A 56,433-nucleotide genomic window follows, 5' to 3' on the forward strand; every position below is an offset into this window, starting at 1 on the left:
GACGAACTCCTCCAGGCCCAGCGTCATCCCCACGAACGGACGCACCGTGCCGTCCGCCAGGAAGGCCAGCGTGTAGCGGCTGTCCACGCCCACTCCGAAGTTGAGCTTCACGTCGGTGCCACCCACGTTGGAGAAGCGCGCCTTCGCCCCCAGCGACCGGTTCCACCCGCCCGCTCGCCCCAGGAGGCCGAACGCGAACCGCGAATCCCTCGACGGCGCGACCTCCGCCCGGATGCCGTACAGCGAGCCGTCCAGCGCGGGCGGCTGCAGCTCCAGCAGGAACGCTCCGCGCCGCTGCTGCTCCTGCCCCGTGGACGAGGACGCCATGTCCTGGGCCATCGCCGGCACCGACACCAACGCCGCACCCACCGCCATCGCCTTCACCCACTGCATCGACCGCTTGGACTCGACTCGCATGGCCCGTCTCCCTCGGTTTAGCCGGACGACTAACTTAGTCACACGACTAACTAAGACCGACAACGCGGGATGTCAAGCCGACGAGCGGTCGCCGCCCTTGCGGGGGTGGGAGGCGGTGCCCTATGGGTCTGGGATGCCATCCCCCCGCCGTGGCAAGACGCCGCCTCCCCCCGCTGCTCCGGAGCCTGACGCCCGGGCGCGCCTCATCGCCGCCGGCCAGCGCGTGTTGGGGGAGCGCGGCTACGACGCCGCCACGGTGAAGGAGGTGGCTCGCGAGGCCGGGGTGAACCAGGGCCTGGTGCACTACTACTTCGGCAGCAAGGACGCGCTGCTGCTGGCCGTCACCCAGGAGGCGAGCCGGCAGTACCTGTCGGAGCTGGAGCGGCTGCGCGCGCAGACCCCGGCGGAGGAGCTGGCGCAGACGGCCTTTACCTGGGGTGAGAAGCTGGCCACGGACGCGCCGGGAACGTGCCGGTTGCGTTACGAGCTGTTCGCGCTGGGCCTGCGCAACCGGGAGCTGACGCCCGCCGTCGCGCAGCTGTTGGGCCAGGGCGACGAGGAAATCGCCCGCACCGTGGCGCACGTGCGCACGGGTCACGACTCGGCCCCCACCGCCGAGGACCTGCACTACGCGGTCATCATCAAGGCGTGCGTGGACGGGCTCGCGCTGCACCACCAGTTAGACAAGAGCTTCGACCCGCTGCCCGTGTACGCGCTGCTGCGGCGGATCATGCTCGCGAGCATCGAGCAGCCCGCCCCGCCTCGCGCACCCGCGCGCAAGCCGAAGGCCCAGGGCCGTCGCGGAACGCGTTCGCCACGCGGAACGCGCTCGTCACGTACGCGCAAGGCGCCGGCTCCTCGCCGCCGCTGAAGGCAGCGGCCAGGCCAGCGCCAGCCCCAGAACAGACATTCAACATTCAGTGGCATCGCCAACCCGGCGGGGCGCAGGATGCCCCGCATGGACTTCCAGCCTTCCGCCAGGACGACCGAATACCTGGAGCGCGTGAAGCGCTTCATGGCTGACCACATCGAGCCGGTGGAGGGCGAATACCTCCGGGCCCTGCACGCGATGGAGGCCGGTGGGGATTGGCGCCAGTGGAAGGTGCCGCCCGTGATGGTGGAGCTCAAGGCCCGCGCGAAGGCCGCGGGGCTGTGGAACCTCTTCCTCCCGGACGCGAAGCTGGGCGCGGGCCTGAGCACGCTGGAGTACGCGCCGCTCGCGGAAGCCATGGGCCGCAGCTTCATGGCGCCGGAGGTCTTCAACTGCAGCGCCCCCGACACCGGCAACATGGAGGTGCTCTGGCGCTACGGCTCGCCGGAGCAGCAGGAGCAGTGGCTGAAGCCGCTGCTCGCGGGCGACATCCGCTCGGTGTTCTGCATGACGGAGCCGGACGCCGCGTCGTCGGACGCCACCAACATGCAGGCCACCGCCGAAGTGGACGGCGACCACGTCGTGCTCAACGGCAAGAAGTGGTGGTCCAGCGGCCTGGGCCACCCCAACGCGAAGGTGGCCATCTTCATGGGCCGCACGTCGCAGGCGGGCGCGGACCGCCACCACCAGCACTCCATGGTCCTGGTGCCCATGGACGCGCCGGGCGTCGAAATCATCCGCATGCTGCCCGTGTACGGCGACCATGACGCCCCGCATGGCCACGGCGAGGTGCACTTCCACAACGTGCGGCTGCCGGTGTCCGCGCTCATCTCCGGGCCGGGCATGGGCTTTGAAATCGCGCAGGGCCGCCTGGGCCCGGGCCGCATCCACCACTGCATGCGCTGCATCGGCGCGGCGGAGCGGGCGCTGGAGTTGATGATCGACCGGGGCATGAACCGCACCGCGTTCGGCAAGCCGCTCATCAACCTGGGCGGCAACCGCGAGCGCGTGGCGGAGGCGCGCATCGCCATCGACCAGGCGCGCCTGCTCACGCTGTACGCGGCGTGGAAGCTGGATGACGTGGGCGCGATGGGCGCGATGACGGAGATTTCAGCCATCAAGGTCGTGGCGCCCAACGTGCTCCAGAAGGTGGTGGACGACGCCATCCAGTTGCATGGCGGCGCGGGTGTGTCTCGCGACACGCCGCTCGCGGGCTTCTTCGCGCAGGCGCGCAGCCTGCGCATCGCGGATGGCCCGGACGAAGTGCACAAGGGCGTCATCACCCGCATCGAGCTCGCCAAGCGCGGCTTCAGCAAGGGAGGTTGAACATGACGGCTCCGGTCTCCATCCCGCTGGACGAGGGCAAGGCCGTGCGCTCCGGCGAGGCGCTGGACGTGCCCGCGGTGGACGCGTGGCTGAAGGCCCAGGTGCCTTCGCTCCAGGGCACGCCGGAGGTGACGCAATACACGGGCGGCGCCTCCAACTGGACCTACCGGCTCAAGTACGAGAACCGCGACCTCATCCTGCGCAGGCCGCCCTCGGGCACCAAGGCGAAGTCCGCGCACGACATGTCGCGCGAGTACACGGTGCAGCAGGCGCTCAAGCCCGTGTACCCGGTGGTGCCCACCATGGTGGGGCTGTGCCAGGACCCGGCCGTGCTGGGCGCGGAGTTCTATGTGATGGACCGCATCCCCGGTCTCATCCCGCGCAAGCACCTGCCCAAGGGGCTGGACCTGGACAAGGCCCGCACGCGCCAGCTGTGCCTCAACGTGGTGGATCAGCTCATCGCGCTGCACGGCGTGGACGCGCAGGCGGTGGGCCTCCAGTCGCTGGGCAAGGGGCCGGGCTATCCGCAGCGGCAGATCTCCGGCTGGTCCGACCGCTACGAGAAGGCGCGCACCTGGAACGTGCCCCGCATGAAACACACGCGCGAGTGGCTGGCCGCGCACGTGCCGCCGGACATCAAGACGTGCGTCATCCACAACGACTGGCGCTTCGACAACGTGGTGCTCAAGCCGGAGGACCCCACGCAGGTCATCGGGGTGCTGGACTGGGAGATGGCCACGCTGGGCGACCCGCTGATGGACCTGGGCAACACGCTGGCCTACTGGGTCCAGGCGGATGACGACGCCTTCCTGCGCATGACGCGAAGGCAGCCCACGGACCTGCCCGGCATGCTCACGCGCGAGGAGGTGGTGGCGTACTACCTGGAGCGCACCGGCCTGAAGCCCGCCAACTGGACCTTCTACGAGGTCTACGGCGTGTTCCGGCTCGCGGTCATCGCGCAGCAGATCTACTACCGCTACCACCACAAGCAGACGCGCAACCCGGCGTTCAAGAACTACTGGCTCATCGTCAACTACCTGGCCTACCGCTGCCGGCAGCTCATCAAGAAGGCGGGGGGCTGAGATGGGCGCGCTCTACCTCATCCGCCACGGTCAGGCGTCCTTCGGCGCGAAGGACTACGACAAGCTGTCGGACGTGGGCGTGCAGCAGGCGCGCGTCCTGGGCGAAGCGCTGCGCACGCGGCTGCCGAAGGTGGACGCCGTGGTGACGGGCACGATGCTGCGCCACCGCGAGACGGCGGACGCGTGCCTCCAGGCGCTGGGCCAGCCGGTGGAGCCCGTGCGGACACCCGGGTTCAACGAGTTCGACCACGAGGAGGTCGTGCACCGGCACACGCCGCGCTACGCGGACTTCGCCGTGCTGCGCGAGGAACTGGCCACGATGAAGGACCCGCGCCGCGCGTACCAGGACCTGTTCACCCAGGCCGTGGGGCGCTGGGTCGCGGGCGGACACGACAGTGAGTACCGGGAGTCGTGGAGCGCGTTCAAGGCGCGCTGCCTGGAGGCGCTGGCGGCGCTGGTGGCTTCGCTGGGGCCCTCCAGGACGGCGCTGGTGTTCACTTCCGGCGGCCCCATCACGGCCATCAGCCAGGACCTGCTGGGCATCCCGGACGAGCACGCGTTCCGGACGAACTGGACGCTGGCGAACTGTGGAATCACGAAGGTCATCTACAGCGAGCGGGGCCGGTATCTGTCCACTCTCAATGAGCATGGACACTTCGAGGGCGAACACCGCGCGCTCATCACCTACCGCTGAGGTGGTGGGCTCGCGTAGCGTGAGCCCATGACGCGGTGCCTGCTCAACATCGACCTGGGGGAGCTGCCCGGGGAGGACGAACAGCTCTACGCGCTCGCGCACCTGGCGAACATCGCCTGCGGAGGCCACGCGGGGGATGCGGCGTCCATGCGGCGGGCGCTGGAGCTGTGCGAGCGCCACGGCACGCTGGCGGGCGCGCATCCGTCCTACGCGGACCGGGAGAACTTCGGGCGCAAGGCGCTGGACGTGGCACCGAAGGTGCTGCGCGCGCAGGTGGCGGAGCAGTGCGGACAGCTGGCCACGCTGGCCCGCGAGCGCGGAGTGCTGGTGCGGCATGCGAAGCCGCATGGAGCGCTGTACCACGCGGCCAACAAGTCCCCGGAGCTGGCGCGCGCGGTGGTGGACGGCGTGGTGGAGGCCCTGGGGACGGACGTCACGTTCGTGGGGCCCGGCACTGGAGCGTTGAGGGACGCGGCGCGGGCGGCGGGGCTCGGGTATGCGCGCGAGGGCTTCGCGGATCGGGGCACGTTGCCGGACGGTTCATTGATTCCACGAGGCCAGCCCGGCGCGGTGCTGACGGACGTGGCTCAGGCGCGCGAGAACACGGTGCGGCTGGCCACGGGCGGCACGGTGGACACGCTGTGCGTGCACGGCGACACGCCGGGCGCGGTGGTGCTGGCCCGCGAGGTGCGCGCGATGCTGGACGCGCTGGAGCAGCCACCGGAGCCGCTGGGAGACAGCGCGCTGCGGCTGGTGTTGCCGGAGGCCGTGGACCGGGGCCTGGCGCGCGCAGCCCTGTCCGCGCTGCCGGGCGTGCGAGACGCGGTCATCACCGAGTCCCACGCCTGCGTGTACTTCGACCCGGAGACACCGCCTGAGTCTCCGGCGCTCGTGCTGACGAGGCTGCGCGTGGCACCGGTCACGCACGTGGAGCATCCGCTCATCCGAATCCACGTGCGCTACGACGGCGAGGACCTGGCGAAGGTGGCCGAACACGCGGGCCTGTCCGTGGAGGAAGTGGTGCGGCGGCACACGGCCCGCGAGTACAGGGTGCGCTGCGTGGGCTTCCTGCCGGGCTTCGCGTACCTGGGGGATGTGGATCCGACCATCGCGTGTCCCCGCCTGCCGGTGCCGCGCACGCGGGTGCCAGCGCTCGCGGTGGGCATCGCCGGGAAGCGCACGGGCGTGTATCCGTTCGCGTCGCCTGGAGGCTGGAACCTCGTGGGCACCGCGCTGGACTTCACCGCGTTCGACCCCAAGCGAGGCACGGAACTCCAGCTGGGAGCCCGCGTGCGCTTCGAGCGGGTGGAGACATGACTGCGTTCCGCCCGACGCGGCTCCAAACCTGTCCGGCCAGAGCCGAGCCTTCTCATCCATGGGGACAGCACTCGTGTCCGAGAGCCTGGGCATGACCGCGCGGAGTGAAGAGGCATGAGCGCCTGTATCGAAATCGTCGGCCTGGGCGCCCCCGCCACCGTGCAGGACGGTGGACGGCCCGGCGTCATGCACCACGGCGTGCCGCCCGGCGGCGCGTGGGTGCCGGAGCTGCTCATCGCGGCGAACCGCGCGGTGGGCAATGCACCTGGAGCCGCGGCGCTGGAAGCCTTCGGCAGGCTGGAGCTGCGCGCCCGAGGCCGCGACGTGCGCGTGTCCGTGGATGGCGAAGCCCCCAACGTCCTCGCGGACGGCGACACGCTCACCCTGCCCGCGCCCACACGGCACTCCGTGCATTACGTGGCCGTGGACGGCGCGCTCGCCGTGCCCGAAGTCCTTGGCGGCCAGGGCACGCTGTGGGTGGCCCGCCTGGGTGGCTGGGAAGGCCGTCCCCTGCGCACCGGCGACCGGCTCCCGCTGGGCCCTCCCGCCACGCCGATTGCCGCTCCTTCCGAGGCCGACCTGTCACGTCTCACGGAGGCCCTGGACCCTTCCGCCCCGCTGCGCGTGCTCCTGGGCCCGGATGCGTCCCGCTTCAGCGACGCGGCCGTGGCGCTGCTCCTGGGCAGCACCTTCGCCGTGTCGCCCTCCAGCGACCGCGTGGGGCAGCGGCTGGACGGACCTCCCGTGCCCCACGGCGACGAGGGCGGGGGCACCTGCCGCCCCATGGTGCGCGGCGCCATCCAGGTCACGCTCTCCGGCACGCCCATCGTGATGGGCCCGGACCACCCCACCACCGGGGGCTACCCGCTCATCGCCGCGGTCATCCGCGCGGACTGGGGCCGCCTGGGGGCTCGCCGTCCAGGCGCCCCGGTGCGCTTCCAGGCCGTGACCCTGGAGGTCGCTCGCGACGCCTGGAGGACCCACCCCGCCCGGCCCACCGGGGCAACTTCAGACCCGTCCCGGCCGATACTGGGGGCATGACTCCTCCGAAGATTGGCCCGCGCCCCACCACCACGCCCCGCACGCCGGAGCCGGCCCTCCCGCCGCGCCCCCGCAACGAGGTGAAGCCCGGCGCCAACCAGGGGGCCTCCCTCTTCGAGTCGTCCACGGCCAAGAAGGCCCCGGTGGCCCTGTCCACCCCCGCCGCGGCCCCCCAGCAGGGCGGCCCGCGCCCCACGCCGGGCAGCTACCCCACCGCCGCGGACGTGGCGAACATCGCCGCGATGCAGGACCCCGTCACGCGCAACCTGGCCATCACCCAGGGCTACCACGACCTGTCCGACGCCATGGGCACGCTCCTGGGCAAGGAGAACGCCAACTGGTCCACCTTCGCCACCTGGGCCTCGAAGCAGGCCGGCGTGAGCATCCGCCAGGAGGACATGCCCAAGCCCTTCGTGGACGCCCTCAAGGGCGGCGGCGTCGTGGGCGAGGCCATGTCCAAGGTGGACGACCTGCTGCGCAAGCTGGGCCTGCCCGCCATGCCCACCGGCGACATCGCCAAGGCCGGCGCGGACGCGCTCAACAACGTCAGCAAGGCCATTGGCGACGGCAACCAGTTCGTCTTCAAGGAGGTGGGCCACGAGTTCGCCCGCTTCGTGGAGACCTTCCAGGGTGACACCCAGCTGGACCCCGCGAAGCTCCAGCAGTACCTGGACGGCTTCCCCTCGAACAAGCCGCTGCTCAAGGAGGCCTTCGGCACCTACGCGCAGGCCATGTTCGAGAAGGACCCGAACAAGAAGGCCGAGATGATGCTCCGGGCCAACGACACCGTGGGCCTGCACGAGCAGACCCAGCTCCAGGGCTTCGTGGAGAAGGCGCTCAACGCCCCGGTGAAGGAGATCTTCGCCAACATCCTCAAGAAGAGCATCGAGGCGGGCGCCAACGCCCTGCCCTTCCCCGCCAACCTCGCCGCCAAGGCCGCCATCAAGACGGGCGCGGTGGACCTCGTCGTCAACCCGCTGGTGGACAAGCTGGCCGGCGTGTTCCGGGGCATCGCCACCGAGCACATGATGAAGCTCGCGGTGCCCGGCGGAGCGCTGAAGCTGGGCAACGATTTGCCGCCCCCCGCCGGCATGGAGTCCACGCTCTTCCCGCCGCACCTGCGCACCCTCGAGGATCCGAAGCTGAAGGAGCTCCTGGGCCGGCTGGACAAGACGCCCGACAGCCTCACGGGCACCGCCGCGAAGGACTGGAGCAAGCTGGACCAGCGGATGAACTACATCGTGGACCTCTTCCGTTCGCGCCAGTCGGATCCACACCTCTTCGACCAGCCCTTCGGCAAGGAGGCCCACTACCCCGTGGCGCCGTCCAAGCCGCGCCCGGTCGCACCCGCGGTGTCGTAGTCCCTGCTCCTCCGATGTCGAAGTGGCTGCTGGCAACGGTGGCGCTGTCCCTCCCGGGCGTGGCGTGCTGAGCGGAGGGCGCGTCGTCCCAAGCACTGCAAGCTCGCCGCCTGCCTGCGTACGGGCGGACCCGCGCCCGTACGAATGCGCTTGAGCCCCGTCCCGCTTGATTCAGGGAGGCGGGGTTCGCGCGTTCACGCGTCGACGCGTGAATTCACGCGAGGACGGTGCGGCCTCACGCGTGAAACCCAGGCAGGGTGTCCACATGGCGTGCCAAATGCCTGGAATGACATGAACAATGATTTGGCATTGCGGTTGCTATGGACTGGATCGTCTCGGTTCGCGGCCCAGACAAGATGCCCGACCCCGCCGCGGCATGTCCCAGAAAGAGCTCCCACCATGACCACGTACAACATTGGCTTTGATTTCTCGTCGACCGAACAGACGGACATCCTGCAGAAGCTCCAGGCCCAGAACTACACGCTGCTGGGCTTCAAGGGCGCTCAAGGCCCCAACCAGCTCAGCGTCGGCGTCCCCACCTGGTTCTCCGTGCCGTTCGGCCACATCTTCGGCATGACCGACATCAACTACACGCCGGTCTACAAGATCTACGTGAGCACCCAGGCCACGATTGACGTGGAAACGACCATCCAAATGCAGAAGCTGTCGGAGAACCCGATTGAACTGGGCGACTCGCTGACGTTCAATGCGGACGGCACCTTCACGGCGGGAGGGGTCTCTGGGGTCGCCAAGGGCAGCATCGGCTTGTACAACAACCGCATCGGGGGTACGCCCCCGCTCACGGTCGGGCTGGCAGGTGAGGTGGAAACCCCGAGCGGGAAGAAGTACCTGCCGTTCTGCGCCTTCACCGTGAACCCGCAGAACTCGATCGCCATGACGCCGCTGGAGCAGATCCTGCTGGTGGCGGCCCAGAAGAACCTGAAGTCGGGCACCGTCCAGGCGACCGCGGCCGCGCCGGGGTGCACCTTCGCCTTCAGCGACTCGGCGGACACCTACCAGCTCATGGTGGAGGACAGCACCTTCAAGATCACCAACAGGCCCAAGGCCGCCCCCGTCACGCTCGTCACCTCAGGAAGCCTGATCAGCATGATCAACAAGTAGGCCCGCGGCGAACCGCCCGTGGCCCGCTTCAGTGGCCACGGGCCTCGTGCGCCCCCGTTGTCACGGCATTCCATGCCCATGCGCGTGAGCAAGCTCTTCATCGCCAGTAACGTCTGCATCCTGCTCAGGGGATCCAGCGCCTGCGCGCAGCCACCTGCCTCCCCTCCATCCCAGGATGCGCCTCCACTGTCGGTGATGGCGGGCCCCGCCCAGCCTCCACCCCTTGCGCCTGGAACGCGGAGTCGTCCTTCCGACGCCACGGATGCTGCCTGCTCGGCCTCTCCGGGCTCGCACCTGGGGACGAAACCGCTGAAGCTGAGGATCCAGATGGACATCGAGGGACGAAGATTCCTCTTGAGCACGGCACAGAGTGTCGTGATCACGTCGGCGGAGCCCTCCGACGGAGATACGGTTGTCATCCGCGACGCCTTCGTGCCCATCGCCGACGACTTGACGGTGACAGTCGAACCGGTTTCGTTGCTCTACATCACGCAGCGCCTCCATGGCGCTTTTGACAACATCAAAATCGCCCTGAGCGCTCCGATCCAGGCGGGACAGGGCTACGAATTCACAGGCAGCGCTGTCGTTGACGCCAGCACCCGTCTTCCGGGATACATCTCCGTCTACTATGACGCCCCCTCCAATGCGGACATGGCCGTAACGGTAGGGCTGGCAACCAAGGCCCGGGACGCTTCCACACCCCAGCCGATCAATCATTACGTCCTGCAACGCTTTGAGACGCGGGCAATCCCCATCCCAGGGCCATGCGTCCTGGTACTCATCGCAGGAGGCGTGCGGAGTGGCGAAACGCTTCCCATCAGCCTTCTGCGGCCCTCGAAAGCGGGCCAGGCGGTTTCCGGTGAAGCTCCGGCCGTGGCGCAGTCTCCCGGCGTGCCGATGTTGTCCAGGTACCTGCGAGTCGACCTGACCGCGTCAGAGCAGGCGGTGATCCACTTCGACCCAAGGCTCAACGCGTTCCAGTATGGACCTCAGCCCCATTGACAGGGTGTCTGGGTATTCCCACAGCAAAGTGAGCAGGAACAGGTCTCCCGCCGTCCGCATACGGCACCACCGGCGCGAGCCCCGGCGGTGGACACGGCCCCCGTGACACCCGGTGGGTAGCTGTCGTCCTGGGTGCCGAGCGACAACCTCTGGCGTTGCGCGTTTGTCCGGCACGCATCCGGGTCCGGGCAACACTGTGTAGACTGGCATTCCTCCAAACCCCCCATGCGACCGCCATCCTTTGTCGATGTCTCCACGGTCAACGTGCCGGAGCGTGACGCCGACGTGCCAGCCACCCGGCGCGTCCCCGCGCTGACGCTCGCGGTCCACCCACGGGTGGACCGTGTGGGTGAGCGCGCGCTCCTGTCCTCCGCGCCCGGCGAAGCGCAGGCCCTCTCCCGCACGGAGCCCCTCTTCCATCGCCCAGGCCAGTCAGGAGGGCGCCCGCTGGAGGATTCCTTCGTGAGCCGCAAGGCCGTGCGCCTCCAGGTCACCCCGGAAGGAGGGGTGCGCGTGGAGCCAGGCGAGGGCAGCCGGTTGCGGGTGGCGGAGCTGGTGCTGACGGGCCCCTGGGAGTTCTCCGCCGAGGAGGTCGCCACCGGCGTGCCGCTGGAGCTGGCGGGGCGGGTGGTGCTCCTGCTGCATGCGGCCTCGCCCGGAGAGGAGGGGGGCGACACGCTGGGCATGGTGGGCGCGAGCGCGGGCCTTCAACGCGTGCGCGCCCAGATTTCCCGGGTGGCGGACCTGAGCGTGCCCGTGCTCATCCGGGGCGAGACGGGCTCTGGCAAGGAGCTCATCGCCCGCGCCCTCCACCAGGCGAGCCCGCGCCGCCAGCAGCCGTTCGTGAGCGTGAACCTGGGCGCCATCCCTCGGGAGCTGGCCGCCTCGGAGCTCTTCGGCGCGCGCCGGGGTGCCTTCACCGGCTCCGTGCGGGACCAGGACGGCTTCTTCCAGGCGGCCCACGGCGGAACGCTGTTCCTCGACGAGGTGGGTGAGGCCTCCCCCGAGGTGCAGGTGATGTTGCTGCGCGTGCTGGAGACGGGGGAGGTGTACCGCGTGGGCGAGCGCGTACCGCTGGCCGTGGACGTGCGGCTCGTGGCCGCGACGGACGCCCTGCTGGAGCAGCAGATTCAAGAGGGCCGCTTCAAGGCGCCACTGCTCCACCGGCTCGCGGGCTTCTCCCTGAGCGTGCCGCCCCTGCGCGAGCGGCGCGAGGACCTGGGCCTGCTCCTCCACCATTTCGCGCGCGAGGAACGGGAGGCCATGGGCGAGCCGTGGCCCCCGTCATCCGGGGAGCCCTGGCTGCCCCCGGCGCTCGCCGTCCGCCTCCTGCGCCATGACTGGCCGGGCAACATCCGGCAGCTTCGCAACGTGGTGCGCCAGTTCGTCATTGGCAGCCGCGGCCAGTCCCACCCGCAGCTGGATGCGCAGCTCGACGCGGAGCTGCCCTCCATCACCCGCACGCCCATGGGAAGGCCTGCCGGGAAGCAGGCGACGGAGGGGCCCGCGCCAGCGTCCCCTCCCCTCCGGCGCCGGCCCTCGGAGATTCCGGAGGCGGAGCTGCTCACGGCACTGCGCGAGGGGGACTGGGACTTCCAGGCCGCCGCGGACCGGCTGGGCATCCACCGCACGTCCATCTACCACCTCATCGAGCGCAGCCCCGGCCTTCGCACGGCGGGGACGCTGGGCGCGGAGGAGCTCGCGCGGGTCCACGCCGCCACCGGGGGCAGGCTGGACGCCATGGTGCGCACGCTGGAGGTGTCCAAGCGGGCGCTCGCGCGGCGGCTCAAGGAATTGGGTTTGGATGTGCGTGAAGACTGACTCGTTCAGGAGGATGGCAGGTCTTGAAGAATGACAAAGGCAGGAGCGGGAAGCAGTGGCATTGCATTGCCGCGGCGGCAGGACTGCTGACTGCGGGGCTCCTCGTGGGGTGTCCCAACAGGAGGGTGGAGCGGTCGAGCGTGCCGCCCCCAACCTGCAATAACCACGTGGCCCTTGCGCGATCGGCGGCCATTGTCGTGGGTTGTGTCAAGGGTTGTCCGGGATTCGCCGTAGGCGCGGACTCCTGCGTCCAACCGACAGGCAAGGTCTCCATCGAATTTCAGTGCGAACAGCCTGTCAGATTGAGCTGGAGCGACGAGAAGGGACAGCTCTTCCCCGGGTACGATGGAAGCTCCTTCACCATTGGTGGCGCGGGAAGATTCGAACAGAAAGTGGGCGACACGCCAGGGGACTACACACTGAGCGTGGACGGCCCGGGATGTCCGCCCACGCCGGACACAGGGGGGGGCCCAATCCACTACCCCAAGACCGGCACCCTGGACGTCTTCACCAGCATTGAAATGGAGCCTCTCCCAGAGAAGCAATGACCCCTCGCCCGGTCCTTCATGGGCCGGGGGGCGGTCCGTGATCCACGAGGTGCGGGTTGGCGGCGAGCGCGGCCGCTCGCTCCCGGAGCGCTTCGGGGAGCCCCGGGGATTGCGTCAGGAGCAACCCGGCGCGTAGCAGGCGTGCCTCGGCCCAGGTGGGGTGGAGCGTGAGCAGGGCCTCCACCCCCTCCAGGCCGCGCGCCAGCACGGGCGCGGCCTCCAGCCCCGCCGCCTTCCGGCTCCGGGCCCACGCCAGGCACAGCCGCGCGAAGGCCAGACGCGCCTCCAAACTCCGGGAGTCGCGCACGAAGGCTTCGTCGAAGCCTGTCGCGGCCCGCGCGAAGGCCGCCTCGGCGCGGGCGGGGGCCAGGGCCCGGGCTCGCTCGCCGTGGAGCTCCGCCTGGAGGCGCCACGCCAGGGGCTCTTCCGGGTTGCGGCGGAAGGCCTCGTCGAGCGCGGCCTGCGCCTGCGCCAGGGGGGCCTCCGGCGAACGTCCCCGCGCGAGCGCGCGCGTGGCCCGCTGGAGGTGGACCCGCGCCAGGTTGGCCCAGGGAACGGCCTGCCCTGGCAACAGCGCCGCGGCCTCGGCGTAGGCCTCGAGGGCGGCCCGGGCCTCCGCCTCGGGCGTCGCACTCCGGGGATCGCCCCATTCCGCGCGCGCGGCGTGGACGTCGCCCAGGTTGTTCTGCCCCCAGCCCTGACCGGGCGCCACCTCCACGGCCTTCGCGTAGGCGGCCTGCGCCGCGTCCAGCAGGGGGAACGGCTCCCCGCCCCGGTCCCAGGCCTCGCGGGCCTGCTCCGCCCGGACGATGCCCAGCCCGTTGTGCAGGGGCGCCACGCGCGCGTTGATGGCGATGCCGCGCTCGAACAGGGTGGCCGCGGTGTCCAGGTCCGGGCGCGGGTCCCCTCCCAGCGTCCGCCGTCGCGCCGCCAGCTCGGTGTGCAGCGTTCCGCCCAGGAACCACGCCACGAAGTTCTCCGGGTTGAGGCGCCGGGCCTGCTCCAGCGCACGCCGGGCCTCGTCCAGGTCCGCGTCTGGCGCCGCGGAGCGCGGATCCGAGGCCCGTGTCAGGTGGAGCTGGCCCAGGTTGATCCACACGTCCGACAGCGTGTCGTCCCGCTGGAGGGCCTCCTGGTACGCCGCGATGGCCCGGGCCCGGTGCTCCGCGGGGGAGACACCCCGCTGCTCGTCGGCGTCCGCCCACACCCGGAAGATGAGGCCTCGGGTGGCGGAGACCTCGTAGTCGCGCGCCCGCGGGTCGATGCCGTCGAGCGCCTCCAGGGCCTGCTGGAGCAGCGCGCCCGGCTCCAGGCCCCGCCCCTGCTTCACCCGGGCAGCGCGCAACAAGGCCTGGGCCAGCTCCTTGCGGGCGCGTGGATCCGCAGGCCGTGTCGCGAGCACCTGCCTCGCGGCGGCGATGGCGCGCTGGAGGGACGCCTCCGGATCCGCGCCCCGGCGCAGCGCATCCTCGGCCAGCCGGTTGTGGAACCGGGCCTCCCAGTGCCGGGCGGGCACGCTGTCGGGGTCTGCCGCGAGCGCGTGTGCCACCGCCTCCAGTCCGCGCGCGGCGCCGGACTCCACGTCGCCCTGGCCGTACAGCGCCATCACCAGGGCCTGATATTCGAGCCGGGCGAGCGCGAGGTGCACCTCCGGAAGGCTGTCGCCCGTCGCGGCGGCGGCGGCGAGGATGCGGCGACCGGCGTCCAGGTCCTCCTGGGCGGCCCCGCGGTCCCCCTGGTTCCAGCGCTGGTGGGCCCGCGCCTGGAGGATGTCGCCGCGCAGGAGCGGCGCCTCGAAGAACCACGGAGGCAGCGGGCCCGCTGCGTCCAGCCGCGCCAGGGCGTCGTCCCACCGCTCCTCGTGAAAGGCGAGCAGCGCGGCGACGAAGTCCGGGGACGGCACCTCCGCGCCCGCGCTCCGGCGCAGCCACGCGAGCGCCGGGTCCCGGTACTCCCGCTGGACCTGCTCCCTGCGCGTCCGCCGTCGCGCGGGGTCCTGGACGTTCTCCGCGTCCAGGAGCGCGTCGCGGTAGAGCGGTCCCAGCGCGAGCGCCAGCGACCACGCGAGGCGCGGCTCGTGGAAGCCTTCGTTCCAGGCCGCCTCCAGGTGCTCGCGCGCCTTCGCCGCGTCCCCCAACGCCAGGGCCCCGCGGCCCAGCGCATACAGGCCCGGGCCCCGGGCCTCCGGGCCTTCGCGCGCGATGTCAGAGGCCAGGGCCTCCATGCGGCGCGCGAGCTGGGCGCGCTCCTCGCGCACGTCATGCAGCCGGGCAAGGCCGGTGTAACGGACCTGCGCCTCCACACGCTCCACCTGTTCGGTGAAGCGGCGGGCCAGCTGCTCCCGGCGCACGGCCTGCCTGCGGGTGAGGCCCACCTGGAGTCCGGCCCCCAGCACGGCGACGAGCGCGACGGCCGCGGCGCCCACCACGACGCGGTGCCGCCGGACCTTCTTGCGCAGCCGGTAGCCCAGGCCCACGGGGCGCGCGCGCACGGGCACGTCCGCGAGGAAGCGCTCCAGGTCTTCCGCCAGCGCCCGCGCCGAGTCGTAGCGGGCGGAGCGGTCCTTCTCCAGGCACTTGAGGACGATGGCCTCCAGGTCCGCGGACAGGCCCGGGGCCCGCGCACGCGGCGGCACGGGCTCCTCCGTGGGGATGCGGTTGAGCACCTCCAGGTTGTTGGCGCCGGGGATGGGAGGCTCGCCCGTCAGCAGGTGGTAGAGCGTGGCGCCCAGGCTGTAGACGTCCGCGCGCCGGTCCAGCCGGCCCACCTCGCCCCGGGCCTGCTCCGGGGACATGTACGGGGGCGTGCCCATCACGGAGCCGGTGGCGGTGGTGCCGCGCGTGGTCGCGTCGTGCGCGAGCCCGAAGTCCACCACGTAGGGAAGGAGGCGTCCGTCCGGGGTGCGCTCCACCAGGATGTTGCCAGGCTTCAGGTCGCGATGGATGAGGCCCGCCTGGTGGGCGGCGTGGACGCCCTGCGCGACGTCGCGCATCAACACCACCTGCTGCTCCACGGTGAGCGTCCCGGCCAGCTGCCCCAGCGTCTGTCCGGGGATGTACTGCATGGCGATGAAGGCGCGGCCCTGCACCTCGCCCACCTCGTGCACCGGGCACACCCGCGCGTGGTGCACCCGGGCCTGTGCGCGGGCCTCGTTGAGCAGCCGGTGCACCACGGCCGGGTCGTCGCCCTTCACGAACTTGAGAGCGACGGCGCGGCGCAGCCTCGGGTCATACGCGAGGAACACCTGTCCCATGCCGCCCTGGCCCAGGAAGCGCAATCCCTGGTAACGCTCCCAGTCTCCCAGGGGAAACACGGGGTCCGCCGAGTGCGTGACCTTGCCCGGCATGGGCAGGGAGGGTGTCGAAAGGTCCGGAGCAGCGGGTCGCCGTGGCAGCAGGGCGGCGAGCGTCTCGTCGGAGATGCGTCCGCGCGAGTAGAGCAGCGCGAGCGGCCCCTTGCCGCGGCGACGGGCTTCGTCAGCCAACTGGGCGGCGTCCTCATCCGAGACGAGCCCCTCGGCCACCGCGATGCGCAGCTCCTCCTCGTATGACTGGAGTTGGGCAGGCGTGTCGTCCATGCCCTGTGAACGCTAGCACCCGGAGCCGTGAACCTGCCCCGAGTCAGCCATGACCAGAGGTCAGACCTGGTGAGAGCCGTGAGCAACCCTTGAGGGGTTGGCGAAGGGACGGCTTCCCCAAGGACAAGCCGCGGCTCAAGGACGCCTTCGGCACCTACGCGCAGGCCATGTTCGAGGAAGACCCGAACAAGAAGATCGTGGACCTCTTCTGCTCGCGCCAGTCGGATCCGCACCCGCGGTGTCGTAGGCCCCGCTCCCACCCAGGCAGAAGGCTCCGGCCGTGAATTCTCGGCGGCGGGCTGCGTCCATCAAGGCATCCGACGCACTTGATGGAGCCCCCCATGTCGAAGTCGAAGTGGCTGCTGGCAACGATGGCGCTGTCCCTCCCGGTCCTGGCTCACGCAGGCGGTCCCCGCGGCAACAACCACGAGCAGGCCCGTGACCGCCAGGAGCTGCGGCAGGACGCGCGAGAGACCCGGGATGATCATCAGGACCTGCGCCAGGTGGAGTCGCTGCTCTCCCGCTACGACTCCGCCCGTGGCCGCGCCGCGCGCCGCGACCTGCTCCAGGTGGAAGAGGACCTGCGCCGCTACGTGTCGTCCGAGCTGAACGAGACCCGCCGCGAGCTGTCCCAGGACAAGCAGGAGGCGCGCTCCAGCGCCCGCGAGGTGCGCCACGACGGCAACCGCTACGACGACCGCAAGGACCACCGCGACGACGTGCGCGACGCCCGCCAGGAGTCCCGCGCCCTCCAGCAGACGCGCTCCATCTCCCAGGAGCTGAACAACCTCTACGGCCGGATGGACAGCGGCAGCCTCAGCCGCAAGCGCATGCTCATCGCTGACCTGGTCCAGCTCGCTCGCACCGAGACGGCGCAGAACCGCCAGGAGACGCGCGAGGACCGCCGCGAGGCCCGCGAGGACAGCCGCAGGTACTGAGCCCGCGTCACGCGTCCTCGGCGGCGGTGAAGCCCTCCAACCGCTCGATGCCCAGCTTCTTCATCCGGCTCTGCAACGTGGACGGCTTGAGCCCCAGCAGCGCCGCCGCGCCGCCTTCACCGTAGACGCGGCCCCGGGTGAGCGTGAGCACCCGCAGGATGTGCTCGCGCTGCACCGCCGCCAGCGTGGGCACCTTCGCCCCCGCGGGCAGCGGCGCCGGAGTCTCCTCCACCGACACCGGGCCCGACACCTCCCGCGCGCGCTCGCCGTTCGCCAGATCGAAGGACTGCGCCGTCAGCTCCTGGCCGCGCGTGAGGATGGTGGCGCGCTCCAGCGCGTTCGCCAGCTCGCGCAGGTTGCCGGGCCAGTCGTAGGACGCCAGCCGCGTCAGCCCTGACGCCGTCACCCGCATGCCCCGCCGGCCCGTGCGCTTCGCCTGCTCCTCCAGGAGGAACGCGGTGAGCTGCGGCAGGTCCTCGCGCCGCTCGCGCAGGGGCGGCAGCCTCAAGGGGAAGACGCTCAGACGATAGAAGAGGTCCTCGCGGAAGCGCTTCTGCGCGATGGCCTGGTGCAGGTCCACGTGCGTCGCCGCGAGGATGCGCACGTCCGCCCGCACCGTCTTGTCGCTGCCCACGGGCTCGAACGACTTCTCCTGGAGCGCGCGCAGCAGCTTCGCCTGCAGCTCCACCGGCAGTTCGCCAATCTCATCCAGGAGCAGCGTGCCTCCGTGCGCCATCTGGAAGCGGCCCGCCCGGTCGCGGTTCGCGCCGGTGAAGGCCCCCTTCACGTGGCCGAACAGCTCGCTCTCCAGCAGGCCCGCGGGAATGGCCGCGCAGTTGAGCGACACGAAGGGCTGATCCGCCCGCGCGCTCCAGCGGTGGATGGCCCGCGCCAGCCGCTCCTTGCCCGTGCCCGTCTCTCCGGTAATCAGCACGGGCGTGTCCGTCTCCGCCACCTGCCGCGCGCGCAAGGACAGGTCGCGCATCACCGGACTCAGGGACGTCTCCAGGATGCCTTCCGAGTCCCCGCCCAGCTGCGACTCCAGCAGCTTCGCGTGCTCGTGGTCCTGACGGTGCAGCCGCTCCGCCGTCGCGCGCTGCTCCGCGCCCTGGAGCGCGGTCGCCAGCATCTGGCCGTAGACCTCCACCAGGTCCACCACCGGCTGCGCGTACGTCTCACACTGCACGCGGTCCAGCGTGAGCACGCCGTAGCAGCGCTCCCCCGCGCACAGCGGCACCACCATGCATGAGTGCCCCGCGGGCAGGTCCAACACCCCATCGAACGGGTCGCCATCCCCGTGCGAGTGGTCCTCCTCCGTGAAGGCCCGCGCGCGCCGCGTCTCCAGCGCCTGCTTCAAGGACGGGAAGTCCGCCAGCCGCAGCGAATGCTTGCGCACCGCCTGGTTCGCGAGCGGGCCGCGCGCCGCCACCGCCTCCAGCCGCCCCTCCTTGAGGAGGAACAGCGTGGCCAGGTCGAAGGGCACCACGCGCGACACCCAGTCCAATCCCCGACGGAGCAGCTCTCCCACCCCTTCTTCGGTGGTTGCCAGCTCGACCAGCTCCCGAGCATCCTGCGTCACTTCCGGGTGGCGCCCCATCAGTTCATCCGGCATGTGTTAGCGATAATAGCGGCCCACCGAAATTGCAGTGGCGAAAGGCACCGGGATTTCGTTATTCACCGGTCCGGCGTCACCGCCCCGCCGGTGCGAATCTCAGGGGGAGCTGTAACCTCCTGGAATCAGGGCAGTTGATGCGCTGGCACGGTGGCTGCTTTACCCGGTAGCAACTCATCACCTCTGGGGTGGACCACGGTGGCCCGCCCCCCATCCCCAAGGAGTCGAAACCCATGCTGACCGTTGGCGACAAGCTTCCGAACTTCAAGCTGAAGGGCACCGTGAGCCTGGAGAAGAACAAGGAGTTCCAGGACATCTCCAACGACACGTACAAGGGCAAGTGGACCGTCCTGTTCGCGTGGCCGAAGGACTTCACGTTCATCTGCCCGACGGAGATCGCGGAGTTCGGCAAGCACAACAAGGACTTCCAGGACCGCGACGCGCAGGTGCTGGGCCTGTCCACCGACAGCGAGTTCGTGCACCACGCGTGGCGCACGCACCACCCGGACCTGAAGAACCTGCCCTTCCCCATGCTGGCGGACATCAAGCGCGAGCTGTCCAGCGCGCTGGGCATCCTGCACAAGGAAGAGGGCGTGGCCCTGCGCGCCACGTTCATCGCGGACCCCGAGGGCATCATCCGCCACGTGTCCGTGAACGACCTGTCCGTGGGCCGCAACGTCAAGGAGACCGTCCGCACGCTGGACGCGCTCCAGACCGACGAGCTGTGCCCGTGCAACTGGCAGAAGGGTGAGGAGACGCTCACCACGAAGCTGCAGAAGGCGGGGTAAGGCACCATGGCTTCGCTCGAAGTCGTCCGCAGCGAGCTTGCGGACGCCCACAAGGACACCCGCCTCAACCTCTCCGCGGTCCTGGAGAGCACGACCCTCACCCCCGAGCAGCGCTGGGGGACGGCCGTGGCATGCGCCTTCGCCGCCCGGAACGAGCGGCTGAAGGAGGCCATGCTGAACGAGGCGAAGCAGGCACTGGGTGACAAGGCCACGCCGGTCATCGAGGACGCGCGTGCCGCGGCCTCGCTGATGGCGATGAACAACGTCTTCTACCGATTCCGTCACATGATCGGGAAGGAGTCGTACGCGACCAAGCGGGCCGGGCTGCGGATGAACCGGCTGGCCCAGGTGCTGACCAACAAGGTGGACTTCGAGCTGGTCTGCCTCGCGGTCAGCGCCATCAACGGCTGCGAGATGTGCATCCAGTCGCATGAGAAGGTCGTGCTGGAAGGCGGCCTGAGCGAGGACCACGTGCACGATGCCGTCCGCATCGCGAGCGTCATCCACGCGGCGGCGGTTGGACTGGAGTCCTAGTCCCCTCGTCGTTATCTCTGAGCTGTGATTGGCGCCCTCCGGTGGATGACACCGGGGGGCGCTGTCTTTTCTCTTCGACGTCCCACCCCTCACCTGAAAGGAACGTGTCCGTCATGGCCCTCTACAAGAGCCCGAGTCCCCTGTCCGAACAGGCCCGCACCGCCATCTCCGCCACCCTCAACGAGCGGCTCGCGGATGGGTTGGACCTGCACTCGCAGATCAAGGTCGCCCACTGGAACATCAAGGGCCCGCAGTTCGCCGCGCTGCACCCGCTGTTCGAAACGTTCGCGGTGAGCCTGGCCAACCACAACGACTCCATCGCGGAGCGCGCGGTGACGCTGGGCGGCCGCGCGTACGGCACCAGCCGCCACGTGGGCACGCACAGCCGCCTGCCGGAATATCCGCAGGAGACCTCGCGCGACCTGGAGCACGTGAAGCTCTTGGCCGAGCGCATCGAGGTGTACCTCAACGGCCTGCGGGAGAGCCGCGCGGCGGTGGAGGGCCAGAAGGACACGGACACGGTGGACCTCTTCACCGGCATCATCACCGAGTTCGAGAAGCACGCCTGGTTCCTGCGCGCCTCCCTGGAAGGGTAAGGGGCTGCACCGCGGCAGGGGGCGCGCTAGCGTGTGGTCCGTGAGCGACAGCGTCCCCCTGCATGCGTTTCGCACCGTGCCCCGCACGGGCGTCATCTTCGTCACCGCCGAGGCCACGCGCCGCGGCTACCGTCCCGGCGACCCGGAGTGGTGCAACCTGGGCCAGGGTCAGCCGGAGACGGGCGACCTGCCCGGTGCTCCGTCGCGCGTGCACTCGGTGACGGTGGACATGGCGGACCAGGAGTACGCCCCCGTCGCGGGCCTCTGGGAGGTTCGGGAGGCCATCGCGGGGCTCTACAACCGGCTCTACCGCAAGGGGATGTCCAGCCAGTACAGCGCGGAGAACGTCTGCCTGTCCGGCGGCGGCCGCGCGGCCCTCACCCGCGCCGCGGCGAGCCTGGGCAGCGTGAACCTGGGGCACTTCCTCCCGGACTACACCGCGTATGAAGAGCTGCTGGACGTCTTCAAGGCGTTCACCGCCATCCCCATCCTGCTGGAGGGCGAGCGCGGCTACGCCTTCACGCACGACGACCTGCGCCGGGAGATTCAGGGGCGCGGGTTGTCCGCGCTGCTCTTCTCCAACCCGTGCAACCCCACCGGCAAGCTGGTGCAGGGCGAGGAGCTGGCGCGGTGGGTGGGCGTGGCGCGCGAGCTGGAGTGCTCGCTGCTCATCGACGAGTTCTATTCGCACTACATCTGGACGGGCCGCCCGGGCGTGCTGCCGGTGGAGAGCGCCGCCAGGTACGTGGAGGACGTGAACCGCGACCCGGTCATCCTCTTCGACGGGCTCACCAAGAACTGGCGCTACCCGGGCTGGCGCATGACGTGGACGGTGGGGCCCAAGCAGGTCATCGACACGGTCGCCAGCGCGGGCAGCTTCCTGGACGGCGGCGGCAGCCGGCCCTTGCAGCGCGCGGCGATTCCGCTGCTCCAGGAGGACGCGGTGGTGGCGGAGACGCGCGCCATCCACCACACGTTCCGGGAGAAGCGGGACCGGTTCCACTCCCGGCTGGAGCGGCTGGGCATCCGCACGGACCGCGCGCCGGACGGGACGTTCTACGTCTGGGGAAACCTGTCCGGGCTGCCCGCGCCGCTCAACGACGGCATGGCCTTCTTCCGCGCCGCGCTGGAGCACCAGGTCATCACCGTGCCCGGTGAGTTCTTCGACGTGAACCCCGGCAAGCGCCGCGCGCGGGCGTCGCGCTTCCGCAACTACGTGCGCCTGTCCTTCGGCCCGTCGTGGGAGACGCTGGACAAGGCGCTCCTGCGGCTGGAGTCGCTCGTGCTCAAGCACACTCCCGGCGCCATGCCGTGAGTGGAGCCATCCGGCCCCGAGCGCTTCAGGACTCGGGGGCCGGGTGCGTCTGGAACTCCGCGGTGGCCATCACGTGCACCTTCTTGCGGTGGGACACGGGGAAGCCCAGCGAGGCCGTCCGCTTCACGCTGTAGCTGCCCGACGGGGCCATGGGCATCACGTCCTCGTTCCCGCCTCCGTAGGCGCCGCCGTGGTTCCCGAAGGCCCGCGACTCCCAGGTGCGCTCGGAGAAGCGGTGCAGCCCGGCCACCGTCACGCCCAGCCCGGCGGCCACGCGGCGCGCCTTCTTCACCGACTCGCGGGCCAGCGCCTCCAGCCAGTCCTGCCGGGCCTCCGGCTCGTGCGTGTAGCCCCACTTGAGCTCGCGCAGCGTCGCCTGCTTCATGCCGGACAGCGCGGCGAGCACGTCCCCCACCCGCCCCATGTCCACCAGGCGGATGCGCACCGTGTAGAGGGCGGACGAGGAGCGCGTGAGCAGCCCCTCCTGGGTCTCCGCCTGTACCGACTGGAGGGTGAAGGCCGAGGCCTGCACGCCCAGGTCCTCCATGAGGCGCACCAGCGCGGCCACCTCCTTCGCGTTGGCGAAGGCCGCGTTGCCGGTGAAGAACGAGGACGCCTTCACATCCACCACCGCGTCCACGTGGTCCGCCTCCAGCTCGTGCTCGGCGGACAGCTCCACGACGATGATTCCCGACTCGGTTGCGGCTCGCTCCGGCATGCGACTCCCTGGGAGTGACTGGAACGGCGAGTATAGGCCCACGACTCAGGCCAGGGGGCGTGCCTATGCTCGCGCCACGACCATGCGACGCATCCCGTCCCGGCTGTGGCTGTTGTGCGCGCTGTACTTCGTGCAGGGGCTGCCTTTCGGCTTCCAGGTGACGGCGCTGCCCGTCTACCTGCGCACGCGCGGCGTGTCTCTGGCAGCGCTGGGGTTCGCGGGCGCGCTGTCGCTGCCATGGATGCTCAAGGCGCTGTGGGCCCCGCTGGTGGACCGCTACGGCTCCGAGCGCGTGGGGCGCAGGCGTTCGTGGATTCTCCCCATGCAGGCGGGCCTGGCGCTCGCGTGCGCGGGGGCGGCCTTCGCGGCGGGTCGGGAATCGCTGCCGCTGCTGTTGGGCCTCATCTTCGTGATGAACCTCTTCGCCGCGACGCAGGACATCGCGGTGGACGGCTTCGCGGTGGACCTGCTGCGTCCAGAGGAGCTGGGCCTGGGCAACACCGCGCAGGTGGTGGGCTACAAGCTGGGCATGCTCACCGGCGGCGGCCTGCTGGTGTGGGCCAGCGCGAGCATCGGGTGGTCCGGGCTGTTCCTCGTCATGTCGGCGCTGTGCCTGACCGTCTTCACCATCGTCCTCTTCGTGCGCGAGCCGCCCCCGCGCGAAGCCGAAGGCCCCGAGTCCGCGAAGCTGGACTGGCCCGCGCTCTGGGCACGCATCAAGTCCGCGCTCACCGTGCCGGGCACCGGGTGGCTGCTGCTCTTCATCGGCACGTACAAGCTGGGCGAGACGATGTCCGACGTCCTCTACAAGCCCTTCCTCGTGGACGCGGGCTTCACGCCGGCGCGCATCGGCCTGTGGGTGGGCACGTGGGGCACCGCCGCGTCGCTCCTGGGGTCCACGTGCGGGGGGCTCCTCGCCGCGCGCCTGCCGCTGCTGCGCGCGGTGGCCCTCACTGGAACGCTGCGCCTGTTGCCGCTCGCGGGGCGGTGGCTGCTCACGCAGGCGGGCGTCAGCGACGCGGGCGTGCTGGGCGTCACGCTCACCGAGGAGTTCTTCGGCGGTGCGCTCACCACCGTGATGTTCGCGTTCATGATGTCGCGCACGGACCGGAGAATCGGCGCCACGCACTACACGCTGCTGGCCAGCGTGGAGGTCGCGGGCAAAGCGCCCGCGGGGCCACTGGCGGGACTGCTCGCGGATCCGAAGTTCGGCAACCTGGGCTACGGGAACATGTTCCTCCTGGGCGTCGCGCTGTCCGCCGCGTTCCTCGCGCTGCTCGCGCCCCTGCGCCGCAACGTGCCCACGCCCGCGGCACCGCAGCCCGCATCGTGAAACATTCCAGCCTCGCGACACGCTGATTCACGGGCGTGAGCGCTGTCAGGGGAGCGTGGTACTGGCCACCGAGTCGTCCGCGGTGCCCCCCTTGAACGCGCCCGTGGCACGGGCCGCGAATGAAGAGGTCCCCATGAAGACCCTGTCGATGACGTCACTGCTGAGCGGTCTGGCCCTGTTCGCCGCTCCGGCGGCCTTCGCCTCGTCCACCACCAGCATCCCCGCCTTTGAAGCGAGCATCTCCACGGCGCAGGGCCCCTTGAGCCCCGGCGGCGCGACCATCCTCCGCTCGGAGCTCCGGACCGCGATGGAGGCGTTCATCTACGACACCGGCGGCCCCCAGGGCGTGGACAGCGCCGAGCGCGCCTACCTCACCACGCGCCTCAACGACACGCCGTTCCAGCAGTCGCTGACGGGCACCGCGGCGAAGTACTACGCGGACTTCTACGAGCTGAACGACGCGACCTTCACGAGCTACCCGCTGTACCAGGGCTCCGTCGCCGGCACCGCCGCGTCGCTGTTTGGCGCCACCGGTCCGCTGGCGTCCAACGCGGACATCCGGGAGGGCTACATCCCCAACGGCCAGGGCATCGCCAACCAGGCCACGCTGGGCACCGCGTTCACCACCTACTTCGAGCCGCCCGTCGGCCCCTTCCAGCCCATCACCGTGAAGGAGCTCATCGAGCGGCTTGGCACCACTTCCATCAAGGGCAGCACCCCTACCGTGGACGAGGTGGAGGGCGCGGTGGCCTACATCACGCAGATTTCGCGCAACAGCAACCGGCTGTACGTCGCGGACTGGACCTGCCGCCGGTGCAGCTTTTCGCCGTGGAACACGCGGGGCTACGTCATCGCCGCGGTGAGCACGGACCGCCGCTTCGTGCGCATGGTCTCCGTGTGGACAGCGGACTTCGGGAACGACTGATGCGACGCACCGCCGCACAGCGGACGTCCTGAAACATTCCAGTCTCGCGACACGCTCTTTCACGAGCGTGTCACGAGCGCGCGTGTCACCGGAACCTCACGCCGGCCATGTCAGGACGGCGTGGTACTCGCCAGCGCGTCGCTCGCGGTACTCCCCCTTGAATGAAGAGGTTCTCCATGAAGACCCTGTCGATGAAGTCGCTGGTGGGCGCCCTGATGCTGTTCTCCGCTCCGGCGTTCGCTGACTCCACCACCAGCATCCCCGCCTTCGAGGCGAGCATCACCGCCGCGAAGAGCGCCAGCAGCCCCGGCGGCACGACCGTCCTCCGCTCGGAGATCCGCAACGCGCTGGACGCGTTCCTCAACGACGTGGGCTATGGCGTGGACAGCGCCGAGCGCGCCTATCTCACCACCCGCCTCAGCGACACGCCCTTCCAGCAGTCCATGACGGGCACCGCGGCGAAGTACTTCGCGGATTTCTACGAGGTGAACGACACGCTCCTCACGGGCTACCCGCTGAACCTGTACCCCGTCACCCAGACGCCCGCGGTGCTGTTCGGCGCCACCGGCTCGTTCTCTTCCGCGCGCATCTACGAGGGCTACATCCCCAACGGCCAGGGCGTGGCCAACCAGCAGACGCTGGGCGAGGCGTTCAGCAACGCCTTCGGTCCGCAGGCCAGCATCTTCGAGCCCATCACCGTGCGGGAGCTCATCGGACAGCTCAGCGCGTACAGCTACAACGTGGACGAGGTGGAGGGCGCGGTGGCGTACATCACGGCGATTTCGCGCAACAGCAACCGGCTCTACAGGACGGGCTGGAGCTGCCGCGGGTGCGGCGCGCCGAGCTACACGCAGGGCTTCGCCATCGCCGCGGTGAGCACGGACCGTCGCTTCGTGCGGATGATGTCCGTGACGACGTACGCGGACTGACGTGACGCACCGCCGCAAGCGCCCGGCTACACACCAGGGCGCTTGCGGTCCCCGCAGCCTCCGTTCATTGATGCGCGTCACACGCACCGGGTGGGCGGAAGCGCGCTTCCGGCCCGGGCATCACGCAGCAACCGGAGGAAGCACCATGGCGGAGATGAAGACGTATACGGGTGGCTGCCACTGTGGACAGGTCCGCTACGAGGCGACCACGGACCTGGCGCAGGTGGTGAGCTGCAACTGTTCCATCTGCCACAAGATTGGCGCGGTGCTGACGTTCGTCCCGCCGGAGCAGTTCAAGTCCCTCTCCGGCGCGAACGTGGTGCAGACCTACCAGTTCAACAAGAAGGTCATCAACCACCTGCACTGCCCCACCTGCGGCGTGGAGTCCTACGCCACCGGCAAGGGCCCGGACGGCAAGGAGATGTTCGCCGTCAACCTGCGCTGCCTGGACGGCCTGGACCTGTCCACGGTCACGCCCTTCCCCTACAACGGCCGGGACGCGTAAGGCCCGCGCCTCACGCCCGGCGGCCCCGCCACATCAGGCCCCCTGCGACGAGGACCGCCGCGGAAGGAGCGGCCCACGGAAGGGACTTCCTGAGCCGGTGCTCCCAGACGTCCACCCGGTCCGCCAGCATCAGCAACATCCAGTGGCCGGGCTTGTGGTCGGGCTTCGCGTAGGCCGCTTTTCGCAGCAAGCCGCTCAGCCCCTTCGGAGGCTGGGCGGTGCCGAACACGGGCGGCATCTGCTTGCGGCCGGCGTGCTTGAACACCGGCACCTCCGCGTGCTGGAGCGCGATGGGCGCGCGCGCACCCGCCAGCGGCTTCGGCGCCGTCTCCATGGGGACGCCCGGACGGTTGGCGGGGTCCTGATCCACGGCCGAAGTGGGGTTCGCTTTCGCCCGCGCCTTCGCGTGGCCGTTCTTCGCTCGACTCGATTTCCGCGTCGTCTTCTGGGGCATGACGTGCCTCCTGTGATGGCGAGTGGTGTCTGTCAGGCGTGGCCGTGCGGCATGAGGACGCACTTCACGCACCCGTCCTGCTTCTGCGCGAACAGGTGGTAGGCGTCCGGCGCCTGCTCCAGCGGGAAGCGGTGGGTGATGATGCTCTTCGCGTCGATGCGGCCCTTCTGGATGTGCTCCAGGAGGTGCGGCATGTACCGGCGCGTGTTCGCCTGGTTCATCCGCAGCGTCAGGCCCTTGTTCATCGCGGTGCCAATGGGCACGAAGTTCCACGGCGGCCCATACACGCCGATGATGGAGACGTTGCCGCCCTTGCGCACGGAGTTGATGCACCACTCGATGACGGTGGGCGCGCCGGCCTCCAGCTTCAGCCCCAGGCCCAGCACGCGGTGCGCTCGCGAGCCTTCCGCCTCCATGCCCACCGCGTCGATGCAGACGTCCGGGCCGCGGCCGTCGAACAGCTCCTTCAGGTGCAGGACGATGTCGCCCACCTCCTTGAAGTTCACCGTCTCCACGTTGGCGAACTTCCGCGCGAACTCCAGGCGGTACGGCACGTGGTCCACCGTCACCACGCGGCCCGCGCCCATCAGCCACGCGGACTTCATCGCGAAGAGGCCCACCGGGCCCGCGCCGAAGACGACGACCGTCTCGCCGCCCTTGATTTCGCCCATCTCCGCGGCCTGGTAGCCGGTGGGCAGGATGTCGGAGAGGAAGAGGACGGACTCGTCATCCATGTCGTCCGGAATCTTCATGGGCCCCACGTCCGCGAAGGGCACGCGCACGTACTCCGCCTGCCCGCCGTCGAAGCCGCCCGTGGTGTGCGAGTACCCGTAGACGCCGGAGGCCACGTCGCTGCCGGGGTTGCTGTTCTCGCAGTTCCCGGTGAGGCCGCGCTGGCAGTAGAAGCAGGTACCGCAGGAGATGTTGAAGGGCACCACCACGCGGTCGCCCTTCTTCAGCTGCGACACCTCCTTGCCCACCTCCTCCACCACACCGGTGAACTCGTGGCCGAAGGTGCAGCCCACGCGCGTGTCCGGCACCAGGCCGTGCAAGAGGTGCAGGTCCGAACCGCAGATGGCGGCGCGGGTGACCTTGAGGACCACGTCCTGGGGGTGCTCGATGCGCGGGTCCGGCTTCTGCTCCACCTGGACGCGATAGGGACCTTGGTAGGTGAGTGCACGCATGCGCGGGATTCCTCCGTCCCTAACGGGTGAGGACGCCCGCGCGCCAAGGCAAGGGACGGTGCGCTCCCGGCCCCTGCTCGGCTAGCTGCCCTCCGGCGGTGCGAAGGTGCCCACGGGCTTGTCCGCCGCCCGCCACAGGTACCAGCTCACCACGCTGCGATAAGGGCGCCAGCGCTCGCCGTACGCCAGCAGCGCCTTGGGCTTGGGCTGCTCCTTCAGGCCATGCAGCATCATGAAGCCCTTGCGCACGCCGAAGTCGTCCACGGGGAGGATGTCCGGCCGGCCCAGGCGGAAGATGAGCAGCATCTCCACGGTCCACTGGCCAATGCCGCGCACCTGCGTGAGGTGCTCGATGAGGTCCGCGTCGGACATGCGGCGCACGCGCGCGAGCGGCGGCACCGTGCCGTCCACCGTCTTGCGCGCCAGGTCCTGGATGGCCAGCAGCTTGTTCGCGGACAGCCCGGCCTCGCGCAGCGTGGCGTCCGGCAGCGCGAGCAGCTTCTGGGGCGTGAAGCCCTTGCCCTGCCCCACCCGCTCGCAGACGCGGCCGAAGATGGTCGCCGCCGCGCGGCCGTGGAGCTGCTGGTAGACGATGGAGTGCGCCAGCGCCTCGAAGGGGCTGTGCAGCGGGGACCGCTCGAAGCGGAACGGGCCAATCGTCTTGAAGAGCGTGCCCAGGATGGGGTCCGCGCGCACGAGGGCGCGGCGCGCGGCGGGCGTGAAGGCATCCGGCAGCAACACAGGAGTGGAAACAGGAGCGCGCGGCATGGGCCGCATGCTGCCCGGCCCCACGCCACGCGCAACCCCCGTGTTGCTTCGGACGCGCCGCGCTAGATGGGCGCGGCCCGCTCCGTCTCCTCGGGCACGTCGTTGCGGGGCTCGCCCTCCATCAGGGAGTCGTATTCCTCCTCCAACTGGATGCCCAGGTCCTCCAGCTGATCCTTGGTCAGGATCTTCCGCGCCGCCTTGAAGAGGTCCTTCTCCTCCTCCTCGACGTGGTGCTCCACCTGCTCCTGGAGGACCTTCATCTTCGCGTCGAACTCCTCGTCGGAGGGCTCCATGTCCAGCAGGTCCGCGATGAGGCGCTTGACGGCGAGGTGCTCCTCCACGGCCTCGCGCAGCTCATCCTCCGTGTCGTCCTTCTTGAGCGCCGGATACAGGTACAGCTCTTCAATCTTCGCGTGCGCGCCCAGCCGGTCGGCGATCTGCTCGAACAGCTCCTGGCGCTGGTCGTCCGCGTGGTCCGCCAGCTTCTCGTACTTCTTGAAGAGCTTGGACACCTCTTCGTGCTGCTGCTTGATCAGTTCCAACGCGTTCATTCCCTGCCCCCTGAATGAAAGTGGATGTGCAGAGAGATGGGGGTGGGACCGCCCGAAAGGAAGCCCACCCGCACGCACTTCTCACTTCATCGGCAGCTTCACGGACGGCAGGTCCTTGAGCGCGGGGCCGTTGAGCACGCGCCCGGTGGGGCTGAAGCGGCCGCCGTGGCAGGGGCAGTCCCAGGAGCGCTCCGCGTTGTTCCAGTGCACGTGGCAGCCCAGGTGCGTGCACACCGGGGACACCGCGTGTGGCGTGCCGTTCTCCTCGCGGTACACGGCCACCTTGCGGCCCTCCACCTCCAGGATCTTTCCCTCGCCCGGCGCCACGTCCGCCAGGTGGTGTCCGTCCGGCCTGGCCAGCCGGTCCGCGACGAAGCGGAAGGCCACCTCCGCGTTCTCCTGGATGAAGTCCTTGGCACCGGCCTTGGGCTTCACCCGGCCCGCGTCGTACAGCGCGGCGTAGGGGTTCTCGTTGCCGAGGATGAGGTCCGACAGCACCATGCCCGCGAGCGTGCCGAACGTCATGCCCGTGCCGGAGAAGCCCGTGGCCACGTACACGTGGCGGCTGCCCACGTTGCGGCCGATATAGGGCAGGCCGTCCGCGGACTCGATGACCTGTCCGGACCAGCGGTGCGTGATGCGCTTCACGGGGAAGCGGTCGCGCGTGTACGCCTCCAGCGCGGCGAAGCGCGCGGCGGTGTCCTCCTCGCTGCCGACCTTGTGGTCCTCGCCGCCCACGATGACGTAGGACACGCCGTCCACCCGCTGCGTGCGGACGTAGTGATACGGGTCGCGGCTGTCGTAGTACTGGCCCGGCTCCAGCGGCCCTTCCAGCGGGGCCGCCACCGCGTAGGTGCGGTACGGGTAGAGCTTGGTGTGCATGGCCACGCGGTTGAGCGGCGTGGTGGTGGCCTCCACCACCGCCTTCGCCGTCACGGTGCCCAGCTCCGTGACGACGCGGCAGGGCGCGCCGTCATGGATGTCCACGACCCTGGTGTTCTCGAAGAGGTGGCAGCCGTCGCCAGGGATGCGGTCCGCGAGCGCGAGCAGGTACTGCCGCGGGTGGAACACCGCCTGGTCCTCCACGCGCAGCGCGCCCTTCACCGGGAAGGGCAGCGGCAACTCCTTCGTATAGGACGCCAGCAATCCGGCCTGCCGCGCCGCGGAGACCTCGTGCAACAGGTCGCGCAGCTCGGCCTCTGTCTCCGCGTAGCGGAAGCCCGGCACGCGGGTGAAGCCACAGTCGATGGCGAGCGTCTCCACCAGGGACGCAATCTGTTCAATGGCGGCGCGGCTGGACGACGCAGCCAGATGAGCGCCCTTCTCACCAAAATCTTTCAGGAGCGTGGTGTACGGCGTGTCCAGGAGCTCCGTGAGGTGCGCGGTCGTCTGGCCCGTCTGGCCGGAGAGGACGCGGTGCATCTCCAGCACCGCCACCTTCTTGCCAGCGCGCTTGAGCAGCCAGGCGGTCGTCAGGCCCGCGATGCCCCCGCCGATGATGGCCACGTCCACGTCCAGGTCGCCCGGCAGGGAGGGGAAGTCCCGGGGAAGCGTCGTCACCGTCCAGAGGGATTTGTGCTGGCGCTCTTCATTCATGCTGGAAGGCTAGGAATCCGCTTCCCTGGGCATAAGCCACGCCTGCCGAGCCCCGCCCGCCCGGTTGCCCAGCGCCGGGTGTATGCGACCCAACAGAGCTTCGCCCCGGGTGTTGGTCAGTCAGGGGCCGGGCGTGAACAGGGCTGGGGTGCGATGTCGCCAGCGCGTTAGAACGGCCCTTGGACCCGAAGGTCCGCGCCGGGCGGACCCAAGGAGCATGCGCCGAATGCCCGTGGAACGCGTGGCTGGTGGGGCCAGCCTGGTGGACGTGCTGGACCGCCTGCTGGACAGGGGGCTGCGCTTCGACTCGCCGGCCCTGGAGGTCCTGGGCCGCCCCTCTTCTTTGGAGGGGGAGGCGCGCATCGTGGTGGCATTTTCGGAGGTCCGCACCGCAGACTCGCTGGAACGCGGTCGTTCCCCGCGTCCCCCTTCACCCGGAGCGTAAGGTCGTGGCGTCTCCAGCCCCGCTGCCCCCCGCCGAAGCCGACCCCGGGGCGCGCCTCGTGCTCGCCGAGCACCTGCTCGCCTGCGAGTCCGCCGTCGCCTGTGCGCGAGCGGTCGTGGAGTGGCTCGCGCGCAGGCACGGCGCGTCCACCGCCTGTGTGGGGCCGGGGGATGGCGCGGGTGCGTCCGTGTGCCTGGCCAGTGAAGGGCTGACGGGCGCGCAGCAGGTCGCGCTGGCCCGGGCGTGGGACACGCAGGGCTCGCCGCTCGCTGGCTTCCGCAACCGGCCCGGGGCGCGGTGGCTGGCGGCGGACGCTGTCGAGGGCGCGGCGATGCCCGGTGGGTTCCTCGCGGTGCCGCTGGGCCGCTCTGGAGCGCCCGCGGCCGCGCTGCTGGTGGTGGGGCTGCCCGGCCCGGCCGTGCCGGAGGACGTGGCGTGGGTGGCGTCGTGCGCGGGTCCGCCCCTGGCCCGGCAGCTGGCCTCGGATGCGCGGGCGCCGCGCCGCCCGGAGCCGGACCGGCTGCTGCGCCGGGTCATCAACGCGGTGTCGGACCCCGTGCTGCTCACGGACACGGACGGCACGCTGCTCTTCGCCAACGCCCGCGCGGAAGGTCTGCTGGTGGCGGGCCCGGACGCGAGCCCCGGCCGCACGCGCGCCGTGGAGCTCAACCAGCGCCTGTTCCGGGAGACGCTCGCGCAGGGAGGCACGTCCGTGCACCGGCGCGAGGTGCCGCTGGTGGATCCGCTGGAGGGCATGGACCTGCTCTTCGAGCTGGTCACCACGCCGGTGCTGGCGCCGGACGGGCCGTCCGTGGTGGTGAGCGTGCTGCGCAACCTGACGGACCTGGGCCGCGCCACGCAGGCGCTGGGGGAGAGCTACCGGCAGCTGCGCGCCACGGAGCGCGAGGCCCGGAGCGAGCGCCACCGCCTGGACCGGGTGCTGGACTCGGTGGCGGACCCCATCATCCTGACCGACCCGGCGGGCGGCATGGTGATGATGAACGACCCGGCCGAGCGCCTCTTCGCGTGGCCTCACGAGGAAGGCCCCGGCGGCGAGTCCACGCTGCGCCGGGTGCGCGCCAACGACGCCCTCTTCGCGTCCTTCCTCGCGAACCTGCTGGGGCCGGTGAACGCGAGCGTGTCACGCTGGAAGAGCCAGCTGACGCTGGACGACCCGTCCACCGGCGCGCCCGTGCCCATGGAGGCCATGGCCAACAAGGTGCTGGGCGACGGGGGCGAGCTGACGGGCATCGTCACCGTGTTCCACGACCGCACGGAGGTGCTGGAGCGGGCGCGGCTCCTGGAGCGCGTGAAGGAGGTCTCCAGCGAGCTGGAGGCGCGCGTGCAGTCCGCCACCGCGGAGCTGGCGGAGCAGAACGAGAAGCTGCGCCGGCAGGCCATCCAGTTGGAGCAGGCGAGCGCGGCCAAGTCGCAGTTCCTGGCCAACATGTCGCATGAGTTCCGCACACCGCTGAACGCCATCCTCGGCTACACGAACATGCTGCTGCAGGGCGTGTCCGGGGAGATGACGCCGCCGCAGCGGCGGAACCTCACGCGCATCGACTCCAACGGGCGGCACCTGTTGGAGGTCATCAACGAGATATTGGACATCACCCGCATCGAGGCGGGGCGGATGCCGCTGCACCTGTCGGACTTCGGAATTCCGGAGCTGCTCCAGGAGGTGATGGCGGAGATGGACCCCATCATCGCGCGCAGCAAGCTGACGGTGGACTCGCGCCTGGATGAGGGGCTGCCGGGGGTGTGGAGCGACCGACAGAAGGTGAAGCAGATCGTCCTCAACCTGTTGTCCAACGCGCTGAAGTTCACGCACGAGGGCGGCGTGCACGTGGCGGCGGAGTATCAGAACGCCACCGGCACCGTGGCCATCTCGGTGAAGGACACAGGCATCGGAATCGACGTGTCGAACCAGGAGAAGATTTTCGAGGACTTCCAGCAGGTGGACAGCTCGCCCACGCGTGCCTATGGGGGAACGGGCCTGGGCCTGTCCATCTGCCGTCGCCTGGCGGCGATGCTGGGGGGACGCGTCTCCCTCCAGAGTACGCCGGGCCAGGGTTCGACCTTCACCCTGCACTTTCCAAGACGTGCGAGACGGACATGACTAACACCCCGGAAAAGACAAAGCCGCTCGTGCTGGTGGTGGACGACTACCAGGATGCCCGGGAGATGTACGCGGAGTACCTGGAGTTCTCAGGCTTCCGCGTGGCGGAGGCGAAGAACGGCCAGGAGGCGTTGGACAAGGCCTTCGAGCTGGTGCCGGACGTCATCCTGATGGACCTGTCGCTGCCGGTGATGGACGGCTGGGAGGCGACGCGCCGGCTGAAGGGCGACGCGCGCACGAAGGGCATCCCAGTGGTGGCGCTCACGGGGCATGCGCTGAAGGGCCACTCGGAGGACGCGAACGAGGCCGGGTGTGATGCGTACGTCACCAAGCCGTGCCTGCCGGACGCGCTGGTGGACCAGGTGAAGAAGATGATCGCCCTGCGCGAGGCGGCATCCACGCGCTGAAGCCGTAGCTGCACGGAGGGGGCACGTCATGACGACGAAGACCCAGGCGGAGTCCTCGCGCGAGGGACGGGCACACTACCTCTACGGCATCGTGCGCGAGGACAGCGGATGGACGCTGGACCTCGCGGGGCTGGATGAGGCCCCGGTGCGACGGGTGCACGAGGGCGGTCTCACTGCGCTGGTGTCCGAGGTGGCGGGCCCGCGGGTGGTGCCCACGCGGACGTACCTCCTGATGCACCAGCGCGTCACGGAGGCCGTGGTGCGCGAGCACACGCTGGTGCCGGTGGCCTTCGGGACGGTGCTGCCGTCGGAGGAGCGCGTGCGGGAGTTGTTGCGCGTGGCGCGCGCGCCGCTGAGCCGGGCGCTGTCCGAGCTGGAGGGCCGGGTGGAGCTGGGGCTGAAGGTGTACTGCCACGGCGACGCGCTGACGCGCAGGTTGCAGGAGACGCGGCCGGAGCTGGCGCGCGGCCCCGCCGAGCTCGAGGAGGACCACGAGGCGAGGCTGGAGGCGGCGCTGCACGACTGCACCCGGAAGGACCTGGACGGGCTGAAGGCGGGACTAAGGCCGCTGGCGGAAGCCACGCACGAAGCGCCGCCGCTGGGTGAGCGGATGATGCTCAACACGGCCTGGCTGGTGGACCGCACGCGGGTGGCCGCGTTCGAGGCGCGGGTGCAGTCGCTGGTGGCGCGGCTGGACGCGTACACGTTCCGGTTCACGGGGCCGTGGCCGGCCTACAGCTTCGTGGACGTGCGGTTGGACGTGGAGGCGGAGTCCACCGCACGGTGAGCCTCAGCGCGGCGCGGTGAGCTTCGCGGCGTCCTCGGCCAGGAGCTCCAGTCCGCCGCCCATGCGCGTCCAGCCGGCGGTGAACTCCGTGCGCGCGTACCACGAACCGTCCGGCGTCTTCGCCATGGAGAGCTCGCCCACGGGCTTGCCGCCGCGCTGGTACTCCACGCGGAAGGCGGGCGTGGGGGCCGGGCCCGGAGGGGCTTCGCCCCGTCCCAGGAGCTCCACGGGGGTGAGGCGCCACAGGCGGTCATGCCAGTTGCGGGCGAAGTCGTCCGGAGTGCCGGGGGCGTCCACGGGCGACAGCTGCACGGCGCCTGGCGATTTGCCGCTGGCGACGAAGGCGCGGGACGTGGTGCCGGTGGAGATGACGATGTGGTCGAAGCCGTCCACGTCGAAGGTGTGCAGGCGCCGGTCCACGAGCCGGCTGGCCGCGGCCTCCAGGTCCGGCAGCAGTCCGGGCCCGAGGAGGAAGACGTGCCCGTCGGTCGTGCGCTGGAGGTAGGGGGCGCCCCAGCCCGAAGCGGGCGTGGCGAGGCGGAACGTCTTCGGAGTGCCATCCAGCGTGAGCGTCAGGCCGCGCTCCGTCTTCGCGAGGCCGATTTCGTCCAGCTTCTTGTCGTCCAGGACGCCCAGGTCCCGCTGCGCGCGCAGCGGAGCGAAGCGGGAGAACAGCTTCAGCGCCACGTCGTTGCCGCGCAGCTCGCGGGGAGGAGGCACGGGAGCAGGACTCGCGGGTGTCCCCGCGTCGGCGGAGGCGTTCGCGACTGCGTTGGCGCGAGGCGCAACCCCAGCGTCGGTGGCCACCGCGAGCGCGCCTGTGTTGCCGGCACTTGTTGGCGAGTTCGCGCCAACCTGCGGGCCTGCGTCGGACGTCACGTGGGCCAGTGCTCCCGCGTCGAGCGCGGCACTGCCCGCATCACTGGCGACTCCAGCTTCGGCTCCCGGCTTCGCGGGCTTGTTGCCCAGGCGGACCCAGACGGTGTCACGGTCCTGGGGGTCGCGGAACAACTCCACGAAGCGCGACTCCTCGTCGTACCGGATGCGGTCGAGCGCGCTCACCTGCGCGTCCTCCACCGTCACCTCACCCTGCGCACGCGAAGGCTCGCGCTGCCACACGAAGAACGCGGCCACGAGCGCCACGCCCGCCAGCACGCCCTGCACCGCCACGTCGCGAGCCTTCATCGCGCACCTCCCGCAACCGCGGTGCTCCGGGGCGCACGCCGTCCACGCCGCCGCGTCACGAAGTAGCCCACCGCCAGCACCGCCATCGGCATCCCGAAGACCGTCGCGTAGAACCACACGACATCCTGCGAGCGCGTGTGCTGCAACGGCACATCCTCCTCGCTCGTCGTCACGCCGGAGAGCGCCTCCTCGCCGGAGAGCCAGCGCAGCGTGTCCACCGCGAGATACGCATTGCCCACGTTGCCCAGGATGCCGTCCCCCAGCGCGTCCGCGTCCGCCATCACCACCGCGCGCGGAGCGGGCTTGCCCTCCGCGGCGGGCCGCTCCACCGCCACCACCAGCGGCCACGCCTTCGTGACCTCGCCGGGCTCCGGCTCGAAGTCGCCGTTGCGGTCCGCGAACGTCTCGCCCTGCGCACGCACGCTCGTGTCCAGCATCACGCCGGGAACGGGCGGCGTCACCGGCTCCAGCGCCGTCGCACCCATGAAAGCCACCGCGCCCTGCGAGCCCAGCGCGGACAGCGACGTCACCGACGGGTGCGAGGAGAAGCTCGCCGTGCCCAGGTTGGCCCGGTCGCTCAGCTGACGCGTGGTGCGGAAGTACACCCGGTCATTCGCCAGCGGCACGCGCAGCGACTTGAGCCCCATCGGTTGCAGCAACGGCTCCAGCGCCGCGCCATCCGGCTCCAGAGCGATCCACAACCGCCCTCCCCGCTCCCAGTACTCGCGCAGCGCGGTGGCCTCTTCCGGAAGCAGCTCCCGCGTGGGCCCCAGCACCGCCACCATCGCCGCGTCGCCCGGCACCGCCGAGCCCAGCCCCTCCGCCACCGTGAGCGTGCGCACGTCCACGTTCTGCGAGCGCAGCAACTCCTTGAACTGCGCCACCGACGGCCGGGCCGCCTCACCCTGCACGGGCCGCGTGTCGGCGCGCTCCCCATGGCCTCCCGTGAGGTAGACGATGCGCTGGGGCTTCGCCACCGCCAGCAGCCGCCGCTGCACCTCCGCGTCCAGCCGTTGGAGCTGCCCGCGCGCACGCTCCGGATCCAAGCCCAGCGTGAGGATCTCCTTGCGGGCCCCCCGCGACAGCACCACGGAGCCGTTGTTGCTGACGCCCAGGGACTTGCCGCGCGCGGGCTCCACCGCCTGGTCCAACGACTCCACGCCCAGCTGCGGACTCTCCGGCTCCAGGTCGCGGAAGTACTGCCGCACCGCCTCGCCCACTTCGTTCGCGGGCGGGAAGAAGAGCGTCACCTGCAAGGGTTCGTTGAGGCCGCGCACCAGCTTGCGCGTCGCATCGCCCGGCTTCGCGGTCCGGAAGTACGACAGGTCCCAGGTCGGATCCGCTTGCGTCGCCACGTACGTCGCCGCGAACGCGAACACGATGACGAACGCCATGCCCAGCCCTGAGAACAGCGCGCTCTTCACGCGCCCCGTCTCCGGCACCTGAGCCCGAGCCATCGCCACGAGCGCGGCCTCCACCATCGCCAGCGGCACGAGCGAGCACAACAGCAGCGCCGGGAACAGCACCGCCAGCACCACCGACAGCCGGGGAGACGAACGCGACAGCGGCTCACCGAAGAGCGCCGTCCCCACGTCCCCCTTCACGAAGTAGAGCACCAGCGCGGCCAGCCCCACGACGTACAGCGTGAGCACCCACCGCTCCAGCGCGCGCCGGTCCGCGGGCGCTGCGATCATCCGCACCACGCGCCACGCCGTCGCGGCCACCACCACGGCGGTGCCCAGCGACGCCAGCGCCACGCGGCCGGAGCCCACGCCCAGCACGCGCTCCGCGAGGAACACGGCCACGAGCCCCGCGACGAACGCCCCCGTCGCGGCGAGCCCCGTCCCGAAAGAAGCCGGCGAGCTCATCGCCACCTCCGCGCTTCCAGCACCCGCGTCGCCGCGAACAGCGCCACGTAGGTGACCACCAGGTAGTAGACGACGTCCCGCACGTGGATGAGCCCTGCCTGGAACGGGGGGAAGTGCTGGTTCCACAGCGACATCGCGCTGAAGACGTCGGACAGCGGCTGCTCGGTGATGCGCGCCAGCAGCCAGCACAGGATGAGCGCCACCAGCATCACCGCGGAGAAGATGGCCGCGAGCAGCTGGTTCTTCGCGAGCGACGACCCGAACGTGCCCACCGCCAGCGACGCGCTGCCCAGCAGCAGCAACCCCAGATAGCCCGCCGCCACGTGCCCGAAGGACACCTTGCCGTTCACCAGCACCAGCAGCGGCATGTAGAGCGTGAGCAGCAGGTACAGCGCCAGGAACGCGAGCCCCGCCAGGAACTTGCCCAGCACGATGTCCCGGTCCCGCACCGGCGACGCGTACAACAGCGGCAGCGTGCCCGTCTGGCGCTCCTCCGCGACCAGCCGCATGGACACGAGGATGGCCGCCACGATGGTGAAGCCGCTGGAGTAGTAGAAGAAGCCGGACAGCACCTCCGCGGAGCGCTTGCTCGCGCCGCCCAGGGCGTACGCGTTGAAGAACAGCCCGTTCACCGCGAGGATGATGGCCAGGATGACGTAGCCGCTGAGCGTGCGCAGGTAGCCGGCCAGCTCGCGGCGAGCAATCAGGAGCGCCTTCACGCCTTCACCTCCTGCCCATGCGTCAGGCGCAGGAACAGCGCCTCCAGCTGTCCCTCGTTCGCGTCCAAGCGCAACAACTCCAGGCCCGCGCCCACCACCGCCCGCGCCACCTGGGGCCGTAGATCCGGCGCCGCCGCGACCTTCAGGCCCAGCACTCCGCCCGCCCCTTCCCGCACCTCCACCGCGCCGAAGCCCTGCAACGCTTCGAGTGCCCGAGCGCGGTCGCCCCGCACCTCCAGCACGATGGACGGGCCGCCCAGGCTTCGCGACAACTCCTCTTCACTGCCCTGCGCCAGCAGCGTGCCCTTGTGGATGATGAGCAGGCGGTCACACGTCTGGGAGATCTCCGGGAGGATGTGGCTGGACACGAGCACCGTGTGCGCGCCCTTGAGGCCGCGGATGACGTCGCGCATCTCCACGATTTGAAGCGGATCCAGGCCGCTGGTCGGCTCGTCGAGGATGAGCAGCGCGGGCTTGTGCACCAGCGCCTGCGCCAGTCCCACGCGCTGGCGGTAGCCGTGGCTGAGCGTGGAGATGACCTCGCCGTGCACGTCGCGCAGTCCGGTCTTCTCCTCGGCTTCGCCGACGTGGGACGCGGTGGCCTTCGCGGGCACGTCGCGCAGGCGGGCGACGTAGGCCAGGTATTCGCCCACCGTCATCTCCTCGTAGACGGGGGGCACGTCCGGCAGGTAGCCGATGCGCTGGCGCACCTCATGGGACTGGCTCACCACGTCGTGCCCGTCGATGACGACGCGGCCCGAGGTGGGCAGCAGCACGCACCCCAGGATTTTGAGCGTCGTCGACTTGCCGGCGCCATTGAGGCCCAGGAAACCGATGACCTCGCCCTGGCCGATGGTGAAGGCCAGGTCCCGGATGGCCGCGTGCTCGCCGTAGAACTTCGTCAGCCCTTCGACCTGGATCAATCAGGACTCCTCGAAGCGAGGGGAAACGGCGCACTTCTGTCGCCCCTCCCGAGGAGTGTCAAGCACGGGGCTCAGCCGTGGCGGTATTCGGCGCCGTCGGTGGTCCGGCCCAGCGTGAAGCGCAGCGCCTCCTCCAGGCCGGGGAGGAGGAAGGAGAAGCCGTGGGCCTGGGCCACCGTGGGCAGGGCATGGGTGCTGGACAGGAGGGTCTCCTCGCCCATCTGCCCGAACACGGTCTTCACCACGGCGGCGGGCAGAGGGAACACCGCGGGACGGTGGAGCACCTTCCCCAGCACCTTCGCCAGCTCGCCCTGTCGCACCGCGTTCGGGGACACGGCGTTGAGGGGCCCCTGGATGGACGGGGTGAAGATGGCGAACTGGATGAGTCCCAGCACGTCCTCCAGGGACACCCAGCTCAGCCACTGACGTCCGGAGCCCACGGGCCCGCCGCCGCCCGCCTGGGTCGCGAGCGCCAGCTTCGCGAGCGCCCCGCCGCGCGCGTCCAGCACCACGCCGATGCGCAGGTTCACCACGCGGATGCCCGCGTCCTGGGCGGGTTTGGTGGAGGCCTCCCACTGGCGCGTGACGTCCGCGAGGAAGCCGTCGCCGGAGGAGGACGTTTCGGTGAGCTCCTCGTCGCCCCGGCTGCCGTAGTAGCCGGTAGCGGAGGCGCAGATGAGCACGCGCGGCTTTCGGGTGGCGCGGGCCAGGGTTTCACACAGCAGGCGGGTGCTCTCGGTGCGGCTCTTGAGGAGCTCCTGCTTGCGCTCGTCGGTCCACCGGCCCTCGCCCACGTTGGCGCCGGACAGGTGCACCACGGCGTCCACGTCCTCCAGGCCCGCGGCGTCGACGGTGCCCTTGTCGGGAGCCCAGGAGATGTCCCCGCGAGCAGCGTTCGCACGGCCGCGCACCAGCCGCTTCACGCGGTGGCCGCCGGTGGTGAGGAACGACGCCAGCGCGGAGCCCAGCATGCCGGACGCACCGCCGATGGCCACGGTGAGCGGGCCCTCGTTCGCGAAGGCTCCATGGCGGCGCAGGTCCGCGCGAGTGAGCGAGTGGCGGTACGCGAACATGCGTTCCAGGCGCTTGCGCGCGTAGCCACCGCCGAAGGTGTCCCCCAGCGCGCCCACGGGCAGTTCGTACTGGATGGCGTCTTCCAGGACGGAGGCCTGGGGGCCGGAGGGGTTCATGCGGTGGTCGTGGATCCACTTCGCGAACGGGCCTTCACGCTGGGTGTCCTGGAAGGAGGAGCCCTCCACGTAGGCGGTGTGCTCGGCGACCATGCGCTGGGGGATGGGGCCCAGGTGGAGCTTCACGACGACGCGGGCGCCGGGGCGGATGCCGTCGCCGGAGCGGTCCACGACTTCAGCGGTCTCCCAGGGGGGCGACAGGCGTTCGAAAGCCCCCTCGCGGGTGTGCCAGGAGAAGAGGTCGGCGGCGGGGACCGGCATCTGGCTGTGCGCTTCGAAAACGTGCGACTTGCCCATGGTTTCTCCTGGGGAGACAGTGCGGCCCGAGCATGCTTACTCCCGACCTCCTCGACCGTGCAGTCGAATTGCTGCGACGCGGCGGTGTCATCGCCCTGCCAACAGAGACGGTCTACGGCCTCGCGGCCAACGCCGAGGACGAGCTGGCCGTGCGCCGCGTCTTCGCCATCAAGGGCCGGCCGGCGAACCACCCGCTCATCGTCCACATCCCGGATGAGGAGTACCTGCCGGAGTGGGCCCGCGAAGTGCCGGACGAAGCGAAGGCGCTGGCGAGGGCCTTCTGGCCGGGTCCGCTGACGCTGGTGCTGCGGCGCACGTCGAAGGCCACGGACGCGGTGACCGGAGGCCAGGACACGGTGGCGTTGCGAGTGCCGGGACACTCCGTGGCGATGGAGGTGCTCGAGCGGCTGGGAGGAGGCGTGGCCGCGCCGAGCGCCAACCGCTTCGGCCGGGTAAGCCCGACGACCGCGGAGCACGTGCAGCGAGACCTGGGCGACGACGTGGACCTGGTGCTGGACGGAGGTCCGTCCACGGTGGGCGTGGAGTCAACCATCGTGGACCTGTCGTCCGGAGCCCCCGCGATTCTCAGGCCTGGGGGATTGGCGACGGAGGACATCGAGCGCGTGCTGGGGCGCAAGGTGCCGGTGCGCACGTCGACCACGGTGCGCGTGTCCGGTTCGCTGGAGTCGCACTATGCGCCCAGGGCAGGAGTGGTGCTCGCGGAGCCGCATGAAGCAGTGCAGCGGGTGGAAGCACTCCGTGCACAGGGATTGCGCGTGGGAGTGCTGGGCCCCGCGTCACTGTCACTGCCTGGCGATGTGCAGCGCTTCGATGTGCCGGGAGAACCCGCGCAGGCCGCGCGCGTGCTCTATGCACGGCTGCGCGAAGCCGACGAACAGGGCCACGACATCCTCGTGGCCTGTCTGCCCGCCGCGAGCGGCCTGGGCATCGCCGTGCGAGACCGACTGTCCCGCGCGGCGGCGCCCCGCGACAGCTGATCAGAGTTCCTTCACCAGTTCCTGACGTGCCTTCGTGCTGTATCGCCCGATGAGGTCCGCGCGCTTGGGCGCGTACTTCGCGGACTCATACTGGATGGCCACGACACTCCGGGACAGCATCGACCACTGCGTCAGGTTCACGTGGCTTTCCAGCGTGGTCCAGCGATTGAGCAGCTTGGGGCGTGCCTGGGAGGACAGCATGCTCTCTGGGGTGTGGACGGTCGCGGCGGCCTCCAGGTTCTCAATGGGCGCCAGGTCCGCGGCGAAGCGGATCGGCAGCTTCTCCCACTTCAGCTCTCGCGCCATCTCGATAGGCTTTTTCGGCTCGCCGTACTTGCGCGTGAGCAGGTCCCGCATCAGCGAGTGGAAGGTGCGCGGGTCCGCCACCTCCTCGAAGAACACGTCCACCGCCGCCAGCCGGTTGTCCAGGAACCCCAACGCCACCTCCGCCGGCACCTCCGCGATGGCCGTCTTCATCCGAAGCGTCCCATCCGGGCCCACGCTCGCCTCGGGCATTTGTGCGCGCACCTCCTCCGGCGTCATCCCCCAACGGACCGTCTGGAACCCCTCCGTGCTCCGGTAGGTCTTGTCCTGCGATTCACGGACCGCCTGCCGCCGCTCCAGCGCGGTGGGCTGCCCCGACGCGCAACCCGCCGACAACCCCAGCACCACCGACAGCCCCAAAGCCTTGAACTTCATTTCATCGCTCCATTCCAAGCCACGGGCCTCGTCCCATTGAGGCCTCCATCGCAGGCATCTTCGCGAGGTGCGGACATAGAGGAATACGGAGGGGCTCCGGAAGCTGGGTCGCCAAACGCCCGGGGGCTTGCGGCCAACAGCCCAGGTCGCCCAGGCTCTACGTCCGGAGAGGGGAACAGCCGCATGGGCTTCGCCACAGGGTGGTTATGGGTCGTCCTGGCCATGGCCACTGGCGCGCGGCCAGACCCTTCCGCCGAAGCCGTGTGCGGACTCTCCGCGCTCTACACCGCCGAACATGCCTTCTTCGGGGAGAAGGACCGCTACGACCTCCCCGCGGCCGTCGGCTTCCTTCCCCTGCCCTGCGTCGACGGCACCCGTCCCCCCGCCCCCGAGTCCCACTCCGTCGGAGGCTGCCAGTTCGTCTTCACCGTCCTCGAAGCGGGCCGCGCTCCGGATACCACCCTGAAGCTCGAAGCCCGCGGCGTGACGGTCGGCACGCAGGACCTGCGCTTCCGCATGGAGGGCCACGAACGCGTCATCACCCGCACGGACTCCAACGCCCGCGTGGCGCCCGTGGACTGTGAGGCCTGGGCAAAGACAGCCGATCCGCTCTTCCGCTATCACTCCATCGGCAGGAGGTTCGATTGCACGGGCGGGCCCTACGCCCCGGAGCATCCGTGCACCGAGGCGCTCACCCAGCTGGTGGGCCTCACGCGCGAAGGCGTGGGCGTCGCGCGGATGGAATACGCCGCGCACCCCACCGCGCGCGAGCTGTATCCGCTGAGCCCGCCCACGCCCGCCATGCTCCTCTGCGGCGTCACCGCCACGCCCCAACAACGCGTCCAGCTCGCGGAGCGCCTCGCACGTCAGCAGCAGCTGATGGACGCGGTCCTCGTGCCCTACTGCCATCCGGAAGGCCTGCGCGTGGCCCTCCCCCGTCTGTTCCAGGAGGGCGCCTGCCCGGGTCCACGGTGTCTGGCATTGATGTCCCATGCCCAGCGCATCCGCCTGCCAGAGCGGCTCGGCATCCTGGAAGGTCGCGCGGAGCCCCTGGCCCGGTGGCTGTGGGACCAACCCGCCCCCGTGCAGCGCGACTTCCTATCGCAGGCAGCGGCCCTTCCGTTCCCACGGGTCGAAGCGCTCCTGAGCCTGCGCAAGGGCGAATGGCCGAGTCTCGCGGCACTTCAGGAGAACGCGTTCACGCCACTGGAGAACGCGTGGTTCGACCAGGTCCGCCGGGAGCACCCCTCCCTCTTCCCGCTGCACGACATCGTCCTCGAGCTTCAGGAGCTGGGCACCGCCAGCCCGGCGGCGTTCAAGCTCTGGAGCGAAGGCACTCCCTGCTTCGAGCTCTTCTACGCCACCGACATGGCCATGTCCGCGGAGCGGCTGCGCGCCCTCGCCAGCGCGGAGGTGCGCTGCCCGGGAGAAGCCATCCCCATCCTGTCCCGCCACCTCCGGCACCTGCCCTCCACGGAGATGATGAGAGTGCTCGAGCCGCTGTCCCCGGCGCACCTGCGCATGCTGCGCGATGACCTGGGCCTGTATCTCCCCGGACGCGCCGAGGCGCTGGTCGACTGGGTGATGGAGCGCGACATCGGCCTGCTCGACGGACTGTTCGCCACGCCCGCCGTCGTGACGAAGCTGCTCGCCCCGCCCCATGTGGACCGGCTGGGCGGACGCGAGGCCGTCCTCGACCTGCTGTTGGATTCGCGGCGCAGCCCACGCATCACGCTGACCGAGGCGGCCCTGCTGCTCGTGATGACCGAGGCCCTGAAGGGCGCGCCTTCCGCGGCCCGCGTCAGGAACGTCTCGGAGCAGTACATCCTCCCCGCCCAGAAGCAGCTGCTGCTGTCCGACGCCCTGCGAGCCCGGGACTCCCGCATCCAGGCCGCCGCCGCCGCGGGCCTCGCCGCGTGGAAGGAATCCTCCGGCATCCCCGCCCCCGCGGCACGGGCCTGCCTGGCCGAAGCCCGCCTCACCCTGGCCTGCCTGGCCACTCAGGCCAAGCACCTGGGCCCGCCCCCTCCGGGCCCCCGGCAGCCCCGCCCTGGGACGCCCGGCACGGCCCCCCAGCCGCCTCCGGCCCCACCCGCGCCCATCGAGGCCTGGTGCACGCGCTTCGACGAACGCATGGCGTCCTGTCCCGGAGCCTGCGGAGGCGCGCTGCCCGGCCCGAGTGAGCTCGCGTTCCTCGCAGCCATCGCCGGTGAGCCGCCGCCCACCGCGCCGGAAGGCCTGCGCTCCTGCATGACGCCCCTTCCATGAACCTCCAACTTCGTCGGGCCGCGTCAAAGCCCGTTCTCCCTTTTACAACCGCCGTCCGCTCCGCTATCCCGCGACCGTCACCCAGGAGTGTCCCCGTGAAGCGAAGTCTCTCCGGTCTGCTCGTCGCACTCGCGTTCACCGCCTGCAAGCAGGAGGCGCCGGGAAAGATGGAGCCCATCCCGCGCCCGCCGGGAGCCACCGCGCCCGAGCCCGCCGAGGCCGCTCCCGTTCCCGCCGCGCCCGCCGTCCCCAAGGACGCCGTCGTCCTGCGCTGGAAGCTCGTCCAGGACGCGCCCATCTCCTTCCGCCTCAACCTCGCCCTGGACCGCAACGCGCCCGTCCTGGAGTCCGCCCCGGCGGAGAAGCCCGCCAAGGCCGACAAGAAGAAGGGGAAGGACGCCAAGGCCGCCCCCGCCGCTCAAGCCCCGGCCGCCGCCAAGGCCCCCGTCCCCACCGAGTACACGTACGTGCTCGTGCTGGACAAATCCGGTGAGCGTCAGCTGCGAGTGGCGCCCAACACCGGCGCGCCCGAGGACGCCACCTTCAGCGACCGCGGCTTCATCATCGACGGGCTCCAGGGCCCCGCGCGCAACCTGGCCACGCTGGTGCTGGAGCTGCCGCGCGACCCCGTGCGCCCCGGCGAGACGTGGCCCCTGGGCACCGAGCTCACCACGCCGGACGCCCTGGGCACCCTGTTCCGCCGCGCCCCCGGCGGCGAGCGCCACAACCGCGTGAAGCTCGTCTCCGTCACCCCGGGCGACAACGGCGAGCAGGTGGCCACGCTCGAGTACGACATCGTGGAGCAGTTCGGCGGCACCCTCAGCGCCCCGCGCCCCGCCCTCCCCAAGAAGGATAAGGCCGCGAAGCAGGCGGGCCCCGAGAACACCGCCATCGAGGTCCCCAACGAGCTGGACGACGCGCCCGCCCCCACCGCACAGCCGGAAGGCACCGAGCTGGGCGCCACCGTGAAGGTCACCGGCAAGGGCGAGTTCCTGGTGAAGGCCGGCCAGTGGCGCTCCTGGGAGGGCACCCTGTCCACCGCCCTCAACGGCCCCGCGCAGCCCGCCGTGAACCTGCCCGCGGGCACCTACAAGGCCCGCATCACGCCCGTCAGCGCGCCCCAGCAGGCTCCGGCCGCGCCCCAGGCTCCGGAAGCAGCGCCCGCGCCTACCGCGACTCCGCCCGCGCCGTAGGGGCCGGGCCGTCCGAAGCGCGCACCATCCGCACCACGGCGTCCACCCACTCCGGGTGGGCGTTGAGGGACGGCACCAGCGTCAGCGACTCGCCGCCCGCCTCCACGAACTGCTCCTTCGCGCGGAGGCCAATCTCCTCCAGCGTCTCCAGGCAGTCCGCCACGAAGGCCGGGCACATCACCGCCAGCCGCTTCACGCCCTTCGCCGCCAGCTCCGGCAGCACCAGGTCCGTGTAGGGCTTCACCCACGGCGTGCGCCCCAGCCGCGACTGGAAGGACACCGTGTAGCCGCCCTCCGGCAGCGCCAGCCGCTGGGCCAGCATCCGCGCCGTCGCGAAGCACTGCGCGCGGTAGCAGTGCCGGTTCTCCGCCGTGATGGCGTCACAGCACCCCGAGGACGCCAGGCAGTGCTGCCCCGTCGGGTCGCTCTTGCGCATGTGGCGCTCCGGCAATCCGTGGAAGCTGAAGAGCACGTGGTCCGCGCGCATGTCGGCAATCACTGGCCGGGCCACCGACGCGAACGCGTCCAGGAAGCCCGCGTCATCCCAGAACGCCGGCACCGCGCGCACGTTGGGAACGTCCCAGCCCTCCGCCAGCACTTCATAGATGCGCGCCAGCGACGACGCGGAAGACGACGCCGCCTCGTGCGGGTACAGCGGCAGCACCGTGAACTCCGACACGCCCTTCGCCTTCAGCCGCGCGATGGCGTCCGGCAGCGACGGGTTGCCGTAGCGCATGGCCAGCTCGACTTCGTAGTCGTCCCCCAGTTGCTCCCGCACCCGCGCCTCCAGCGCGCGGCTGTACACGAGCAGCGGTGAGCCCTCCTTCATCCACACCTTGCGGTACGCCTCCGCGCTCTTCGCGGGGCGGAAGGGCAGGATGAAGAGGTTCAGGAGGAACCAGCGCCCCACCGGGTGGATGTCGATGACGCGCGGGTCGTTGAGGAACTCGCGCAGGTAGCGGCGCACCGGCCCGGACTCGGGCGCGTCCGGCGTCCCCAGGTTGACGAGCAGCAGTCCCCGCTTCGTGGTCGGCACGGCCATGCGCGAAGTCCCTCGGGAGTCTTTTTCAGTGCAGCGCGTGCGGCAGCGTGAGCGCGAACTCGGCGATGCGCGCCTCGAAGCGCGTGCCGTCCGGACGCTCCATCTCGTAGCCGCCGCGCATGGTGCCGAAGGGCGTCTTCAGCATCGCCCAGCTCGTGTACTCGAACCGCTCGCCCGGCTTGAGGTGCGGCTGACGGCCGACCACGCCCTCGCCCTTCACCTCATCCACGTGGCCCTGGGCGTCGGTGATGATCCAATGCCGCGACCGCAGCTGCGCCGGGACGGTGCCTTCGTTGAAGAGAACCACCTTGTACATGAAGGCGAACTGCCCGGACTCAGGCGTGCTGCGCTCCGGCCAGAAGGTCGGCTCCACGGTGACGCGGATGCCGTCGGTGGTGGCGGTGGACATGCCGGGAGACTTGGCAGCGACTCCCGTCCGATGCAAGGGAAACGCAGGGGTCTCCCGAGGCTCCAGGGCCCCCGTCAGCCGCGGTCCTGCTCCCGCGCCGGCGCGTCCGGGGCCTTGTCCGCGTCCGCCACCGGGGTGGAGCCCGCCGCCTCCGGGGGCTTGGGGAACACCAGCGACGCCACGATGGCCACCAGCAGGCACCCGCCAATCACCGCCAGCGAGATGCCGATGGGAATCTTGAACCAGTGCTCGATGAGCATCTTCACGCCCACGAAGGCCAGGATGACGCCCAGCGCGGCCTTCAGCAGATGGAACTTCTCCATCAGGCTGGAGACGACGAAGAACAGCGAGCGCAGGCCCAGGATGGCGCAGACGTTGGACGTGTAGATGATGAACGGGTCCTTGCTGATGCCCAGGACCGCCGGGATGGAGTCCATGGCGAAGAGCAGGTCCGTGGCCTCCACCACCAGCAACACGATGAACAGCGGCGTCACCTTGCGCCGGCCGTCCTCGTGGAGGAAGAAGCGGCTGCCGTCTCCCTGGCGCGACACCGGCAGCAGGCGCCGGGCCATCTTGACGATGAAGCCCGCCTCCGGGTCCACGTCGTCGTCGTCCTTGGCCCAGAGCATCTTGGAGGCCGTGTAGACGAGGAACGCGCCGAACAGGAAGATGAGCCACTCGAAGCGGGCCACCAGCGCCGTGCCCGCGACGATGAGCACCGCGCGCATCACGAACGCGCCCAGGATGCCCCAGAAGAGCACCCGGTGCTGGTGCTGCGGCGGCACCCGGAAGTAGCCGAACACCATCAGGAAGACGAAGAGGTTGTCGACCGACAGCGCGTACTCCACGACGTACGCCGTCAGCCACTCCAGCGCCGGCCCCTTGCCGCCGTAGTGGTAGACGCCGCCGCAGAACGCGAGGCTGATGCTCACCCACACCAGCGTCCACAGCGTCGCCTCTTTCGACGACACCGCGTGCTCCTTGCGGTGGAACAGCCCCAGGTCCATGGCGAGCATCGCCAGGACGAAGACGTTGAAGGCCACCCAGGGCCAGAGCGTGTGGGTCATCACGCCCGCTGCCTACTCCGGGACGGCCCCGGCGGCTACTCCCATTCCGTCGCCGGGCGCCGCAAGACCACCAGGGAACGTCCCGCCGCCTGCACCTTGCCGCCCGCCGGGGTGTGCGTGCGCAGGGATTCCCCCGTGGCCGCGGTGTCCACCACCAGCTCCCAGTCCGCGCCCCACTCCAGGGCGGGCAGCATGAAGGTGATGGGCTCGTGGTGCGCGTTGAGCAGCACCAGCAAGGTGTCCCCGACGATGCGGTGGCCCTCGTCGTCCGGCGTGGCGATGGCGTCCCCCCCAAGCAGGAAGGCCAGGGAGCGCACGTAGGGCTTCTCCCAGTCGTCGCGCTTCATCTCCTTGCCGTCCGGCCGGAACCACGCCAGGTCCTTCAGCTCGCTGTCCCAGATGTGGGCCCCGCGGAAGAAGCGGCGCTTGGAGAGCACCGGCTGCTCGCGCCGCAGCTTGATGATGCGGGCGGTGAAGTCCAGGAGCTGGCGCTGCTTCTCGTTGAGCTCCCAGTTCACCCACGACAGCTCGTTGTCCTGGCAGTAGGCGTTGTTGTTGCCCTTCTGCGTGCGGCCCATCTCGTCGCCCGCCACCAGCATGGGCACGCCCTGCGACAGGAAGAGGGACGCCAGGAAGTTGCGCTTCTGCTGCTCGCGCAGCGTGTTCACCTTGGGGTCGTTCGTCTCCCCCTCCACGCCGCAGTTCCAGGCGTGGTTGTCATTGGCGCCGTCGCGGTTCTCCTCGCCGTTGGCCTCGTTGTGCTTCTGGCTGTACGTCACCAGGTCGTGCAGCGTGAAGCCGTCATGCGCGGTGACGAAGTTCACGCTCGCCGTGGGCTTGCGGCCGGACAGCGCGAACAGGTCCGAGCTGCCGGTGAGCCGGGAACCAATCTCCGCCGCCTGCCGGTCGTCACCCTTCCAGTAGCGGCGCATGGTGTCGCGGTACTTGCCGTTCCACTCGCTCCACAGCACCGGGAAGTTGCCCACCTGGTAGCCGTAGTCCCCCACGTCCCACGGCTCCGCGATGAGCTTCACGCGGCTCAAGACGGGGTCCTGGTGGAGGATTTGGAAGAAGGCCGCGCGGGTGTCGTAGCCGTGCCGGTCCCGTCCCAGCGTCGTCGCCAGGTCGAAGCGGAAGCCGTCCACGTGCATCACTTCCACCCAGTAGCGCAGCGAGTCCGCGATGAGCTTCAGCGCGTACGGGTGCGTGGCGTTCCACGAGTTGCCGCACCCCGTGAAGTCCATGAAGTAGCGCGGGTCCTTCTCACTGAGCCGGTAGTACGCGCCGGCGTCCAGCCCCTTGAAGGACAGCGTGGGCCCCAGGTGGTTGCCCTCGCAGGTGTGGTTGTACACGACGTCGAGAATCACTTCGATTCCCGCGCGGTGCAGCAGCTTCACCATCCCCTTGAACTCCGCCACCTGCTCGCCCAGCGAGCCCGACGCGCAGTAGCGCGCGTCCGGAGCGAAGAAGCCCAGCGTGTTGTAGCCCCAGTAGTTGGAGCGCCCCTTCTGGGTGAGGAACGGCTCGTCCATGAAGGCGTGGATGGGGAGCAGCTCCACGCTCGTCACGCCCACCTTCTTCAGGTGCTCGATGCTGGCCGGGTGCGCCAGGCCCGCGTACGTGCCGCGCAGGTGCTCCGGCATGCGCGGGTTCAGCATGGTGAAGCCCTTGACGTGCAGCTCATAGAGGACCGTCTTGTGCCAGGGGACCTCCGGCCGCTTGTCATTCTCCCAGTCGAACCCGTCCGACAGGATGACCGCCTTGGGCACGCCCCAGGCGTCGTCCTGCGTGTCCATGACGAGGTCCTCCTCCTTGCCCCCGTGCACGTACCCGTGGATGGGCGCCTTGGGGTCCACCTGGCCGTGCAGCGCGCGGGCGTAGGGGTCCACCAGGAGCTTGTGCGGGTTGAAGCGCAGGCCCTTCTTCGGTTCATACGGACCGTGAACCCGCAGGCCGTACAGACAGCCGGCGTGCACGCCCGGCATGTAGCCGTGAAAGACGTGGTTCGTGGTCTCCAGCAACGGGAAGCGGCGCGTCTCCTTCTTGGGGTCGGCGGGGTCGAAGAGACAGACCTCCACCTTCTTCGCGTGCTCGCTGAACACGGCGAAGTTCACGCCGTTCCCATCGTACGTGGCGCCCAGGGGAAACGGCTTCCCTGGAAGCACCTCGGCCCTTCTCATCCAGTGCTCCTCTCCAGCAGCACCACCGGGAACTCCGCGAGGAGCGGCCCCAGGGCCAGCCCCACGCCTCCCGGCCCCTGCTGGGGACGGACGGGGCGCCCGGTGAAGACATTGCGGAACATCATGCCCGCATATGCTTCCGGAAGGTTCAGGAACGTACCGTCATACGCCTGCGCCAGCCCGCCGGACTCCAGCGCCTCCAGCGTGTAACGCGGCGCGCAGGCAATCAGCACGCTGTCACCATGCGTGCGCGCGAAGCCGACCGCCGCGGGCGAGCGCGGCCCGGACAGCTCCAGCGCCTCGTAACCCCCCATGCGGAACAGGTCCGCGTACTTCTGACGCAGCCGCAGCGCCTCCGCCAGGACGAAGAGCTTCACCTGCCCATCGTCCAGGTCCTTCACCAGCCGCTCGCACAGGGCGGGCCGGTCCTTCGCCGCCGCCTCGTCCAGCGCCGTGAGCAGCCGCTCGCGCAGGGCGTAGTCCACCGGCCGGCGGTTGTCCGGATCCACCAGCGACAAGTCCCACAGCTCGCAGCCCTGGTACGTGTCCACCACGCCGGGCGAGGCCAGCTTCAGCAGCAGCTGCCCCAGCGCGTTGTGCTGGCCCGCGCGCTCGATGCGGCGCTTGAAGGCCTTCATGTCATCCAGGAAGGCCTGGCCCTTCGAGGGGTCGAAGCACGCGTCCACGAAGCGCGCCACCGCGTCGTCGTAGGCGCCGTCCGGGTTGGTCCACGACGTGCGGACCTTGGCCTCCTTGATGGCCTTGCCCATGTACTCGCGCACGCGGCGGTGGAACTCCTTCCACTCGCCTTCGGGCACCTGCTCGCCCATGGGCCACGCACCCACCACCGTCTGGAAGAAGAGGTAGACGTCGTTGGACGAAGGCGCGGGGCCCGAGGGCAGGTGGCTGACGAAGGGCCGGGTGAGGTCCGCCCAGGCGCGCACCTTCTCCCGCCAGTCCTCCGGCAGCTCCGTGAGGACGTTGATGCGCGCGCGCACGTCCTCGCTGCGCTTGGTGTCGTGGGTGCTGGAGGTGAGCATGCTCGCCGGCCAGCGCTCCGCGCGCTCCTGGTTGCGCAGGTGGAAGGTGGTGGCGCGCATGCCGAAGTGCTCCGGCTCGCCGCCCACCTCGTTGAGGCTCACCAGCCGGTTGTAGATGTAGAAGACGGTGTCCTCCAGGCCCTTGGCCATGACGGGGCCCGTCACCTGCTGGAGCTTCATCGCGAACCGCAGCATCACCGCCTTCTCTTCATCCCCCACGTGCTCCGGGTAGCGGCCCAGGAGGATGTCGCGCAGGAAGTCGAAGATGGAGGCGTTGGTGGTGGTGTTGCGCTCCTTGGCGCGCTGGAGGGTCCACTCGATGTACTGCACGTCGCGCACGTCCAGCTCCGCGCGCCAGCCGTCCACGTAGGTGCGGTACACGGGGAACAGCGCGATGAACTCCACCAGCGCGCGCCGCAGGCTGTTGAGCGTGAAGTCGCGCGTGCGGCGGTTCATCTCCGAGATGCGGTTGAGCTCGTGCGCCAGCACGTTGATTTCGCTGGCCATGCTCACGCGCATGATGAGCAGCTTCTTCTGGTACACCAACTCCGCGAAGTCCTGCGTGCCGCCCGCGAAGCGCTCGTACGTCTCCGTCAGGTGCGCCTCCGCGGCCGGGTGCACGAACAGGCCGCTCACCGCGTTGGCGAAACGGTAGCCGGTGGTGCCGTGCACCGCCCACGACTCCGGGATGCGCTCGCGGCCGCCCTGAATCTTCTCCACCGCCACGAAGAGCGCCTTGCGCAGCGGGCTGTCCGGCGTGTCCATCACCTGGCGCCGCCACTTCGCGCGCAAGAGCGCCTCCACCTCCGGCCACCGCGCGTCGTCCCCCTCCCTCTTCTCCGCGTCGAAGCGCGCCCGCGCGCGCTCCACGAAGAAGCGCTCCTGCAGGTCCAGGAAGTAGGCGGTGGGGTCGAAGAGGCCGTCCGGGTGGTCGATTCTCAGGCCCGTGACGCGCCCCTCGCGCAGCCACTCGAAGATGCGCTGGTGCGCCTCCTGGAAGACGTCCGCGTCCTCCACGCGGATGGCGGCCAGGCCGTTGATGTCGAAGAAGCGGCGGTAGTTGATCTCCTCACCCGCCACGCGCCAGTGCGCCAGCCGGTAGCTGCAGTTCTGCAGCAGCGAATCCAGGAGGTCGAAGGAGCGCACGTTGCCGGGCGTGCCGTTGAACACCCGGAGGTTCTCCTCCACGTACGCCGCCAGCTCCGCGCTGTCCGCCACCACCGCGGCGAGTCGCCGCTTGATGACCTCCTTCTCGCGGTGCCGCTCCGTCACCTTCGCCGCGTCCACCTCCGTGCGCAGCGGCAGGTGGTCCAGGGCCGTCAGGATGGAGAGCAGCTCCACCAGGTGCGTCGACTCCGGACCCAGCTGCTTCTCCAACCGCTCCAGGCCGTGCTTGAGGAGGGTCGCGTACTGGCGCGGCGCCACCGGCAGACGGTGGTCGTAGTAGTGCAGATGGAAGGCGCCGGACGCATAGGACAGCTTCAGCTCGCCGCGCTCCAGCACGATGCCGTACTGGTCGCCCAGGATGGGCAGCAGCACCTTGTCCGCCAGCTCGTCCTTCACCGGCCGCCAGTCCATGTCGAAGAACTTCGCGTAGACGGACGATGGGCCGTTCTCCAGCACGTCCAACCACAGCCGGTTGTCCCGCTCGATGCCCATGTGGTTGGGCACCACGTCCAGCACCTGCCCCAGCCCGTGCTCGCTCAGGGTGTCACAGAGGGCGGCGTGCTCTTCCTCCGTGCCCACCTCCGGGTTGAGCCGTTGGTGGTCCACGCAGTCGTAGCCGTGGGTGCTGCCGGGCGTGGCCTTGAGGTAGGGCGACGCATAGAAGTCGCTCACGCCCAGCCGGGCCAGGTACGGCACCAGCGCCTTCGCCTGTTGGAAGGTGAAGCCCTGATGCAGCTGCATCCGGTAGGTGGACAGCGGCGTGCCGCGGCGCGATTGCAGCTCGCGTTGGACCTGTTCGAACAGGCCCTCCGCCTGGGCTTCCACCGCCGTGTTCGTGCCATCCGCGTCCGCCACCCGCGCGGAGCGCTCCCCTGCCTCGGAACCGTCGTGGAACATGACCCCCAGAGGTAGGTCCGACGCGGCGCGTCCGCCAGCAGGCAGATGCGCCTTCGCCCCCTTTTCAACGCTCCGGACGGGCGGCCGGTACAGAGGGAAAAAGCGGAGGGCCCGTCCCGCGCGATGCGTGACGAGCCCCCAGGGTCCTTCGGGCTACCGGCGACGGCCCCGACGGGCCCTGCACCGTTCAGCTCAGGTGCTTGTTCACCAGCGCGGTCATCTCGAACATGGTGACGTTCTTCTTGCCGCCGAAGATGGGCTTGAGCTTGTCGTCGGCGTTGATCTGGCGCTTGTTCTTCGCGTCCTGGAGGTTGTTCTTCTTGATGTAGTCCCAGATCTTGCTGACCACCGCGGTGCGGGGCAGCGCCTTGGAACCGACGATCGCCGCCAGCTCAGCGGAGGGCGTCATCTCCTTCATGAACGCGGCGTTGGGCTTACGGCCCGCGGCCTTCTTCGCGGCAGGAGCCTTCTTCGCGGCAGCAGGGGCAGACTTCTTCGCAGCGGCTTTCTTGGCGGCCATTCGTCTTGTGTCTCCTCCCCTCCGAAGGGGACGTTGCACGGCGTGCTTTCATCTTCAAGCTAGAGCCGATGGCGCGTAGTAGCACGGCCTAGAGCGAAAAACAGCGTCCATCGCGCGCTTTTTCCCTCTGGGGCTCCTCGGAGCGACGGCTTCGGAGGCTAGAACTCGGCCCCGCAGCGCATTCTTCCCTCGGGAACGGAAGTCCCGCGACGCGTCCGGAGCGCCAGAATCCGGCTCCGGAGGCCGTTTTCCCTCGGGGATTGTGCCTCGCGGCGCGTCCGGAGGCGGAAAGTCGGCACCCGGAGCAGCCTCCCCCTCGGGGGGGACCCTGCCCTTTTCGGCGGTGGACGGGATGTGGCTTTTCGGATGAAACAGCGCCCATGAATGCCCTCATCACTGGTGCCGGTGGCTTCCTGGGGACCTGGCTCGCGCGGGCGCTGGCGGCTCGCGGCGACCGGATTTCATGCCTGTTGCGCCCCACCACGGACACCCGCGAGCTGGAAAAGGCCCTGGAGGGCCACCCCTGGACGCGGTTGGTGGGCGACGTGACGGACCCCGCCTCGCTGGCCAGCGCGGTGAAGGGCGTGGACGTCGTCTTCCACCTGGCTGGCATCCGCCGCGCCGCGCTGCGCGACGAGTTCATGCGCGTCAACGCGGAGGGCACCCACCTCATCTGTGAGGCCATGGCCGCCCTGCCAGAGCCCCGTCCCCGGCTGGTGATGTGCGGCTCCCTGGCCTCCCACGGGCCCTCCACCCCGGAGCGCCCCCATGTAGAGGAGGACGCCTTCCATCCGCATGAGTGGTACGGCGAGAGCAAGGCGGAAGCGGAGCGCATCGCGTTCTCCTTCCAGGACCGGCTGCCGGTGACGGTGATCCGCCCGCCGCGCATCCTCGGGCCCGGAGACCGGGAAAACCTGACCTTCTTCAAGCTGGGGAAGAAGGGCATCCGGCTGGAGCTGGCCGGAGGCCCCCGTCCCCTGTCCCTGGTGGACGTGGAGGACGTGGTGGACCTGCTGCTCGTCTTGGCGGAGAAGCCGGAGGCCCTGGGGGAGGCGTTCTTCTGCGCGGGGCCGGAGCGGCTGACCCTGGAGGAGATGCAGGACCTGGGGGCGAAGGCCCTGGGCTTCCAGACGCGCACCTGGAGGCTGTCCCCGGCGGTGCTGACCGCCCTGGCCTCGGCGGCGGACGGGGTGACGCGGCTGACGGGCCGCAAGCTCCCCCTGAACCGGAAGCTGGCGCGGCAGCTGCTGGCCCCGGCCTGGACCTGCTCGGGGGCCAAGGCCGAGCGCCTGCTGGGCTTCCGGCCGCGCCGTGGCCTGGCGGAGTCCATCACTCGCAGTGGTGAATGGTATCGCGCGCAGGGCTGGTTATAGCCCCATGCGCCCAAAGGGCCCGCGGCCCACGCTGGCCTTCCGCTTTCGTTGACCGGACCCCCCCCAGGATGGGAGGAAGCCCGACCGCCCATGCCCCCCAAAGTGCCCGCCAAAGCAGCCTTCTTCGACGTCGACGGGACGCTGGTCCGGACGAACATCGTCCACGTCTATGCCTATTACGCCATGAACCGGGGCTCGCTCCGGGGCATCGCGGGCCGCACCCTGGGCACCGCCCTGGGGCTCCCGGTGTTCGGCATCCTGGATGCCGTCAACCGCAAGGCCTTCAACGAGTTCTTCTACCGGTACTACTCGGGCCTTAGCGAGGACCGGCTCGTCACCATCGCGGAGGACATGTTCGAGGACGTCCTCAAGCCCGCGCTGTACGAGCAGACGCAGGACCTCATCGACGAGGCGCGTCGTGCCGGTTGCCGCATCGTGTTGGTCACCGGAGCGCTGGACTTCACCATGCGCCCGCTGGCCCGGCACCTGGGCTGCGATGACGTCATCGCCAACAAGATGCAGTTCGTGGGCGGCAAGGCCACCGGCAAGGTGATTCCGCCCATCATCGAAGGCGCCAACAAGGCCAACGCCATCCGCGCCTATTGCGAGCGCGAAGGCCTGGCCCTCAACCAGTGCCATGGCTACTCGGACAGCGCCTCCGACTACGCCATGCTCGCCGTGGTGGGACGGCCCACCGCGGTGAACCCGGACCTGC

49 protein-coding genes (2 of these 49 cut by a window edge) are annotated in these 56,433 nt (G+C 70.1%); 28 read left to right on the forward strand and 21 right to left on the reverse strand.

The window, feature by feature from the left end; translation table 11 throughout:
- Positions 1-417, reverse strand: the 5' portion of a protein-coding gene (locus GTZ93_RS33310) for a hypothetical protein (RefSeq protein WP_139916200.1). Its footprint begins 234 nt before the window's first position; only the first 417 of its 651 coding nucleotides appear in the window; the start codon lies at positions 415-417; its stop codon lies beyond the left edge, outside the window.
- 133 nt (positions 418-550) lie between these two features.
- On the opposite strand from GTZ93_RS33310, the gene GTZ93_RS33315 reads away from it, so the two are divergent.
- The 10 genes from GTZ93_RS33315 (at position 551) to GTZ93_RS33360 (ending at position 12,054) form a co-directional block, all read left to right on the forward strand.
- Positions 551-1,288, forward strand: a complete 738-nt coding sequence (locus GTZ93_RS33315) for a TetR/AcrR family transcriptional regulator (RefSeq protein WP_257979042.1) — start codon at positions 551-553, stop codon at positions 1,286-1,288.
- An 87-nt stretch (positions 1,289-1,375) separates the two neighbouring features.
- On the forward strand, positions 1,376-2,614 hold the full coding sequence (locus GTZ93_RS33320; protein ID WP_139916198.1) for an acyl-CoA dehydrogenase family protein: 1,239 nt from the start codon (positions 1,376-1,378) through the stop codon (positions 2,612-2,614).
- 2 nt (positions 2,615-2,616) lie between these two features.
- Positions 2,617-3,696: a phosphotransferase family protein gene (locus GTZ93_RS33325; protein WP_120576114.1), complete on the forward strand. Its 1,080-nt coding sequence runs from the start codon at positions 2,617-2,619 to the stop codon at positions 3,694-3,696.
- Position 3,697: 1 nt separating this feature from the next.
- Positions 3,698-4,390 (forward strand): histidine phosphatase family protein, encoded by a 693-nt coding sequence (locus tag GTZ93_RS33330; RefSeq protein WP_139916197.1) that lies wholly within the window; start codon positions 3,698-3,700, stop codon positions 4,388-4,390.
- A gap of 27 nt (positions 4,391-4,417) precedes the next feature.
- Positions 4,418-5,707 (forward strand): LamB/YcsF family protein, encoded by a 1,290-nt coding sequence (locus tag GTZ93_RS33335; RefSeq protein WP_139916196.1) that lies wholly within the window; start codon positions 4,418-4,420, stop codon positions 5,705-5,707.
- A 114-nt stretch (positions 5,708-5,821) separates the two neighbouring features.
- Positions 5,822-6,748, forward strand: a complete 927-nt coding sequence (locus GTZ93_RS33340) for a 5-oxoprolinase subunit C family protein (RefSeq protein WP_139916195.1) — start codon at positions 5,822-5,824, stop codon at positions 6,746-6,748.
- Positions 6,745-8,109 carry a hypothetical protein gene (locus GTZ93_RS33345; protein ID WP_161663209.1) on the forward strand — a complete coding sequence of 455 codons (1,365 nt, stop codon included), beginning with the start codon at positions 6,745-6,747 and terminating at the stop codon, positions 8,107-8,109. Before GTZ93_RS33340 ends, GTZ93_RS33345 begins: the two co-directional genes overlap by 4 nt.
- Before the next feature lie 399 nt (positions 8,110-8,508).
- The gene (locus GTZ93_RS33350) at positions 8,509-9,231 is read left to right on the forward strand and encodes a hypothetical protein (RefSeq protein ID WP_139916558.1); all 723 of its coding nucleotides are present in this window, start codon (positions 8,509-8,511) and stop codon (positions 9,229-9,231) included.
- A 327-nt stretch (positions 9,232-9,558) separates the two neighbouring features.
- Positions 9,559-10,233: a hypothetical protein gene (locus GTZ93_RS33355; protein ID WP_139916556.1), complete on the forward strand. Its 675-nt coding sequence runs from the start codon at positions 9,559-9,561 to the stop codon at positions 10,231-10,233.
- A 225-nt stretch (positions 10,234-10,458) separates the two neighbouring features.
- On the forward strand, positions 10,459-12,054 hold the full coding sequence (locus tag GTZ93_RS33360) for a sigma 54-interacting transcriptional regulator (protein ID WP_139916554.1): 1,596 nt from the start codon (positions 10,459-10,461) through the stop codon (positions 12,052-12,054).
- A gap of 564 nt (positions 12,055-12,618) precedes the next feature.
- Here GTZ93_RS33360 and GTZ93_RS33365 read toward each other — a convergent pair.
- Positions 12,619-16,179 carry a serine/threonine-protein kinase gene (locus GTZ93_RS33365; protein WP_167548549.1) on the reverse strand — a complete coding sequence of 1,187 codons (3,561 nt, stop codon included), beginning with the start codon at positions 16,177-16,179 and terminating at the stop codon, positions 12,619-12,621.
- A 341-nt stretch (positions 16,180-16,520) separates the two neighbouring features.
- On the opposite strand from GTZ93_RS33365, the gene GTZ93_RS33370 reads away from it, so the two are divergent.
- Positions 16,521-17,117, forward strand: a complete 597-nt coding sequence (locus tag GTZ93_RS33370) for a hypothetical protein (protein ID WP_139916550.1) — start codon at positions 16,521-16,523, stop codon at positions 17,115-17,117.
- Positions 17,118-17,124: 7 nt separating this feature from the next.
- On the opposite strand, the gene GTZ93_RS33375 is transcribed toward GTZ93_RS33370, so the two are convergent.
- On the reverse strand, positions 17,125-18,729 hold the full coding sequence (locus GTZ93_RS33375) for a sigma 54-interacting transcriptional regulator (protein WP_261778932.1): 1,605 nt from the start codon (positions 18,727-18,729) through the stop codon (positions 17,125-17,127).
- 233 nt (positions 18,730-18,962) lie between these two features.
- On the opposite strand from GTZ93_RS33375, the gene GTZ93_RS33380 reads away from it, so the two are divergent.
- The 4 genes from GTZ93_RS33380 to GTZ93_RS33395 all read left to right on the forward strand — a co-directional run bounded on the left by GTZ93_RS33380 (position 18,963) and on the right by GTZ93_RS33395 (position 21,962).
- On the forward strand, positions 18,963-19,517 hold the full coding sequence (locus tag GTZ93_RS33380; RefSeq protein ID WP_120557013.1) for a peroxiredoxin: 555 nt from the start codon (positions 18,963-18,965) through the stop codon (positions 19,515-19,517).
- A gap of 6 nt (positions 19,518-19,523) precedes the next feature.
- A complete protein-coding gene (locus tag GTZ93_RS33385) occupies positions 19,524-20,051 on the forward strand; it encodes a carboxymuconolactone decarboxylase family protein (protein ID WP_120550488.1) in 528 nt (175 codons plus the stop codon).
- Between the two features lie 113 nt (positions 20,052-20,164).
- The gene (gene dps / locus GTZ93_RS33390; RefSeq protein ID WP_139916548.1) at positions 20,165-20,647 is read left to right on the forward strand and encodes a DNA starvation/stationary phase protection protein Dps; all 483 of its coding nucleotides are present in this window, start codon (positions 20,165-20,167) and stop codon (positions 20,645-20,647) included.
- Between the two features lie 40 nt (positions 20,648-20,687).
- Positions 20,688-21,962 carry a pyridoxal phosphate-dependent aminotransferase gene (locus GTZ93_RS33395; protein WP_120595564.1) on the forward strand — a complete coding sequence of 425 codons (1,275 nt, stop codon included), beginning with the start codon at positions 20,688-20,690 and terminating at the stop codon, positions 21,960-21,962.
- 25 nt (positions 21,963-21,987) lie between these two features.
- On the opposite strand, the gene GTZ93_RS33400 is transcribed toward GTZ93_RS33395, so the two are convergent.
- Positions 21,988-22,680, reverse strand: coding sequence for an SIMPL domain-containing protein (locus GTZ93_RS33400; protein WP_139916546.1), 693 nt, complete (start codon positions 22,678-22,680; stop codon positions 21,988-21,990).
- A gap of 82 nt (positions 22,681-22,762) precedes the next feature.
- On the opposite strand from GTZ93_RS33400, the gene GTZ93_RS33405 reads away from it, so the two are divergent.
- From GTZ93_RS33405 to GTZ93_RS33420, 4 genes are all read left to right on the forward strand, one after another.
- Complete coding sequence (locus GTZ93_RS33405) at positions 22,763-24,013, forward strand: MFS transporter (RefSeq protein ID WP_139916545.1); 1,251 nt, start codon at positions 22,763-22,765, stop codon at positions 24,011-24,013.
- A 133-nt stretch (positions 24,014-24,146) separates the two neighbouring features.
- Positions 24,147-24,938: a hypothetical protein gene (locus tag GTZ93_RS33410; RefSeq protein WP_139916543.1), complete on the forward strand. Its 792-nt coding sequence runs from the start codon at positions 24,147-24,149 to the stop codon at positions 24,936-24,938.
- Between the two features lie 176 nt (positions 24,939-25,114).
- Positions 25,115-25,867 (forward strand): hypothetical protein, encoded by a 753-nt coding sequence (locus tag GTZ93_RS33415; protein ID WP_139916541.1) that lies wholly within the window; start codon positions 25,115-25,117, stop codon positions 25,865-25,867.
- A 145-nt stretch (positions 25,868-26,012) separates the two neighbouring features.
- On the forward strand, positions 26,013-26,372 hold the full coding sequence (locus tag GTZ93_RS33420) for a GFA family protein (protein WP_120577988.1): 360 nt from the start codon (positions 26,013-26,015) through the stop codon (positions 26,370-26,372).
- A gap of 10 nt (positions 26,373-26,382) precedes the next feature.
- Here GTZ93_RS33420 and GTZ93_RS33425 read toward each other — a convergent pair whose 3' ends face one another.
- The 5 genes from GTZ93_RS33425 to GTZ93_RS33445 all read right to left on the reverse strand — a co-directional run bounded on the left by GTZ93_RS33425 (position 26,383) and on the right by GTZ93_RS33445 (position 30,925).
- Positions 26,383-26,826 carry a hypothetical protein gene (locus GTZ93_RS33425; RefSeq protein ID WP_121754443.1) on the reverse strand — a complete coding sequence of 148 codons (444 nt, stop codon included), beginning with the start codon at positions 26,824-26,826 and terminating at the stop codon, positions 26,383-26,385.
- A gap of 32 nt (positions 26,827-26,858) precedes the next feature.
- Positions 26,859-28,010, reverse strand: a complete 1,152-nt coding sequence (locus GTZ93_RS33430) for a zinc-dependent alcohol dehydrogenase (protein ID WP_139916539.1) — start codon at positions 28,008-28,010, stop codon at positions 26,859-26,861.
- An 81-nt stretch (positions 28,011-28,091) separates the two neighbouring features.
- Positions 28,092-28,778, reverse strand: a complete 687-nt coding sequence (locus GTZ93_RS33435) for a DNA-3-methyladenine glycosylase family protein (protein WP_139916537.1) — start codon at positions 28,776-28,778, stop codon at positions 28,092-28,094.
- A gap of 62 nt (positions 28,779-28,840) precedes the next feature.
- Positions 28,841-29,329 (reverse strand): hemerythrin domain-containing protein, encoded by a 489-nt coding sequence (locus GTZ93_RS33440; RefSeq protein WP_139916535.1) that lies wholly within the window; start codon positions 29,327-29,329, stop codon positions 28,841-28,843.
- Between the two features lie 81 nt (positions 29,330-29,410).
- The gene (locus GTZ93_RS33445; RefSeq protein WP_139916534.1) at positions 29,411-30,925 is read right to left on the reverse strand and encodes an FAD-dependent oxidoreductase; all 1,515 of its coding nucleotides are present in this window, start codon (positions 30,923-30,925) and stop codon (positions 29,411-29,413) included.
- A 226-nt stretch (positions 30,926-31,151) separates the two neighbouring features.
- Between GTZ93_RS33445 and GTZ93_RS33450 the strand changes: the two genes are divergently transcribed.
- Genes GTZ93_RS33450 through GTZ93_RS33465 form a run of 4 tightly spaced genes read left to right on the forward strand, consistent with a single transcriptional unit; the run spans position 31,152 to position 34,683 of the window.
- Positions 31,152-31,370, forward strand: coding sequence for a hypothetical protein (locus GTZ93_RS33450; RefSeq protein WP_120577993.1), 219 nt, complete (start codon positions 31,152-31,154; stop codon positions 31,368-31,370).
- A 4-nt stretch (positions 31,371-31,374) separates the two neighbouring features.
- Positions 31,375-33,489 carry a PAS domain-containing sensor histidine kinase gene (locus tag GTZ93_RS33455; protein ID WP_139916532.1) on the forward strand — a complete coding sequence of 705 codons (2,115 nt, stop codon included), beginning with the start codon at positions 31,375-31,377 and terminating at the stop codon, positions 33,487-33,489.
- Positions 33,486-33,896: a response regulator gene (locus tag GTZ93_RS33460; protein ID WP_120577995.1), complete on the forward strand. Its 411-nt coding sequence runs from the start codon at positions 33,486-33,488 to the stop codon at positions 33,894-33,896. The genes GTZ93_RS33455 and GTZ93_RS33460 overlap by 4 nt, the downstream gene beginning before the upstream one ends.
- A 28-nt stretch (positions 33,897-33,924) precedes the next feature.
- Positions 33,925-34,683, forward strand: coding sequence for a GvpL/GvpF family gas vesicle protein (locus GTZ93_RS33465; RefSeq protein ID WP_139916530.1), 759 nt, complete (start codon positions 33,925-33,927; stop codon positions 34,681-34,683).
- Positions 34,684-34,686: 3 nt separating this feature from the next.
- Here GTZ93_RS33465 and GTZ93_RS33470 read toward each other — a convergent pair whose 3' ends face one another.
- The 5 genes from GTZ93_RS33470 to GTZ93_RS33490 all read right to left on the reverse strand — a co-directional run bounded on the left by GTZ93_RS33470 (position 34,687) and on the right by GTZ93_RS33490 (position 40,865).
- Complete coding sequence (locus GTZ93_RS33470) at positions 34,687-35,868, reverse strand: hypothetical protein (protein WP_139916528.1); 1,182 nt, start codon at positions 35,866-35,868, stop codon at positions 34,687-34,689.
- Positions 35,865-37,736: a motility-associated ABC transporter substrate-binding family protein gene (locus GTZ93_RS33475; RefSeq protein WP_139916526.1), complete on the reverse strand. Its 1,872-nt coding sequence runs from the start codon at positions 37,734-37,736 to the stop codon at positions 35,865-35,867. Before GTZ93_RS33475 ends, GTZ93_RS33470 begins: the two co-directional genes overlap by 4 nt.
- Positions 37,733-38,455 carry an ABC transporter permease gene (locus GTZ93_RS33480; RefSeq protein ID WP_014394402.1) on the reverse strand — a complete coding sequence of 241 codons (723 nt, stop codon included), beginning with the start codon at positions 38,453-38,455 and terminating at the stop codon, positions 37,733-37,735. The genes GTZ93_RS33475 and GTZ93_RS33480 overlap by 4 nt, the downstream gene beginning before the upstream one ends.
- Positions 38,452-39,378: an ABC transporter ATP-binding protein gene (locus GTZ93_RS33485; protein ID WP_139916525.1), complete on the reverse strand. Its 927-nt coding sequence runs from the start codon at positions 39,376-39,378 to the stop codon at positions 38,452-38,454. The genes GTZ93_RS33480 and GTZ93_RS33485 overlap by 4 nt, the downstream gene beginning before the upstream one ends.
- Positions 39,379-39,449: 71 nt before the next feature.
- The gene (locus GTZ93_RS33490) at positions 39,450-40,865 is read right to left on the reverse strand and encodes a TIGR01777 family oxidoreductase (protein WP_139916523.1); all 1,416 of its coding nucleotides are present in this window, start codon (positions 40,863-40,865) and stop codon (positions 39,450-39,452) included.
- A 32-nt stretch (positions 40,866-40,897) separates the two neighbouring features.
- On the opposite strand from GTZ93_RS33490, the gene GTZ93_RS33495 reads away from it, so the two are divergent.
- A complete protein-coding gene (locus tag GTZ93_RS33495) occupies positions 40,898-41,863 on the forward strand; it encodes an L-threonylcarbamoyladenylate synthase (RefSeq protein ID WP_139916521.1) in 966 nt (321 codons plus the stop codon).
- On the opposite strand, the gene GTZ93_RS33500 is transcribed toward GTZ93_RS33495, so the two are convergent.
- On the reverse strand, positions 41,864-42,562 hold the full coding sequence (locus GTZ93_RS33500; protein ID WP_139916519.1) for a hypothetical protein: 699 nt from the start codon (positions 42,560-42,562) through the stop codon (positions 41,864-41,866).
- 183 nt (positions 42,563-42,745) lie between these two features.
- Here GTZ93_RS33500 and GTZ93_RS33505 point away from each other — a divergent pair, with 183 nt between their 5' ends.
- Both GTZ93_RS33505 and GTZ93_RS33510 read left to right on the forward strand, forming a co-directional pair.
- Complete coding sequence (locus tag GTZ93_RS33505) at positions 42,746-44,830, forward strand: hypothetical protein (protein WP_161663210.1); 2,085 nt, start codon at positions 42,746-42,748, stop codon at positions 44,828-44,830.
- Positions 44,831-44,925: 95 nt separating this feature from the next.
- On the forward strand, positions 44,926-46,023 hold the full coding sequence (locus GTZ93_RS33510; RefSeq protein WP_139921881.1) for a hypothetical protein: 1,098 nt from the start codon (positions 44,926-44,928) through the stop codon (positions 46,021-46,023).
- Here GTZ93_RS33510 and hemH read toward each other — a convergent pair.
- The 6 genes from hemH to GTZ93_RS33540 form a co-directional block, all read right to left on the reverse strand.
- On the reverse strand, positions 45,998-47,065 hold the full coding sequence (hemH, locus tag GTZ93_RS33515) for a ferrochelatase (protein ID WP_139921883.1): 1,068 nt from the start codon (positions 47,063-47,065) through the stop codon (positions 45,998-46,000). The two genes, GTZ93_RS33510 and hemH, sit on opposite strands and share 26 nt — an antisense overlap.
- A gap of 25 nt (positions 47,066-47,090) precedes the next feature.
- Positions 47,091-47,474, reverse strand: a complete 384-nt coding sequence (apaG, locus tag GTZ93_RS33520) for a Co2+/Mg2+ efflux protein ApaG (RefSeq protein ID WP_120580970.1) — start codon at positions 47,472-47,474, stop codon at positions 47,091-47,093.
- A 74-nt stretch (positions 47,475-47,548) separates the two neighbouring features.
- The gene (locus tag GTZ93_RS33525; RefSeq protein ID WP_139921885.1) at positions 47,549-48,541 is read right to left on the reverse strand and encodes a TerC family protein; all 993 of its coding nucleotides are present in this window, start codon (positions 48,539-48,541) and stop codon (positions 47,549-47,551) included.
- A gap of 35 nt (positions 48,542-48,576) precedes the next feature.
- Positions 48,577-50,721 (reverse strand): glycogen debranching protein GlgX, encoded by a 2,145-nt coding sequence (glgX, locus tag GTZ93_RS33530; RefSeq protein ID WP_139921887.1) that lies wholly within the window; start codon positions 50,719-50,721, stop codon positions 48,577-48,579.
- Complete coding sequence (gene treY / locus GTZ93_RS33535) at positions 50,718-53,825, reverse strand: malto-oligosyltrehalose synthase (protein WP_222595356.1); 3,108 nt, start codon at positions 53,823-53,825, stop codon at positions 50,718-50,720. The genes glgX and treY overlap by 4 nt, the downstream gene beginning before the upstream one ends.
- A 187-nt stretch (positions 53,826-54,012) precedes the next feature.
- The gene (locus tag GTZ93_RS33540) at positions 54,013-54,345 is read right to left on the reverse strand and encodes an SWIB/MDM2 domain-containing protein (RefSeq protein WP_014394388.1); all 333 of its coding nucleotides are present in this window, start codon (positions 54,343-54,345) and stop codon (positions 54,013-54,015) included.
- Between the two features lie 380 nt (positions 54,346-54,725).
- Between GTZ93_RS33540 and GTZ93_RS33545 the strand changes: the two genes are divergently transcribed.
- Both GTZ93_RS33545 and GTZ93_RS33550 read left to right on the forward strand, forming a co-directional pair.
- Positions 54,726-55,718 carry an NAD-dependent epimerase/dehydratase family protein gene (locus GTZ93_RS33545; RefSeq protein WP_121780208.1) on the forward strand — a complete coding sequence of 331 codons (993 nt, stop codon included), beginning with the start codon at positions 54,726-54,728 and terminating at the stop codon, positions 55,716-55,718.
- A gap of 102 nt (positions 55,719-55,820) precedes the next feature.
- Positions 55,821-56,433, forward strand: partial view of an HAD family hydrolase gene (locus tag GTZ93_RS33550; protein WP_120567363.1) — the 5' portion only. The gene runs 53 nt beyond the window's last position; the window shows 613 of its 666 coding nt (coding positions 1-613); it begins with the start codon at positions 55,821-55,823; its stop codon lies beyond the right edge, outside the window.

The organism is Corallococcus exiguus, from assembly GCF_009909105.1.
Taxonomy (GTDB): Bacteria; Myxococcota; Myxococcia; order Myxococcales; family Myxococcaceae; genus Corallococcus; species Corallococcus exiguus.

Bases quoted from the DNA above. Each gene is read 5' to 3' on its own strand.
- GTZ93_RS33315 (WP_257979042.1), top strand. From the start codon at position 551: ATGCCATCCCCCCGCCGTGGCAAGACGCCGCCTCCCCCCGCTGCTCCG.
- GTZ93_RS33320 (WP_139916198.1), top strand. From the start codon at position 1,376: ATGGACTTCCAGCCTTCCGCCAGGACGACCGAATACCTGGAGCGCGTG.
- GTZ93_RS33325 (WP_120576114.1), top strand. From the start codon at position 2,617: ATGACGGCTCCGGTCTCCATCCCGCTGGACGAGGGCAAGGCCGTGCGC.
- GTZ93_RS33330 (WP_139916197.1), top strand. From the start codon at position 3,698: ATGGGCGCGCTCTACCTCATCCGCCACGGTCAGGCGTCCTTCGGCGCG.
- GTZ93_RS33335 (WP_139916196.1), top strand. From the start codon at position 4,418: ATGACGCGGTGCCTGCTCAACATCGACCTGGGGGAGCTGCCCGGGGAG.
- GTZ93_RS33340 (WP_139916195.1), top strand. From the start codon at position 5,822: ATGAGCGCCTGTATCGAAATCGTCGGCCTGGGCGCCCCCGCCACCGTG.
- GTZ93_RS33345 (WP_161663209.1), top strand. From the start codon at position 6,745: ATGACTCCTCCGAAGATTGGCCCGCGCCCCACCACCACGCCCCGCACG.
- GTZ93_RS33350 (WP_139916558.1), top strand. From the start codon at position 8,509: ATGACCACGTACAACATTGGCTTTGATTTCTCGTCGACCGAACAGACG.
- GTZ93_RS33355 (WP_139916556.1), top strand. From the start codon at position 9,559: ATGGACATCGAGGGACGAAGATTCCTCTTGAGCACGGCACAGAGTGTC.
- GTZ93_RS33360 (WP_139916554.1), top strand. From the start codon at position 10,459: ATGCGACCGCCATCCTTTGTCGATGTCTCCACGGTCAACGTGCCGGAG.
- GTZ93_RS33365 (WP_167548549.1), bottom strand. From the start codon at position 16,179: ATGGACGACACGCCTGCCCAACTCCAGTCATACGAGGAGGAGCTGCGC.
- GTZ93_RS33370 (WP_139916550.1), top strand. From the start codon at position 16,521: ATGTCGAAGTCGAAGTGGCTGCTGGCAACGATGGCGCTGTCCCTCCCG.
- GTZ93_RS33375 (WP_261778932.1), bottom strand. From the start codon at position 18,729: ATGCCGGATGAACTGATGGGGCGCCACCCGGAAGTGACGCAGGATGCT.
- GTZ93_RS33380 (WP_120557013.1), top strand. From the start codon at position 18,963: ATGCTGACCGTTGGCGACAAGCTTCCGAACTTCAAGCTGAAGGGCACC.
- GTZ93_RS33385 (WP_120550488.1), top strand. From the start codon at position 19,524: ATGGCTTCGCTCGAAGTCGTCCGCAGCGAGCTTGCGGACGCCCACAAG.
- dps (WP_139916548.1), top strand. From the start codon at position 20,165: ATGGCCCTCTACAAGAGCCCGAGTCCCCTGTCCGAACAGGCCCGCACC.
- GTZ93_RS33400 (WP_139916546.1), bottom strand. From the start codon at position 22,680: ATGCCGGAGCGAGCCGCAACCGAGTCGGGAATCATCGTCGTGGAGCTG.
- GTZ93_RS33405 (WP_139916545.1), top strand. From the start codon at position 22,763: ATGCGACGCATCCCGTCCCGGCTGTGGCTGTTGTGCGCGCTGTACTTC.
- GTZ93_RS33410 (WP_139916543.1), top strand. From the start codon at position 24,147: ATGAAGACCCTGTCGATGACGTCACTGCTGAGCGGTCTGGCCCTGTTC.
- GTZ93_RS33415 (WP_139916541.1), top strand. From the start codon at position 25,115: ATGAAGACCCTGTCGATGAAGTCGCTGGTGGGCGCCCTGATGCTGTTC.
- GTZ93_RS33420 (WP_120577988.1), top strand. From the start codon at position 26,013: ATGGCGGAGATGAAGACGTATACGGGTGGCTGCCACTGTGGACAGGTC.
- GTZ93_RS33425 (WP_121754443.1), bottom strand. From the start codon at position 26,826: ATGCCCCAGAAGACGACGCGGAAATCGAGTCGAGCGAAGAACGGCCAC.
- GTZ93_RS33430 (WP_139916539.1), bottom strand. From the start codon at position 28,010: ATGCGTGCACTCACCTACCAAGGTCCCTATCGCGTCCAGGTGGAGCAG.
- GTZ93_RS33435 (WP_139916537.1), bottom strand. From the start codon at position 28,778: ATGCCGCGCGCTCCTGTTTCCACTCCTGTGTTGCTGCCGGATGCCTTC.
- GTZ93_RS33440 (WP_139916535.1), bottom strand. From the start codon at position 29,329: ATGAACGCGTTGGAACTGATCAAGCAGCAGCACGAAGAGGTGTCCAAG.
- GTZ93_RS33445 (WP_139916534.1), bottom strand. From the start codon at position 30,925: ATGAATGAAGAGCGCCAGCACAAATCCCTCTGGACGGTGACGACGCTT.
- GTZ93_RS33450 (WP_120577993.1), top strand. From the start codon at position 31,152: ATGCCCGTGGAACGCGTGGCTGGTGGGGCCAGCCTGGTGGACGTGCTG.
- GTZ93_RS33460 (WP_120577995.1), top strand. From the start codon at position 33,486: ATGACTAACACCCCGGAAAAGACAAAGCCGCTCGTGCTGGTGGTGGAC.
- GTZ93_RS33465 (WP_139916530.1), top strand. From the start codon at position 33,925: ATGACGACGAAGACCCAGGCGGAGTCCTCGCGCGAGGGACGGGCACAC.
- GTZ93_RS33470 (WP_139916528.1), bottom strand. From the start codon at position 35,868: ATGAAGGCTCGCGACGTGGCGGTGCAGGGCGTGCTGGCGGGCGTGGCG.
- GTZ93_RS33475 (WP_139916526.1), bottom strand. From the start codon at position 37,736: ATGAGCTCGCCGGCTTCTTTCGGGACGGGGCTCGCCGCGACGGGGGCG.
- GTZ93_RS33490 (WP_139916523.1), bottom strand. From the start codon at position 40,865: ATGGGCAAGTCGCACGTTTTCGAAGCGCACAGCCAGATGCCGGTCCCC.
- GTZ93_RS33495 (WP_139916521.1), top strand. From the start codon at position 40,898: ATGCTTACTCCCGACCTCCTCGACCGTGCAGTCGAATTGCTGCGACGC.
- GTZ93_RS33500 (WP_139916519.1), bottom strand. From the start codon at position 42,562: ATGAAGTTCAAGGCTTTGGGGCTGTCGGTGGTGCTGGGGTTGTCGGCG.
- GTZ93_RS33505 (WP_161663210.1), top strand. From the start codon at position 42,746: ATGGGCTTCGCCACAGGGTGGTTATGGGTCGTCCTGGCCATGGCCACT.
- hemH (WP_139921883.1), bottom strand. From the start codon at position 47,065: ATGGCCGTGCCGACCACGAAGCGGGGACTGCTGCTCGTCAACCTGGGG.
- apaG (WP_120580970.1), bottom strand. From the start codon at position 47,474: ATGTCCACCGCCACCACCGACGGCATCCGCGTCACCGTGGAGCCGACC.
- GTZ93_RS33525 (WP_139921885.1), bottom strand. From the start codon at position 48,541: ATGACCCACACGCTCTGGCCCTGGGTGGCCTTCAACGTCTTCGTCCTG.
- glgX (WP_139921887.1), bottom strand. From the start codon at position 50,721: ATGAGAAGGGCCGAGGTGCTTCCAGGGAAGCCGTTTCCCCTGGGCGCC.
- treY (WP_222595356.1), bottom strand. From the start codon at position 53,825: ATGTTCCACGACGGTTCCGAGGCAGGGGAGCGCTCCGCGCGGGTGGCG.
- GTZ93_RS33540 (WP_014394388.1), bottom strand. From the start codon at position 54,345: ATGGCCGCCAAGAAAGCCGCTGCGAAGAAGTCTGCCCCTGCTGCCGCG.
- GTZ93_RS33545 (WP_121780208.1), top strand. From the start codon at position 54,726: ATGAATGCCCTCATCACTGGTGCCGGTGGCTTCCTGGGGACCTGGCTC.